The sequence below is a fragment of the Longimicrobium sp. genome (assembly GCF_048594345.1).
GTDB lineage: Bacteria > Gemmatimonadota > Gemmatimonadetes > Longimicrobiales > Longimicrobiaceae > Longimicrobium.
Genome location: NZ_JBMDXM010000140.1, coordinates 1 through 47,591, shown reverse-complemented (window position 1 = coordinate 47,591; position 47,591 = coordinate 1). Strand labels below are relative to the sequence as shown.

The window sequence follows — 47,591 nt, the reverse complement described above, 5'->3', positions numbered from 1 at the left end:
TCGCCCAGCTCGCCGATCGCTTCCACCGCGGCGGCGGCCAGCATCGGGTCCGCCATGGCGGCGGCCAGCGCGGGAAGGCCGCGCGCCGCCCCCAGCCGGCCCAGGGCGAACACCGCCGCCAGCGCGCGCCACGGATCGCCGCCGCTCACGGCGCGGGCCAGCGCCCCCGCGGAGCGTGGGTCACGCAGCGAGCCCAGCGCGTCCGCGGCGGCGGCGGCCACGTTGCTTTCCCCGTCCTCCAGCGCCGCCTCCAGCCCGTCGCGCGACGCGGGGTTGGCGGATTCGCCCAGCGCCGAGGCGGCCAGCAGGCGCACGTCGCCGTCCGCGTCGTGGCGCAGCAGGCGGTCCAGCATCCGCAGCGCGCCGGGAAGCGCGCCGGGCGCCGCCATGGACGCCAGGAGCGAGCGGGCCGCGTTGCGCCGCCCCGCGTCGCCCCCGTCGCGCAGTGCCGCCTCCAGCGCGGGGAGAAGAAGGCGCGCCTGCGGCAGCCGCGCGGCCGAGGCCAGGGCGCGCTCGCGGATCCAGGGGCGCTCGTCGGCGGCCGCGGCCAGGAGCGCCGCGACGGCGTCGTCCCCGCGCCCCTCGGCCAGCAGGGTGGAAGGATCGGTCATGCGGTCAGACACGGAAGCGGCTCACCAGCTCGGTAAGGCGCGCGGCCTGCGCGGCCACGTCCTCGGCCGCCGCGCGCGACTCGCGCACCGAGGTCTGCGCCGCGCGGGCGCCCTGCGCGATGTTTTCGGTGGCGCGCAGGATCATCTCCCCGCCCCGCTTCTGCTCGGCCGTGGCGGCAAAGACTTCCTGCGTCTGCTGGTTCATGTTTTCCGTGGCTTCCACGATCTGCCGGCTGGCCACCGACTGCTCGCGGGTGGCGATGCGCACCTCCTCGGCCACCCGCTGGATGTGCTGCGTGGCCTGCTGGGCCTGCCGCGCGGCCAGGATCTGCTGCTCGGTGGCCAGCCCCACCTCCTGCATGAGCTGGCTGGTGCGGGTGGACGAGGTGACGATGCGCTCCAGCGCCCGCGACGCACCCTCGGCCAGGGTGATCCCCTGCTGCGTGCGCTCCGCCAGCGCGCCGCTGCTTTCCACCGCCGCGTTCACCCCGCCGCGCACGGAGCGGATGGTGTGGCCGATCTCGCGCGCCGACTCCACGGAGCGCTCCGCCAGCCGCCGGATCTCCTGCGCCACCACGGCAAAACCGCGCCCGTGCTCGCCCGCGCGGGCCGCCTCGATGGCCGCGTTCAGCGCCAGCAGGTTGGTCTGGTCGGCGATGTCCTCGATGGTCTCCGACACCTGGCCGACCGACTCGCCCTGGTCGCCCAGCGCCCGCATGCGCTCCGTGAGCCGGTTCACCTCGTCGTGGATGCGGCGCATTCCCTCCACCGCCTGCCCCACCGTGTCGCCGCCGGTGGTGGCCGCCGACTCGGCCTCGGCGGCGATGCGGCGCGTTTCGTCCACGTGCCGCCCCACCTGCTGAATGCTGGCCGCCATCTCTTCGATGGTGGACGACGTCTGCTCCACCGCCGAGCCCAGCGTTTCGGCGCTGGCGGCGGTGTGCTCGATGGACTGCCCCATCTCGGCGATGGAGGAGCTGGTCTGCTCCACCGACGCCGCCAGCGACTCGGCGCTCCCCGCCACGCGGGTGATCTGCGCGGCGATCTCCTCCATCGACGTGGACGTCTGCTCCGTCGCGGCCACCTGGTCGTCCACCGTCTCGGCCAGGCGCTGCGAGGTGGCGGAGATCTGGTCGGCGGCGGCGGCGGTCTGCACGGCGGCGGTGTTCACCCCGCCCACGGCGGTGCCCAGGTCGCCCGACATGCGGTTCAGGGTCTGGATCAGCTCGCCCAGCTCGTCGCGGTTGGTGGTCTGCAGCCGCCCGGTCAGGTCGCCCTCCGCCACCCCGCCGGCAAAGCGCACGGCCTGCAGCAGCGGGCGGCTGATGTGGTTGGCCAGGAACCACGCGGCCCCCAGCGCCACGGCGATCCCCAGCAGGGTGAGCCAGATGGCGGTGTCGCGGGCCGCGGTGGTGGCGGCGCGCACCTCGGCGCGGCGCGCGATGGCCAGCTCCTGCGCCCGCTCGTCGAAGCGCCCCAGCACGGCGCGGGCGCGGGTGGCGCCGCGCCGCCCCACGCCGCTCTGAAAGAAGTCGACGACGGCGTTCATCCCCGGCCCGCCCGGCAGCAGCGTGGCGCGCCGCAGCGCCATCCCCGGCGTGGCGACAGAATCAACCCAGCTGGCCGCCAGCGCCGCCACCGAGTCCAGCCGCGCGCGCTGCAGCGGGTCGCGCACCAGGCGCCGCGTCTCGTCCTGGTAGCGGCGCACGCGGCCGTCGGCCTCGGCGTACATGGACAGCGCCGTGTCCTGCCCGCTGAGCAGGTAGTCGCGAAACGCCAGGGTGCGGTCGGCGATGGCCATCTCCAGCTGCGTGGCCGCGCGCCCCACCCCCTCGGCGCGCTCCGACTCGGCGTCCAACCCCGCCACCCGCCGCCCCTGCGCCGCCACCGCCGCGGCGATCACCGCCATCAGCAGCAGCACGGGGACGAAGCCCAGCAGGATCTTGTTGCGCACCCGCACGTTTCCGAACCATTCCGCCAGGCTCATGTCGCCTCTTCGCCCAGTACGCGTTCCAGGTGCAGAAGCGCCACGCGGCGCCCGGGCACCGGCACGGCCACGCCGGCCAGCCACCCGGGCGGCAGCGCCGCCTCCGCCTCGTCGGGCGGGGGCTCGTGCGCCCCCTCCTCGCCGTCATCCACCAGCCCCACCACGCGGTCCACCAGCAGCCCCACCGCCTCGCGCCCGCGCGCCCACACCACCACCAGCCGTCCCGCCGCGCCCACGGGCGCCAGCCCCAGCCGCGCGCCAAGGTCCACCACGGCCATCACCGTCCCCCGCACCTGCGCCACCCCCCGCACGCCGTCCGGCGGAAAGGGAACGCGGGTAAGCGGCGGCGGGCGCAGCACCTCGCGCACGCGCCCCGCGGGAATGCCGAACTCCGCGCCCCCCACCGATACGGAGAGGGTGCTCACCCCGCGCCGCCCAGCCGTTCGTCCAGCGCCGCCAGAAGCTCCGCCGGCTGCCACGGTTTGGGAAGGAATCCGTTGGCCCCGGCCGCCCGCGCGGCTTCGCGGTCCGCCTCGGTGGCCTCGGTAGAGCAGACCAGGACGGGAACCTCCGTCATCCCCAGCTCGCTCCGCAGCCGGCGGACGAACTCCAGGCCGTCCATCCCCGGCATGTTGATGTCCACCACCATGCCGTCCACGTCGGGCTCGCGCGCGGCGGCGTCCAGCCCTTCGGCGCCGTCGGCGGCAAAGGCCAGCTCGTAGCGGGGGCCCAGCACCATGCGGTACATGCGCACCATCATGGGGCTGTCTTCCACCACCAGCAGCCGGCGTCGCCGTTCATCCCCCACCCGTCCCTCCCCGGTACAGGTCCACGTTCATCTCCAGCATCTGCGCGGGATCCAGCAGCAGCACCACCTGCCCGCGCGCGTCCACCACCGCCCCCGACACCCCGCGCGGTGCGCCCAGCGCGGCCGGCAGCGCCCGCACGGGAGCGGCGTCCTGCCCCAGCAGCCGTTCGGCGCCCAGCGCCGCGGCCCGCGCGCCGCGGCGCACCACTACCACAAAGCGCGGGTCCGGCGCCGCCTCCCAGCCGAACAGGCGGTCCAGGCGCACCAGCGGCACGGCCTCGTCGTGCACGGCGACGGTTTCCGCGGGCCCCACCCGGCCGGGGGTCCCCGCGCGCACCGCTTCTTCCACGTCCAGCGCGGAGATGGCAAAGGTCTCGCCCGCCGCTTGAAAGAAGAGGACGGGGACCAGCGCCACGGTCAGCGGCACCAGCAGAACAAAGCGCGTGCCGCCCTCTTCGCCCTCTTCCACCCGCACCTGGCCGCGCAGCTGCTCCACGGCCTCGCGCACCACGTCCAGCCCCACGCCGCGCCCCGACACCTCGTCCGCCTCTACCCGCGTGCTGAAGCCGGGGCGAAAGAGCAGGTCGTCCACCTCCTCCGGCTCCAGCTCCGCCTCCGCGGCAACCAGGCCAAGGGCACGACCGCGCGCCTCGATGCGCGCGCGGTCCAGCCCGCGGCCGTCGTCCTCCACCTCGATGCGTACGCGGTCACCCTCCTGCGCGGCGGAGAGAAAGACCGTGCCCGTCTCCGGCTTCCCAGCCGCGCGGCGCTCTTCCGGCGTCTCCAGCCCGTGGTCCACGGCGTTGCGCACCAGGTGCTGCAGCGGGTCCAGCAGGGCGTCGGCGGTGGCCTTGTCCAGCTCGGTGCCTTCGCCGCGCAGTTCCACGCGCACCCGCTTGCCCCGCGCGCGGGCCAGCTCCGCGGCCACGGGGGGAAAGCGCGAGAACACGCGCTCCACCGGCACCAGCCGCAGCGCGGTGGCCGAGCGGCGCACGGCGGATGCCGCGGTGTCCAGCCCTTCCAGCCGCTCCGCCAGCGCCCGGCGCAGGCCCGCCTGCTGCAGCGGCCCGGCGAACTCCGCGGCCCAGGCGCGCAGCCCTTCCACGGCGCGCGCCAGGTCGTCCACCTGGCTCAGCAGCGGGTCCAGCCGCGCGAACGGGATGCGCAGCGTCTCCTCCCGCACCCCCGCCCCGCCGCCGGTAGCCGCGGATGCGGGTGACGATCCCGAAGCGGATGCCGATCCCGAAGATCCCGAGGCCGCCGTGGATCCCGAAGATCCCGCCGATCCCGCTGCTGCCGAGGATCCAGACGATCCCGATGCTGCCGATGCCGCTCCCGCCGCGGCATCCTCCGTCTGCCCTCCCGCTTCCACCTGCGCAGGCGCGGATGGTTCCGGCCCCGGACCGGCGGATGCCTCCGCCGCAGGCGCATCCGCGCGCGCTTCCCCGATGTCGCCCGGCACGTCAGCGGACGCCGATGCCTCCGCGCCGGTCCCGGCCCCCACCTCCTCGTCCGCGGCTACGGCGGGTGAGGCGGAGGGCGCGGCGAGAGCGTCCGCCAGCTCCGCGCGGAGCGGGGGTAGGGGCGCGAACGCCTCATCCTGCGCGGGCGACCCGGCGGCCTCCAGCGCGCCGCGCAGGGCGGCGGCGGCGCGGTGCAGCACGTCCAGCGGCAGCGCGGCGGGCGAGGCGGCCTGCTTGAACGCGTCCTCCACCCCGTGCACCAGCTCCTGCAGCGGACGCAGCCCCAGCATGGCCGCGTTCCCCTTGAGCGTGTGCAGCGCGCGCATCAGTTCGGCGCGCTCGGCGGCCTGGGGCGCCTGGCCCGCTTCCAGCACCGACAGCGCGGCGTCGAGCCGCGCCAGCTGGGCGCGGCCCTCGTCGCGAAAGTCGCCAAAGAGCTCGGAAAGGTCCAGCAAGTCCGACAGCGTGCCCTGCCCGTGGCTGGTTGGAGTCTGCACCCACAGGGAAACGGTTCCCCCTATGCAAACGTTCGACCACGAGGCCGGGAACGGAAGATCGGGTGGGTGTGCCTCGTGCCATTTTCGCCGTTAAGCGTTCGGGGAGCATGAAAATGACACGGAACAGAACGCGACGACAGCAGAGAAACTGCTGCGCTTCGTGCTTCTGCATCTCTCTTTTCACCTCCGTTCCTCTGTACTCCACCCTCTTTTGCGATCCGAACCCATCGGCGAGTTCTGAGGTGTGCGCCGAAGCCCGCGGGATCAGAGGCCCGCGTGAATCCCAAAGCTTGAGTCGAAGGAAATTCCACAAAACGATGGCCCATACCAGATCCTAAAATGGAATCGTTCTACAGAGGAACAGCGTGAGACAGAAAGCGAGCGAGCGGACAGATCATCCCGATTCCTCTCCCTCTCTTTGACGCCGTTCTTCTGCACCGAACGTTCGGTTTTCTGGATTCAGTATCACACAAAATCCGCGGAGGCGGCGAAGAACAACTCCGTTGACTCCGTGTGAGGCATATCCGTTCAGCAGCACGAACAAGCCGCCGCGCCCGGATGGACGCGGCGGCCTGTTCATCCACCGGACCGGCGCGAGGTCAGCCGCCGATGTTGGGGTTGTTGAAGCGCTCCACGTTGGGAAGCGGCAGGCACTTGGTGCTTCCGTACGTGCCGCCCTTGGCGGAGGCGGTGCCCGTGGCCGGCTCCAGCGCCAGGTTGAAGCGGGTGGCGTCCCACAGGTGGTGCCCTTCCAGGAACAGCTCGCGGCGGCGCTCGTCGATCAGCAGCGCCAGCACCTCGGTCTGGCTGGTGCCACCGCCGTACGCGCCCACGCTCTGCGTCGCCCGCCGCGGGACGGATGGGGTGCGGCGGAGGGAAAACGCCCGCGTGGGGCGAAGGGATGTCTTTCCTGGCTACCAGCTGCCGCGTTCGCCCATGCGGTCGATCACGCGGGCCAGGCGCTCGGCGGCGTTGCGCCAGTTCACCTTTACCGCCAGCTCCGCGGCCTGCGGGTCGCCCTGGCCGATGCCGTGGACGATGGCCTCGTGCTCGGCCAGCGAGGCGTGGATGTGGCCGCCCAGCGCGGTGCTGTACAGCCGGCGGTAGCGTTCCGCCTGCGGCTTGATCACGGCGTGCATGGCCTGCATGCGCGGCCCGCCGCAGGCGTCCACGTACGTCTGGTGAAAGCGGGTATGCAGGTCGAACAGGCGAGACGGGTCCGGGTTGCCGGCGTTGGAGGCGAGGAGAAGCTCCTCGTTGGTGTGCTGCATGGACGCGGCGACCTGGTGGCGGTCGCCGCCGTCGCCGCGCGCCACCCAGTGGGCCGCCATGGCTTCCAGCTCGCCGACGATCCAGAACAGCTCGCGCCCGTCCTCGCGGGTGAGCGGCGCCACGGTGAGCATCGTCCGCCTTCCCCCGCGGCGGGCGACCACGTAGCCCTCGCCCTGCAGCCGGTGCAGGGCACTGCGGATGGGCGTGCGGCTGGTTCCCAGCCGTTCGGCCAGCTCGCTTTCGATCACGCGGCCGCCGGGCGCCAGCTTGCCGCTGACGATCAGTTCGCGGACGTGTACGTACGCCGTGGAGGAGCCATCCCGCGCGCGGGCCGCCGACGTCATCGGTTTCCGGGCGCTGCCTGGCGTTCCGACATGGGTGGACCGTGGGCTGGGGGTGCCGGACGGAAGAGCGGGAGGGTGCGGCGGATTGGATACAATGTTGGACACAGTGCTGCGCGCCAGCCATTCGCGCAAGTGTGCCGTTGACTGGCGCGGAGAGCCGCGATGCCGGCGGCCCCACTCCCAACCCCGGAGCAACCTTATGCGGATCAAATTGCACCAATACAATGTGACTGCATCATCGATACGATTCCACCCCTCCCCGACCGGCATGAGCCACGTGGCCCGGGCTTCCGTCCGGACCGCCGGTGAAGCCCGCTCTATCTCGCGATCCTGGACAAGCTGGCGAATGCGATCAGCAGCGGATCGGTTGCTCCGGACGACCGGCGCCCGACTCACCGGAAGCTTGCGCCGGGGGCTTCGCCGGGCATGGCGACGCGAGCGTGCGACCAGGCGGAGCGCCGCAGCCTGGTGCAGGATCACGGGGGATGCCAGGCCGGTGGCGTAGCCGTGGCGCGATCCAATCTCACCCTTCCCAATCCACCGATGCGACTTCTTTCTACGATGCGCCCTTGCGCGAAGCTCGTCCTGGTCCTGCTGCTGGGGGCGAGCACCCGGTCGCTGGCACAGCAGCCGGCGTCCTCTCCCGCTGCCGTGGAGCCGCCGCCGCCCGGAGCGGGATCCGCGGCGCGTCTCGCGTTCGCCCGGGCCGTGAGCTACCCCGGGCGCTTCATCCAGGACGGCGACATGCAGCTCCCCCGCACCGGCTACGCCGTCACCCCGGGCCAGGTGGGCGCACCGGAGTGGTTTCGCGACGGAGCACGCATCGTCCGCTGGTCCACGTCGGGACCGCACGCGGGGACCTTTGTCATCGTGAACGCGCGCGCGCGCACCCAGGAGCCGGTGCTGCCCAGCGCCGACCTCAGGGCGCAGCTGGTGAGCCTGCTGGGGCGGGAGATTGAGCTTCCGGGCGCGGTCGTGGGAATCAACTTCGCGCTGCGGCCGGACCAGCAAGGGGTGTACTTCCGGCTGGGCGGACGCCCCTTCTCGCTGGGCTTCGCCGACCGCCGCGTGGCCGCGGCCGACTCGGCCGATCCGGCGGTGATGGCCCTGAGGCTGGGCAGGCTTTCGCCCGACGGCCGGCGGGTGGCGTTTGCGCGGGGAGGAGGGCTGGCCGTCTCCGGGGCGGAGGGGACCATCGCCGAGCGTGCGGGAGACAGGGACTACGGCTGGATCCTCCCGGAACAGGCCTGGTCGCCCGACTCCCGGTTCCTCCTGGCCCTGCGCGTGGACCAGCGGAGCGTGCACCGCATCCCCATCGTCGACTACCGCACGCCGGTCGAGTCCGTCACCACCGCACCCTACAGCAAGGCGGGAACGCCGCTCGCCCGCACCGAGGCGTACCTGGTGGAGGCGGCTACCGGACAGGTGAGGCAGCTTCCCGCGCTGGACGAGGGATACGTCAACCCGGCCGGGTGGCGGCCGGACGGGAGCGAGGCGCTCCTGCTCCACCGCTCGCGCGACGGCAAGGTGCTGGAGCTGAGGGCCATCAACCCCGTGACCGGAACGATGCGGACGGTGCTGCGGGAGGAGAACCGCGCCAGCTTCGTCGCCGACCTCAACTTTGACGCGGACGGCTGGCGCAGCCAGCTCACCCCGCTCCCGGACGGCTTTCTGTGGGCGTCGGAGCGCGACGGCTGGCGCAACCTGTACCTGTACGGGTGGGATGGCCGGCAGGTGCGGCAGGTGACCCGCGGACGGCGGGTGGTGCACGAGGTGCCGCGCGCCACGTCGCGGGAGGTGTTCTTCGTGGCGTCCGAGGACGGCGATTCGCCCTACGACCGGCACGTGTACCGCGCGCCACTGGGCGGCGGGGCGGCCCGTCGGCTGACGCGGGCGCCGGGCGTGCACGCCGCCAGCGTGTCACCCACGGGCGCGTGGTTCGCGGACGTGCACTCCTCGCGCGAGCGCCCGCCCGCATCCGAGGTGGTCGCGGCCGGCGGGGAAAGCCGCTTTACCTACCTGCAGGCCGACCCCGCCGCGCTGCTCCGCACCGGGTACCGGCCGCCGGAGGGGTTCACGGCCCTGGCCGACGACGGGTCCACGACGATTCACGGCGTCATCTTCAAGCCGTACGACTTTGATCCGTCGCGGCGCTACCCGGTGATCAACTTCATCTACGGGGGACCGTTCCTGGCGGTGGTACCCCAGGGCTACGCGGGATGCTTCTGCACGCCGGGAAGCGGGATGGACGACGAGGCCCACGCGATGGCGCAGCTGGGCTACGTGGTGGTGATGGTGGACACGCGGGGCACGCCGGGGCGCGGCAAGGCGTTCCACGACGTGACCTACGGGCGCATCGGCACGACGGAGATCCCCGACCAGGCCACCGCCATCCGCCAGGCCGCCGCGACCCGCCCCTACATGGACCTGGACCGGGTGGGCATCTACGGCGCCTCGTGGGGCGGATACTACGCCCTGCGCGCCATGCTCACCGCCCCGGAGTTCTACCGCGCCGGGTACGCGTTCGCCCCCGGCTCGCCCTGGGAGGATGCGTCCGTCAACGAGCCCAACCTGGGGCTTCCGGCCTCCGACTCCACGGTGTACCAGCGGGCCGCGAACGAGCCGCTGGCCGCCAACCTGCGCGGTGCGCTGCGGATTGCCCACGGCACCAGCGACGCCGACGCCCCGCTCTCCGCCAGCATGCGCATGGCCGACGCGCTGATCCGCGCCAACCGCCCCTTCGACATGCTCATGTTCCCCGGCCAGGGCCACAACCTGGAGCGCGCGCACGCCGAATACCTGCTCGGCGACCTCATGCGCTTCTTCGAAACCCACCTCCGCTGACCCAAACAACACGGAGGCGCGGAGATGGTCTCCGCGCCTCCGTATCTCCGCGGCGGCGAGGGGTCGCTCCCCCGCCCCGCTTCTGACGTACTTCCGTACTCTCGTACTCTCGTACTCTCGTACTCTCGTACTCTCGTACCCTCGTACCCTCGTACCCTCGTACCCTCGTACCCTCGTACCGGCCTAGTACCGGTAGTGATCCGGCTTGTACGGCCCCTCAAGCGGCACGCCGATGTACTCGGCCTGCTTGGGCGACAGCTGGGTGAGCTTTACGCCCAGCTTGTCCAGGTGCAGGCGCGCCACCTTCTCGTCCAGCTTCTTGGGCAGCACGTACACCTTGCGCTCGTACTGCTCGTTGTTGGTGTGCAGCTCGATCTGCGCCATCACCTGGTTGGTGAAGCTGGCGCTCATCACGAACGAGGGGTGGCCCGTGGCGCAGCCCAGGTTCAGCAGGCGGCCCTCGGCCAGGATCATCACGCTGTGGCCGTCGGGGAACACGAACTCGTCGTACTGCGGCTTGATGTTGATCCGCTCGATCCCCTGCTTCTTGAGCCCGGCCATGTCGATCTCGTTGTCGAAGTGGCCGATGTTGCCCACGATGGCCTTGTCCTTCATCCGCGACATGTGCTCAAGGGTGATGATGTCCTTGTTGCCCGTCGCGGTGATGAAGATGTCGGCCGTGGACACGACGTCCTCGAGCGTGGTCACCTGGTAGCCTTCCATCGCGGCCTGCAGCGCGCAGATGGGATCGATCTCGGTGATGATGATGCGGGCGCCCTGCCCCTTGAGCGCCTGCGCGCACCCCTTGCCCACGTCGCCGTAGCCGCAGATCACGGCCACCTTGCCGGCCAGCATCACGTCGCTCGCGCGCAGAATGCCGTCGGTGAGCGAGTGGCGGCAGCCGTACAGGTTGTCGAACTTGCTCTTGGTGACGCTGTCGTTGACGTTGATCGCCGGGAACAGCAGCGTTCCCGCGTTCATCATCTCGTACAGGCGGTGCACGCCGGTGGTGGTCTCTTCCGAAACGCCGCGGATCTCGGCGGCGATGCGCGTCCAGCGGCCCGGCGCCTGGGCGATGGTGCTGCGCAGGGTGTCGAGGATGATCCCCCACTCCTCGGGCTCGTTCTCGGCGTCAAAGGCCGGGATCACGCCGGTCTTTTCGTACTCCACGCCGCGGTGGACGAGCAGGGTGGCGTCGCCGCCGTCGTCCAGCAGCAGGTTGGGGCCGCTGCCGTCGGGCCAGATGAGCGCCTGCTCGGTGCACCACCAGTACTCCTCCAGCGTCTCGCCCTTCCAGGCGAACACCGGCACGCCCTGCGGATCGTCCACGGTGCCGTCACGGCCCACGGCCACGGCGGCGGCGGCGTGGTCCTGGGTGCTGAAGATGTTGCACGACACCCAGCGCACGTCGGCGCCCAGGTCAACCAGCGTCTCGATGAGCACGGCGGTCTGCACGGTCATGTGCAGCGAGCCCATGATCTTGGCGCCGGCCAGCGGGTTCTGCCCCTTGTACTCGTCACGAAGAGCCATCAGGCCGGGCATCTCGTGCTCGGCCAGGCGGATCTCCTTGCGGCCAAAGTCGGCCAGGGAAAGGTCGCGCACCTTGAACGGCTCGCGGCCTGCCTCGGCGGCGGCGGCGAAGGAATGGGTAAGCTCGGCGACTGCGGACACGGTCAGCTCCAGGGTACGGGGTACAGGAAACGGCTTTCTACGACTGCGACGGTGCTACGGGTCGGTGGATCGACGGCACGTACGCGGAGGGATCTCGGCGGTTCGAACGGCGCCGCAGCGCCCCCTCCGCTCACTTAGGCTCGCACCTCCCCCAAAAAACCCTGGGGGAGGTTGGGTGTTGCCGATGGATCGCGGCTCGGCGACGGGCATCGAACTGGCGCCGGACGGTGTGCCCCTCCCCCGGCCCCTCCCCGTTCGTTCCTCACGGAGAGGGGAGAAGTTCGATCCCGCTGCGACAGGGTCTTTTTGCCGTTCTCCCTCCCCCACGCAGTTTGTGGGGAAGGGCCGGGGAGGGGGGCGCTCACCATCCCGCGCCAGCCTCTCCGCAGCGCCCCACGGCCGGGCCGTTTATGCCCTCTCCCGCGCAGTTGGCGGGAGGGGGTGGCGCGCTCTCAGGCGCCGCCGGGGGAGGGCGTCCGCGCGCTGGCGGCGAACAGGCCGGGTCCCTTGGCGGCCGGGTCCGGCGGCAGCGGGACGTAGCGGAACGCGTTCAGCCCGGCCTCCGCCATCCACCCCTGCAGCCGCGCGGACTCGAAGCCCTGCCACACGTGGCCCATGGCCTGGACGTACTCCTCGCGGTCGTGCGGCATCATGTCCACCACCAGCAGCCGCCCGCCGGGACGCAGCGCCCGCGCCGCCTGGGCCAGCGCCTCGGCCGGATCGGTGACGTAGTGCAGGACCAGGAACGCGATGGCGGCGTCCAGCTCGCCGTCGGCGACGGGGAGCGACTCCAGCTCGCCCTCCCGCGTCTCCACGTTCTCCAGGCCGGCCAGCCGCGCGCGCGCCGCGTCGAGCATCGCCGGCGAGCTGTCGACGGCGATCACGCGGCGGACGAACGGGGCCAGCGACTGCGAAACCTGCCCCGTTCCGCACCCCAGGTCGCCCACGGTCCAGGCGTCGTCCATCAGCCCCAGAAGCCCCAGCAGGTCGGCGCGGCGGCCAAAAAGCTCGGCGCGCAGCCGGTCCCACTCACCCGCGGCGCTGGAAAAGAACTCGCGCGACCGCGTGGACCGCTGGGCCAGCACGCTGCGCAGCCGCTCCGCGTCCTGCCCCGCCGTGCCCAGCGCGGCGACCTGGCCCCGCACCAGCTGCCACAGCTGCCGTGCATCGGCGTCCAGGCGGTCGGCGGGCATGCGGTAGCGGCGGCTGGTGCCCTCGGCCCGCGCGCTCACCCAGCCTTCGTCGCCAAGCAGCTTGAGGTGGCGGCTTACCGTGGACTGCGGAAGCTGCAGCACCTGGCACAGCTCGCCCACCGTCAGCTCGTGCCGCTCCAGCAGCAGCAGCAGCCGGCTGCGCGTCGCGTCGGCCAGGGCCGACATGCGGTCGAAGATCGCGGGGGCGCTCATTGATCCGTTCATCCGGCTGGAAAGATAAAGCACCTTGAGCGTGGGGACAAGGGTGCAGTCAAAACCAGCAGTGGAGGAGCACGAGAAGGTAGGAGAAGCCTTCGACCAGAGGCGATGCGGATTGGACAGTGATCGCCATCTTCTGGTTGCGGACGCGCATGTGCCTGGACGCCGCATACAGCCGGGACCGCCGAGTCCGCGCAGGCCGACGTTGTGATGTTCTAACGGCGAATGATGCCGATTGCGGATCCCATCCGGTGATCTTCCGGTTGCGGACGCCGCGATGCATGGAACGCCGCACACGGCCGGGCCGCCGAGTCCACGGAGGTGGACTTTGTGCAGTTGTAGCGGCGAATTCATTCGCTCCTGCAGGCAGGCGGCACGTTACCGGATCCGATACTCAACGAGCATCATTTGCTCCTGCAGGCGCGCGGTACATCCCCGGACCCCAGAGGGCAAAAAATCCCTCACGCCTTTCGTCATCCATCTCGATCCATCACCGTGCCGTTCAGCCCCCGCCTCAATTCCCCGTGATCGAGCCGCCATCTGGCGAATCGCCGCGCGCGGGTTCAAACTTGGATCCGCATCATCTTGCATCCCTCCTGAACAGAGTTCCCCATGGCGGCATCTCGCGGATCACGGAAAAAGCGGGTCTGGGCCTACATCCTCTTCTTTCTCGCGTTTCTCTTCGGCTCCGGGGTGGTGGAGGGAGACTCGGACTGGAAGGTGAGCCTGTTCTACGCCCTGGTGGCGGGGGGAGTGGCGACGCTGCTGCTGCGGTCCGTGTGGAAGGACGAAGAAAAGGCGGTGGAGATGGCGCGCGGCGAGCGGCAGCTGGCGGTGGTGCGGCTGGCGGAGCGGGAGGACGGGCAACTGACGGTGACGGAAGTGGCCGCGAAGCTGGGCTGGTCGGTCGACGAGGCAGCCGCCACGCTGCGCTCGATGGAGGACGGGGTGCGCGTAACGACCACGGTCACGGACGAGGGCGTGATCCTCTATGACTTTCCCGAGCTCATCCACGACCCGGGCCGCAAAAAGCGCTTGCGTTGATCCCGCGAATGACGAAGGGCGGCGAGGAAACCCTCGCCGCCCTTCGTCATCCATCCCGCCCCCATCAGCCGCCGAAGCGGGTGTCGATGGCCTTGCGGATCTGGCGCAGTGATTTGCCATCCTGGTGCAGCTCGTAGGCAAGCTCCGCCTGGCCGCTGCAGATGCCGCAGGTGCTGGCCATCGTGTCCTCGAAGCACTCCAGCAGCGACCGCTTTTCGTCGCGCTCGTGGCAGTCGCAGTGGCAGTACAGCCCGTCCAGCACGCTGGGAATGCGCGCCGCCATGGTGTACACCTCGCGCGACCGCTCGGGCACCGCATCCGGCGCCAGCACGTTGCGCGCGGTGATTCCCGGCCGCGGCGCGGGGTGCCGCACGCGCTTGGCCGCGGGCGCCGCCGAATGGTGCGCGTGATCCTGAGCCTGGACGGCGTCCGGCGCGAGCCCGCACAGCAGCAGCGCGGCCAGCAGCACCGGCAGGCGAATCAGCGCGCGCAGGAAGAACGAAGTCGGCATCGGAACCTGGATCGAGAGACGTTGGTGACGCTGAAGGATAACGCCCCGCGCGCCATCCGCCTACCACGCGCGAACTTTCACCCGCCGCGCGGCCGGTGCGTTGTAGTCATCCGGCGCCCGCAGGTTCCCCGCCCCGCCGGTTCGGCCCCATCCACCGGCCCCTTGGAGCCCCGCCTCCCGCCGCGTAGATTCGCCCTCGCGTCATCGCGGCGTATTCGGTTCTGATCCGCCATCCGCCCGCGGGAGCGGATGATGGCCATGGAGAAGCTAACCAGTAACGTGCCGTCCGCCGGCAGGAGCGAATAATTCATTCGCTCCTGGCGCGGACTCGGCGGCCGGGCGGCACCCGGCGTCCACGCACCTGAGCGTCCGCACCGGGAGATTACCGGACCAGAGCCGAAATCGAGTTCCGTACTCTCGTACTCTCGCACTTTCGCACTTCCGTCATACATGCTCGACGCCATCCTCCGCCCGCGCTCCATCGCCGTCATCGGAGCGAGCCGGAAGCCCAACACCATCGGCTACCAGATCCTGGAAAACCTCGTCCGCCACGGCTACGCGGGCGCGGTCTATCCCGTGAACCCCACCGCGGCCGCGGTGCACTCCATCCGCGCGTACCCGTCCGTCGAGGCGGTGCCGGACGAGGTGGACATGGCCGTCATCGTGGTCCCCAAACAGCACGTGGTCGACGCGGCGGAGGCGTGCGGGCGAAAGGGAGTGAAGGGACTGGTGGTGATCTCCGCCGGCTTCGCCGAGGTGGGCGGAAGCGGCGTGGAACGGCAGAAGGCGCTGATGGAGATCGTCCGCCGCTATGGGATGCGCCTGGTGGGACCCAACTGCATGGGCGTGCTGAACACCGCGCCCGACCGCTCGATGAACGCCACCTTCGCGCCCACCATGCCGCCGTCCGGCCCGGTGAGCTTCATGAGCCAGTCGGGCGCGATGGGCGTGACGATACTGGACTACGCCAAGGAGTACGGCATCGGCATCAGCCAGTTCGTCTCCGTGGGCAACAAGCCGGACGTCAGCGGCAACGACCTCATCCAGTACTGGGCGGATGACGAACGGACGGGCGTGATCCTGATGTACCTGGAGAACTTCGGAAACCCGCGCAAGTTCACGCAGATCGCCCGCGAGATCACGCGAAAGAAGCCGATCATCGCCGTAAAGTCCGGCCGCACGGGCGCCGGGGCGCGCGCCGCGTCGTCGCACACGGGCGCGCTGGCGGGAACGGACGCGGCCACCGACGCGCTGCTGCGCCAGTGCGGCGTGATTCGCGTGGACACGGTGGAGGAGATGTTCGACCTGGCCATGGCCTTCAGCCACCAGCCGATCCCACGCGGCAACCGCGTGGCCATCGTCACCAACGCGGGCGGCCCCGGCATCATCATCGCCGACGCGTGCGAGGCCAACGGGCTGGAGGTCACCGCGCTCTCCGAGGCGACGACGGCGCTGCTGGCGAAGCACTTTCCCGAGGAGGCGTCGCTGGCCAACCCGGTGGACATGATCGCCAGCGCCACGCCGCAGAGCTACCGCATCGCCGTCGAGGCGGTGCTGGCGGACCCCAACGTGGACGCGGTGATCGCCACCTTCGTCCCCCCGCTGGGCGTGCGCCAGGAAGACGTGGCCGAGGCGATCGTCGCCGTCGCCGCGCAGGCGGACAAGCCGGTGATGGCGGTGCTGATGGGGCGCGAGGGGTTGCCACAGGGCCTGGCGGAGCTGAACGCGGCCGGCATCCCCGGCTACCGCTTTCCGGAATCCGGCGTGCGCGCGCTGGCCGCCATGTACCGCCACCGCCGCTGGCTGGAGCGCCCCGTGGGCCAGGTGCGCACCTTCGACGTGGATCGCGCGGCGGTGGAGCGCATCATCGCCGGCGCGCGTGGCGAGGGGCGCGAGAAGCTGTCGGAGATGGAGGTGATGCGCGTGCTGGAGGCGTACGGCATCCCCGTGGCCCCCTACCGCGTCGCGCGCACGGCGGACGAGGCGGCCCGGGCGGCGGCGGAGTTCGGCTGGCCGGTGGTGATGAAGGTGCTTTCCGAGCGCATCATCCACAAATCCGACGTGGGCGGCGTGATCGTCGGTGTTGAAGATGAAGCCGAGTTGCGCGCCGCGTTCGAACGGCTGACGACGGAGGTGCCGGCGCGCGCGGGGATCGGCGCGGAGCTGGTGGAGGGCGTGCTGGTGCAGAAGATGGTGCGGGGTGGCAAGGAAACCATCATCGGGATGACGCTGGATCCGCAATTTGGCCCGGTGCTGATGTTCGGGCTGGGCGGGATCTACGTGGAGGCGCTCAAGGACGTGGTCTTTCGCGTGCAGCCGGTGACGGACGTGGACGCGGGCGAGATGGTGCGCGCCATCCGCGGCATCCGGCTGCTGCAGGGCGTGCGCGGCGAGCCCGCCAGCGACCTGGGCGCCGTGGAGGAGACCATCGCGCGTATCTCGCAGCTGGTGGGCGACCACGACGCCATCCGCGAGATGGACGTGAACCCGTGGATGGCCTTCGCCGAAGGCGGCGTGGCGGTGGACGGGCGCATCCGGATCGCGGTCTGAAGGGTCGCGCGGCCAGCGGAGGCGGGTTAAACTCTACCATCCGGTTTTATCCGATTATCCGGACTATCCGGCTCCGCGCGATTCCACAGCCTTCTCAGACGATCATGACGTCCGACCCCAGCGCTGGCGTTTGCCTGATTCGGCGGGTCGTCATCCGCAACTACAAGAGCATCGCGGCCTGCGACGTTGAGCTCAGGCCGCTTACGTTCCTGGTCGGTCCGAACGGTTCGGGGAAGAGCAACTTTCTGGACGCGCTCCGGTTCGTTTCCGACGCCCTCCAGGATTCTCTGGGGCACGCGATTCGATCTCGGGGGGGGATCGCTGAGATTCGGAGGCACTCGCGAGATTATCCGAGCCACTTCGGCATACGGCTGGAGTTCGATCTCCCGACAGGAGCTCACGGTCATTACGCGATTACGATTGGCGGGCCCACCTCCCTCCAGAACGAAGAGTGCTTCATCACGGGAGGCGTAGACACGAAGAGCGAAAGACATTTCTTCCGCGTGTCACAGGGAATCGTTCAGGAATCGACGCTCGCGCTTGAGCCGGCCGTGACGCCCGACCGGCTGTTCCTGGTGAATGCCTCCGGGACGCCGGACTTCCGTCCCGTGTACGACGCGCTTTCCGGAATGGGATTCTACAATCTCAATCCAGACATCATCAGGGACTTGCAGACTCCGGGTTTTCGGGGGAGGCTGGCGCGGGATGGATCCAATCTGGTGAGCGTCCTTCAACAGCTGGAGGCCGCTGCTCCTCATCTGAAATCCAGGATCGAAGAATACCTGTCTCAGGTCGTTCCCGGGATTCACGCCGTTGATCCTGTACCCGTTGGTCCTCGGGAAACGCTGGTGTTTGCGCAGCGACTCGCGGACGGCGATCGGCCTTTTCTGGCAAGCAGCATGTCCGATGGCACTCTCCGCGCGCTGGCCATCCTTGTAGCGCTGTTCCAGTCTGGTGCGGAGCATGAGCCGGCGCCGTCACTCGTCGGACTTGAGGAACCGGAAACAGCGTTGCATCCCGCAGCCACTGGCGTGCTCATCGACAGCATGCGCGACGCGACCTCCGTGCGGCAGGTACTTGTGACCAGCCACAGTCCCGATCTGCTCGACAACCCATCTATCGCGGATTCCGAGATTCTGGCCGTGAACGCGGATGAAGGGGAAACTCGAGTAGGCCATCTGGATGAGGCAGGCCGCTCCGTTCTTCGAGATCATCTGTTCACCGCAGGCGATCTGCTGCGTATGAATCAGCTGAGACCCGATCCCGCGAGCCGTGCACTCAGTCCAGACGACCTGGAGCTGTTCGGCGCGGGGGCGACTGCGTGATCCTCCCGATCGTGGAGGGTCATGGCGAGGTTACGGCCGTGCCGATCCTGATTCGCCGGGTCGTCACGCACTACGCTCCCGACGTGTACGCGGACGTGGGACAGGTCATCCGCATCAAACGCACGGGGCTCATCCAGCCAGGCGGCGTGGAGCGAACCATGGAGCTCGCCGCACGCCAGACGCAGCCCACGGACGGTATCCTGATCCTGCTGGACGCGGATGACGACTGCCCGCGTGAAATCGCGGAAAGCCTTTTGGCACGGGCACGGGCGGCACGCCCGGACCGCGCGGTCTGCGTCGTAGCCGCCAACCGGGAGTACGAGGCGTGGTTCCTTGCCGCGGCGCGGTCGCTTCGCGGCAGGCGCGGGCTGGCCGACGATATGGAGCCACCCGCAAACCCGGAGGCGATCCGGGACGCAAAGGGATGGCTGGCGCAGAACACGCCGCGAGGCTTCTCGTACAAGCCGACCATCGATCAGCCGGCGCTCACTCAGATTTTTGACCTCGAACAGGCGTATGCCGCGCGGTCCTTCCAGAAGATGGTGAAGGACGTCGTCTCGCTGGCCCGCCTGTCCTGAACCGTACCGTCCGTCGCCCATCCGCATGAGCCAACCCACGACGCCGGCCGAGCTGTACCAGTTCATCATCGACACGGCGGTCCGCGCGGAGCGCCGCGGCGACTGGCCGGGCCCGGGCAAGATCCTCGAGAGCGTGCAGCGCCACGTCCTGGGCTTTCTGGGCACCCTGGTCCTGTCAGACGGCGAGATCAACGCCGACGAGGCCACGTACCTCAGCAGGATGCTGCGCGCGCAGAACATCATCGACACGCCGGCGGAGAAGGTGCGCCAGCTGATGATGCGGCATGGGGAGACCGGCCCCGAGGCCATGGGCGGATGGGTGCCGGACTACTTTCAGGTGCTCATCAGGGGCGACCGGCAGCGCGGCTCGGTGAACGCCATGAACGCGGCGCTGTGCCTGCGCGAGCTGGGGCTGCAGCTGATGGTGTCGGACGGCGACAGCACGCCGCGCGAGGCGGAGATCATCGCCGCGCACGTCATGCTGCTGCAGCGCGCCTGCCAGACCGCCGGCGTAAGCGAAGAGCGCGACCCCAACGCCCCCGTCACGCCGCAGCAGCCCGCCGCCCCGCAGCAGCCCGGTGCCCCTCCACCGGCCCCTGATGCCGCGCCCCAGGCTCCGTCCGGCGCGCCCGCGGCGGAGGGCGATCCGGCGCTGGTGAAGGTGCAGGCCGCCGGCGGTGAGCCGGCGCCCGCGCAAGCCCCCGCCGCGCCAGACGCGCCCCCCGCGCCGCCGCCGCTCACGCTGGACGAGCTGATGGCCAGGCTCCACAAGCTCGTGGGGCTGGAGAAGGTGAAAAAGGAGGTGGAAACGCTCACCAACCTGGTGCGCGTCAACAAGATGCGGCAGGAGCGCAAGCTGCCCGTGCCGCCGCTTTCGCTGCACATGGCCTTCACCGGCAACCCCGGGACGGGCAAGACGACGGTCGCGCGGCTGCTCGCGCAGATCTTTCGCGCCATCGGTGTGCTGGAGAAGGGGCACCTGGTGGAGACGGACCGCTCCGGCCTGGTGGCCGGCTACGTGGGCCAGACCGCCATCAAGGTGAACGAAAAGGTGGCCGAGGCGCTGGGCGGCATGCTGTTCATCGACGAAGCCTACGCCCTGGCCACGGGCGACGAGGAGGACTTTGGGCGCGAGGCGGTGGACACGCTGGTCAAGCTCATCGAGGACAGGCGCGACGAGTTCATCGTCGTCGTGGCCGGCTATCCGGAGCCGATGCAGAAGTTCCTGGACAGCAACCCCGGCCTGCGCTCACGCTTCAACCGCTTCATCCACTTTGACGACTACTCGCCGGACGAGCTGTTCGCCATCCTGGGGCGGATGTGCGACGAGCACGGCTACAAGCTGTCGGAGCCGGCTTCCGCCTTTGTCCGCACGCTGCTGACGCAGTTGCACGCGCGCCGGGGCGAAAACTTCGCCAACGGCCGCGACGTGCGGAACATCTTTGAGCAGGCCATCGCCAACCAGGCCAACCGCGTGGGGCCCATGAAGGACCCCACCGACGAAATCCTGTGCACGCTCGAGGCGCCGGACGTGCCCCACCACGCCGAGTACCTGGCGGAGCTCAAGCGCATCGAGGAGACCACGGTGCAGGTGGTCTGCCGCTACTGCCAGGAAAAGATGCGCCAGCCCAGGGACCAGGGAACGATCAAGGTTACCTGCCCCAACTGCGGCGAGGTGACCAAGGTAAAGACGTGATGCCCGGGGGTTCTGGACCGGGAGCCCGCGACGATGTATGTTGTCCCGCGCGCCTGAGGCTACGCGAATCGCAAACGAAAGAGAACGAGAATGTTTGTTCCTGACCAGGGCAGTCCGGCCACCGTGGGCAACCTGTTCTTCAACATCGGCGTCTTTGCCCTGATCACGTTCCTGATCTACCTGTCGTGCATGGCAATGGTGCGCATCGAGGACCGCAAGCAGGCCCGCCGCCGCCGCAACAGCTGAGCGGCCGCACGCCCGCGGTTCCGCTCGTGACGAAAGGCCCCGGCTTCGGCAGGCGGGGCCTTTTCGTTTTGTGGTGATGACGCGCGTTGTAATCACGACGGGGTCGCCACCGGCCCGCGTCGCCACACGCTGCACACGGCATCGCCGCGGCCCGCACCCGGCCAAGCGACCCGCCGGTCGAAGCGCTCCGCGCGATCCGCAACCCACCCCTCCCCCGAAGTTGGGGGAGGGGTCGACCGCCGTTGCGAGGAACGAGCAAAAGGCCGGTCGGGGGAGAGGGCCCTTCGCAGCGGGCAGGGCTTCGATGGGCATCACGCTGGCGCCCGACGGTGTGCCCCTCCCCCGGCCCCTCGCCGTCCGTTCCTCACGGAGAGGGAAGAATGCGATCCCGTTTCGAAACCTTCCGAAACGCGCTGCCGTCGCCACAACGCAAACAACCCCTCCCCCGAAGTTGGGGGAGGGGTCGACCGCCGTTGCGAGGAACGAGCAAAAGGCCGGTCGGGGGAGAGGGCCCCGCGGGTCGCGCCGGGGCAGATTTTCGTGTGCGCCACACGATCCGGCCCCGGGACAGATCCGGCTCCGCCCCTCAGAACCAGGGTTCGTCCGCCGTGGGGCCGTAGATGGAGGGCACCCTGGCGTCGGCCATCCGCAGGTACACGGAAAACTGGCCGCGGTGGTGAATCTGGTCGTGGAGCAGGAACCAGAGGAAGTCGATCTTCGGGATGTCGCCCATCGTCTTGGGCGCCACGAAGAACTGCACCGTCTGCCGCAGGTCATCCGCGCTCATCCCGCGCACCAGCCCCACCACGCGCCCGTGCGCCGCCTCGAACGCGTCGACGATCTCGTCCAGCGTCTCCGGCACCGGCGGCGGGGCGGAGGGCGGCGCGGACCAGTCGAAGCCCGTGGTGAGCGCCTTTTCCACCAGTCCCTGCTCCTGCACGAACAGCCACGCCAGGTCGCGCGCCGTCTTGCTTTTCGGGTGCGGCTGAAGGTCCAGCCTGTCCGCGGGGAAAGCCCGCAGCACGCGCACCGTGGTGGCGTGCTCGCGCTCCATGGCGGCCAGCAGCGTCTGCAAGGCGTCCGAGGCCGGCTCGGCGGGGGTGGCGCTCGTCATCCAACGTCTCCTGTGCGAGATATGATCCTGCGCGGAGCCTCAGATTGCGCGTCCCCGCATCGTCCGGCAAGGCCCACCGTTCCGTGCGCCACGAACGACCGAGCGGGCGGAGGACCGTGAGTCCCCCGCCCGCTCGTTCCGCCAGCAAAATCAGCTCAAGCCGATCAGTACAGCGTGTTGACGGTGCTGATGTCGGTGCTGTTCATCCCCGAGCGCTGGCCCATCTGGCTGTCCAGGCCGCGGCGCGAGACGATGGTCGGCAGGCCGTTGGACGAGAACGCCGTGGCGCCGTAGTGCATGATGCTGCCCTCGGCGTACGTGCTGTAGTCCGTGGCGTTGGTGCACTGCTTGGTGAAGTTGCTGGAGTACCCGCTCTGGATGTTGGCCGTGTTGATGATCACGTACGTGTCGCGGTCGCAGCGGGTGTGCTCGTGAAACAGCCCCACCGCGTGCAGAAGCTCGTGGATGGTGTTTCCCGTGCTGCAGCCGCTGGCCAGGTTCACGTACTGCCGCCCGCCGATGCGGCCCACGTTGCTGGAGCAGCCGGTGGACGTGCGGAACTCCACGTAGGCGCTCTGCGTGGTGCGCGCCACGAAGTCGATGTCGGTGTTGGCCTCGATGTGCGCGATGGCGTTGGTGATCCGGGACGGGCTGGGGAAGCCCGAGGGGATCACGTACGGCACCACGCCGCCGGACCAGCGGTAGCTGCTGCCGTCGATGGCCACGCCCAGCCGCGCGCCGTCCTTTTTGCGGGTGCGCACCTCGGCCTCGGTCCGCGACACCCACTCCACGGGCCCCAGGTCGATGTCGCCCTCCCAGATGGCATTGCCGTTCTGGATTTCGTACGTGATCTCCATCGGCTCGCCGTTGCGGCCCATGATCCAGCCGGTCTGCACGGGTCCACGGGTGGCAAAGCCTTCGGGCTGGGCCTTGATCGTAGCCTTGTCGGGGCGGACGGCGGTGCCGGCGTCCTGGCAGGCGGCGGCGATGGCGAGCGCGGCAAGCGCGGCGAACGGGCGTAGCTGGCGCACGGATCCTCCTGGAGTGGTGATATGGGATGATGAAGCGGGATGCCCCCGGCAAAAGGCAATCCGTGCGCCTGTTTTTCGGCGGATAACGCGCATCCCCAAGCTCGATCTGTGTAACGACTTCACGATTTTCCCGGCAGAATAGTCCCGTTCTGCGCTGCACCGGAGTGGAGCGTTCCGCCCCGATCAGGGCGTCCGCCCGTGCGATCGGTACCCGCCGCACCCCACGTGCGGATCAGCCGTCCATCCACTATCCTGTCCGCTCTGATTTCGACCTTTGCCCGATCCCGACGTCCATGCGTATCGCCGCCCTGCTCCTCGCGCTCTTTCTGGCCCCCGCGCTGGCCGCGCAGTCCACCGCCGTCGTCCTGCGCCCGGACCGCGTGTTCGACGGCGAGCGGGTGCACCAGGGGTGGGCCGTGCTGGTCCGCGACTCGCTGATCGTCGCGGCCGGGCCCGCCGCCTCGCTGGCCACGCCCGCGGACGCGCGGGTGATCGAGCTTCCCGGCGCCACGCTGATGCCGGGGATGATCGAGGGGCACTCGCACCTGCTGCTGCATCCCTACAACGAAACGTCGTGGGATGACCAGGTGCTCACCGAGTCGCAGGCGGTGCGCGTGGCCCGCGGCACCGCCCACGCGCGCGCCACGCTGATGGCCGGCTTTACCACCGTGCGCGACCTGGGAAGCGAGGGCGCGGGGTACGCGGACGTGGGCCTGAAGCAGGCGATCGACGAGGGGATCATCCCCGGTCCGCGGATGCTGGTTTCCGGCCCGGCCATCGTGGCGACGGGGAGCTACGGGCCGCGTGTGCTGGCCGCGGAGCACCCGGCGCCGCGAGGCGCGCAGGAGGCGGACGGGCCGCAGCTGGCGCGCGTGGTGCGCGAGCAGATCGGCGGGGGCGCGGACTGGGTCAAGCTGTACGCGGACTACCGCTGGGGTCCGGACGAGGCGGCGCATCCCACCTTTACGCTGGACGAGCTGCGGCTGGCCGTGGGGGTGGCCGGCGCCGCGGCCGTGCCCGTGGTGACGCACGCCTCCACGGCCGAGGGGATGCGGCGCTCGGTGATGGCCGGCGTGGTGACCATCGAGCACGGCGACGCGGGCACGGCCGAGGTGTTCCGGCTGATGCGCGAGCGCGGCGTGGCCCTGTGCCCCACGCTGGCGGCCGGCCACGCCGTGTCGCAGTACCGCGGATGGCGCCCGGGCGCGGAGCCGGAGCCGGACCGCGTGGTCGCCAAGCGCGCCAGCTTTCGCGCCGCGCTGGACGCGGGCGTCACCATCTGCTTTGGCAGCGACGTGGGCGTGTTTGCGCACGGCGACAACGCGCGCGAGCTGGAGATGATGGTGGAGTACGGGATGTCGCCGCTGGACGCGCTGCGCTCGGCCACGTCGGTGAACGCGCGCGTGCTGCGGCTGCCGGACCGCGGCCGCGTGGCACCCGGCCTGCTCGCCGACCTGGTCGCCGTCACCGGCGACCCCACGCGCGATGTCTCCGCCACCCGCGCCGTCCGGCTGGTGATGCTCCACGGCCGCCTCGCCCGCCAGGACTGAGGCGGAGGACGCGCGCCGCCGTACTCACGCAACGGGCTGTCCATCCCTTGCCCCCTCTCCGCGCCCGTTTGGTGTGAGCTGATCGGTCATTCCGAAGCCCCTACACCGCGCCGTCCCTTGACGCCGCGGGTGACGCACGAAACGACGGGCCACAAACAGCCGACAGCAGGTTTTGCAGTCGGCGCCAGGGTTTTCGGGACGGGCGGGTTCCATGCGACGCCACCTTCGAAGTGACAGCTTAGGGTTTATCTGGAAAGACCAAAGGCACAGTTCGATGCTGTTCGTCGAGTTCGGTTCCATCCGCAACCAACCTCCCCCAGGTTTTTTTGGGGGAGGTGCGAGCCTACGCGAGCGGAGGGGGCGCGGTCGACGCAGCGTAATCCCTGCCGCAGGGGATCGAATCCAACACGCCGTACGGCGGCATCAAGGCGCTCGCCGTCAGCCCGGAGCTGACGGTGTTCTACGGCCGTTCGGCACCGCGGCTGCGCGACCGCGACTGGATCCATCGTCCCTTTCTTCACCTTCACGGCGACCAGCTGGTGCGGCAAATCTTCGGCGGCGGGTGGGACACGCGCCCTCCGCCGCGCATCCGCTCCGGCGGTGTCCGCAGACGCACGAGAGCCCCGGCGCCGCAGTGGCGCCGGGGCTCTTCGCATGAGAGAAGCGGTGTGGCGTGGTGGTCAGGAGCCCACACGCACCATCATTCGCGCAATACGGCCGGTCGAGGCCAGCCGCGCCGGCTCGCGCTCCGCCTCGACGGCGATGGGGGCCAGCACGCACGGCTCCGCTTCGCTGCCGCAGCCGGCCAGGCCTTCGTTCGCCGCGAAGCTCACCGAGGCAGGCGCGGCTTCCACCACCACGGCTACGGGCTGCAGCGCGCACGGCTGCTCCTCGCTGCCGCAGGTGGAAAGGCCTTCGTTGGCGGCCTGGGCGCTGGCGTGGCGCCCGCCGATCACGGACTCGGCCACCGTATACGTGGTCAGACCCAGCAGAAGGGTCACGAAAGCGAAGCGCACGGAGCGCAGGGTGATGCTGGTCATGGGGTGCCTCTCATGGCGATTGAAAGTGTCCGTCCCGCCCGTCTGGACCCTATGACGTAATTCGCATCCAAAAAGTTTACGCGCGTCGATTAGCCGAGCATTAGGCGGAAGCAGGGTTGTGGCGCCGGAGGGACAATCCAAAGTGAACGCACGGGCGGATGTCTTTGATCGACAATCACTTACGATCGATCGAGCAGATCGGCGCCGGCCGGACCGAAACGCGAAACCATCCTCGGAGCGCACGCGACGATCGTCATCCTCCCGGCACCGGCCCCGCGGTTCCGGGCAGCACAAGGACGCCGCCGCCCGCGATCCACATCCACAGGACCGTTGCGCAGCGCGGTGATTCAACACGATGCGCTTCATCCGTCGCGGGAGAGCATCGTGCAGCCTGGGGTCGCCCTGAAGGCAGACCTCGTCCGAGATCCATTGAACAGGTTCCGTGCACCGGCCAAAGCGCACGCTCGCTCCGCGGCATCATACCTGCACCCCGTGCTACGGCCTGACGAGTCACCGGCCGTCGCGAGCCCAGAGTTTTCCGGGGCTTTCGCGCGGCCGGACTTACCATGTGAGCATATGGCGCGAACCCTTCGTGTTTTCCTGCTGCTCGCCGCCATGGCGGGCGCGCTGGCCCCCGCGGCGCGGGCGCAGGACTCGGTGACGGTGGTGGTGGGGCCGGAGTACCGGGCCGGCGGCGTGCAGCGGTGGCTGTGGGGCCAGAACTGGCGCCACTTGTGGACGCGCACCGTGCGCGTGGAGGTGCTGGACCCCGACACCTTTGCCGGCGGGCTTACGCCCCTGCGCGCGGGCGGCGACTTTGCCTCCAACACGCTGCACATGCTGGGCGCGGACGGCCGGCGCTACGTATTCCGCTCCATCAACAAGAACGTTTCCAAGGGGCTGGGGCCCGAGTTCGAGGGCACGCTGGTGGAGTGGGTGGTGCAGGACCAGGTGAGCGCCTCGCACCCGGGCTCGCCGCGCCTGGCCGCGCCGCTGCTGGAGGCCGCCGGCATTCTGCACGCCGCGCCGCGGATGGTGGTGATGCGGGATCGCGCGTCGCTGGGGCAGTGCCGCGAGCGCTTCGCCAACCTGGTGGGCCACATCGAAGAGCGCGCGGACGAGAACGACCCAGAAGATCCCGCCGACGAGGCCGACACCGACGCGGGCGGCGACGAGCCCGGGCAGACCGGCGGCGAGGAAGAGGCCGCGGAAGCGGACCCGCTGGACGAAAGCTGCGGCGTTCCCACCCGCGAGGGGCAGATGGACGGGCCGGCGTTTGCCGGCGCCGTGAAGGTGAAGGGGACGGAGGAGTTCCTGGACGACCTGGAAGACAGCCCCATCAACCGTCTGAACAGCCGCGAGTACCTGGCGGCGCGGCTGATGGACATCTACATGGGCGACTGGGACCGCCACGAGGACCAGTGGCGGTGGGCGCGCTTTGACCGCGGCGACCTGCGCGTGTGGCGCCCCGTGCCGCGCGACCGCGACAACGCGTTCGTGAACCACGAGGGGCTGCTCCTTGCCATCGGCCGCGCCGCGTTCATCCGCAACGTGCGCTTCGACAGGGAGTTTCCCAGCCTGACGGGGCTGACCGTGCAGGCGGAGCCGCTGGACCGGCGCCTGCTCTCCGACCTGCCGCGCACCGCGTGGGACTCGGTGGTGGTCCAGCTGCGCGCGCGGCTCACCGACGCCGCCATCGAGCGCGCCGTCGGCGCGCTTCCGCCGGAGTACCAGCAGGGGGAGCGCGTGCGGCTGGTGGAGATTCTCCGCGCCCGGCGCGAGGCGCTTCCCGGACAGGCGGAGCTGTTCTACAAGCGCCTCTCGCAGAACGTGGACGTCTACGCGACCGACGTGGACGAGGTGGCCGTCATCGACCGCCACGCGGACGGATCGGTAGAGGTCACGGTCACCGGCGCGGGCGACAACGAGCGCCGCTTCGTCACCTACCAGCGCCGCTTTCTTCCGGAAGAGACGGACGACGTGCGCCTGTACCTGCAGGGCGGCGACGACCGCGCCGTGGTGCGGGGCACCGGCCACGGCGTGGGGATCCGCGTGATCGGCGGCGGGGGGGACGACGTGATGGAAGACTCGTCGCGCTCGTCGGGCGTGGCCTTTTACGACCATCGCGGCGAAAACCGCTTCGTGCGCGGGCCGGTGACGCGCGTGGACCAGCGCGAGTGGGAGGCGCCGGTGGACAGCTCGGCCATCACCGGGCACCGCACCTATCGCGAGTGGGGTTCCAGCAGCTCGCTGTTCCGGCCGTTCGTGGACTGGAAGCGCGGCGCCGGCCCGGTGATCGGCGGCGGGCCGCAGCAAACCAGCTACTCGTTCCGCCGCGCGCCGCACGCGTGGGAGGCGCACGCGCGCGTGGGCTGGGCGCCCACGGAGAACCGCTTCCTGGTTTCCGCCGCGGGCGACCTGCACCCTGAGAACGCGCGCCACTGGTATTCGCTGGATTCGTACGCCAGCAACCTGGAGAACGTGCGCTTCTTCGGCTTTGGCAACAATACGGACAAGGACGTGCCGCGCGAGCTGCGCGACAGCTGGCTGCGGCAGGTGCGCGTAGAGCCCTCGCTGCACTTTCCCGTCGGCCGCCGCGGGACCATCGAACTGGGGCCCGTGCTGCAGTGGACGGACCCCGAGCTGGAGTCCGGCAGCCCGCTGGACGTCGAGCGGCCGATCGGCTTCGACACCTTTGGCCAGCTGGGATTCCGCACCGAGCTGGAGCTGGATGGCCGCGACGTGCCCAGCTTTCCGCGCCGCGGCTGGCGCCTGGAGACGGGCGGATCGGCCTACCCCGCGGTTCTGGACGCGGACGGCGCGTTTGGCGAAGCGCACGTGATGGCGGCCACCTACCTGTCGCTGGGCGCGGGGCCGGTGGTGGCGCTGCGGGCGGGCGGCAAGCGGGTGTGGGGCGACTTTCCCTTCTTCGAATCCGCGTTCCTGGGCGGCGGCAGCACGCTGCGCGGCTACACGGGCCAGCGCTTCGCGGGCGACATGATGGCGTTTGGCGGGGCGGAGCTGCGGATGCCGCTGGTGCGGCTGAACCTGCTGGCGCGCGGCGTCTTTGGGGTGATGGGATTGATGGATGCAGGCCGCGTGTGGTACGACGGCGAGTCGGACGGCGAGCTGCACACCGGCATCGGCGGCGGCGCCTTCTACCACGTCGCCGGCCAGACGGTCACGGTGACGGTCGCGTCCGGCGAGCGGACGAGCCTGAACTTCGGCTTCGGGATGCCGTTCTGAGGCTGAGGTGAGGGTGTAAGGAGTGTGAGAGTGACCAGATAGTCCGGCGCGACCCGCGGGGGCCCTCTCCCCCGCCGACTTCGCCGCTCGTTCCTCGCGGCTCGCGGCGACCCCTCCCCCAACTTCGGGGGAGGGGTTGTTTCGTTTCCTCCAGGCCTGTGCGTGCGAACAACGCCTCACCGGCCCCTCCCTGTTCATCCCTCGCGGAGGGCGATTCGATCCCGCTTCGACACCTTCCGAAGCGCGCCGCGGCTTCCGCAACCACCCCTCCCCCGAAGTTGGGGGAGGGGTCGACCGCCATTGCGAGGAACGAGCAAAAGGCCGGTCGGGGGAGAGGGCCTGTCGGGTCGGAGGGGCTTCGACAGACATCGAACTGGCGTCCTACGGTATGCCCCTCCCCCGGCCCCTCCCCGCTCGTTCCTCGCGGAGAGGGGAGACTTCGATCCCGCTTCGACATCTCCGAAGCGCGCCGCGCCTTCCGCAACCACCCCTCCCCCGAAGTTGGGGGAGGGGTCGACCGCCGTTGCGAGGAACGAGCAAAAGGCCGGTCGGGGGAGAGGGCCCGTCGGGTCGCGCCCTCCCCCAGTCCCGCCACGGCCAGCAGCCTGCTATCTTCCCCGCATGTCCACACTCCCCATCGAGTCCGCACTCCCGGAACTGAAGGCCGCGCTCGCAGGAGACGGAGCGGCCGTGCTGCAGGCGCCGCCGGGCGCGGGCAAAACCACGCGCGTGCCGCTGGCGCTGCTCGACGAGCCGTGGCTGGCGGGGCGCCGCATCGTCATGCTGGAGCCGCGGCGGCTGGCGGCGCGGGCGGCGGCACGGCACATGGCGCGGCTGCGCGGCGAAGAGGTGGGCGGTACGGTGGGCTACCGCGTGCGGATGGAGACTCGCGTGGGTCCCACGACGCGCATCGAGGTCGTGACCGAGGGCGTGCTGACGCGCATGCTGCAGACGGACCCGGCGCTGGACGGCGTAGGCATCGTCATCTTTGACGAGTTCCACGAGCGCAGCCTGCACGCGGACCTGGGCCTTGCCCTCACGCTGGAATCGCGGTCCGTGCTGCGCGAAGACCTGCGCCTGCTGGTGATGAGCGCCACCCTGGACGGCGCCCCCGTCGCCGCGCTGCTGGGGGACGCGCCGATCGTCACCAGCCAGGGGCGCAGCTTTCCCGTGGACGTCCGCTATCAGCCGACGCGGATCGAGGGACGGATGGAGCCGGCCGTGGCGCGCGTCGTTCGCCAGGCGACGGAGTCGTCCGAGGGCGACGTGCTGGTCTTTCTCCCCGGCGCGGGGGAGATCCACCGTGTGGAGGAGATGCTGCGCGACGGCGGCCTTCCGCCGGACGTGCGGGTGATGCCGCTGTACGGCAACCTGCCGCAGCCCGCGCAGGACGAGGCCATCGCCCCCAGCCCGCCCGGCCGCCGCAAGGTCGTGCTCTCCACGTCGATCGCGGAGACCAGCCTGACCATCGAGGGCGTGCGCGTGGTGGTGGACTCGGGGATGATGCGCGTTCCCCGCTTTTCGCCGCGCACGGGAATGACGCGGCTGGAGACGGTGACGGTGTCGCGCGCGTCGTCGGAGCAGCGGTGCGGGCGGGCGGGACGCGTGGCGCCGGGTGTGTGCTGGCGGATGTGGCCGGAGCACGCGCAGGCGGGGCTGGTGCCGCACGGCACGCCGGAGATCCTGGACGCGGACCTGGCGCCGCTGGCGCTGGAACTGGCCGCGTGGGGCGTGGCCGATCCCGCGGAGCTGGCGTGGCTGGATCCCCCGCCCGCCGCCGCGTTCTCGCAGGCGCGCGAGCTGTTGGGCGAGCTGGGCGCGCTGGATGGATCGGGCGCCGTCACCGTGCACGGGCGGCGGATGGCGGAGCTGCCGCTGCATCCGCGGCTGGCGCACATGCTCTTGCGCGGACGGGAGCTGGGGCTTGGTGGGGTGGCGTGCGACCTGGCCGCGCTGCTGGGCGAGCGCGACGTCTTTCGCCGCGGTGACGCGCCGCCCGACGCGGACCTGCGCCTGCGGCTGGAGGCGCTGCGCGACCTCGCCACCAACCGCCGCGTCCGCACGCCGGCGGATGTGGGGGCGCTGCGCCGCGTCCGGGCGGAGTCGCGCGAGTGGCGCCGCCGCCTGAGCATCCGCGGCGGCGACGGCGATCCGTCCGCCACCGGGCTGCTGCTGGCGCTGGCGTACCCGGACCGCATCGGCCAGCGGCGAACGGGCAAGCCGGGGCGCTTTCTGCTGCGCAACGGCCGCGGCGCCGCCCTGGCGGAGTCCGATCCGCTGGCGTCCTCCGCCTGGATTGTCGCGGCGGAGCTGGATGGACAGGGGCGCGAGAGCCGCGTCTACCTGGCCGCGCCCGTGGAGCAGGACGAGATCGAGCGCCACTTCGCGGACCAGATCCAGCGCGAGGAAGCCGTCGCCTGGGACGCGGAGGCAAAGGCGGTGCGCGCGCGGCGACGGGAGCGGCTGGGCGCGCTGGTGCTGCGCGAGGCGATGCTGCCCAACCCCGATCCGGACCTCGTCGCCGCCGCGCTGCTGCGGGCGATCGCCGACCAGGGCGTCGGCGCGCTGGGGTGGAGCAAGGGCGCCGCGCAGCTGCGCGAGCGCATCGCGTTCCTGCATCACCACGATCCGTCGTGGCCGGACGTATCGGATGCGGCGCTGGCGGAGAGCCTGGCGGAGTGGCTGGGCCCGTACGTCTACGGCATGTCGCGGCTGGACGAGGTGCAGCGCATCGACCTGCACGAGATCCTGCTGGGGATGCTGGGGTGGGAGCGGCGGACGGCGGTGGACGAGCTGGCGCCGTCGCACCTGGAGGTGCCCAGCGGCTCGCGCATCCCCATCGACTACGCGGATCCGGACGCGCCGGTGCTGGCGGCGCGGCTGCAGGAGTTGTTCGGAATGACGGCCACGCCGCGCGTCGCGGGCGGGCGCGTGCCGCTCACCATCCACCTGCTCTCCCCCGCGCACCGGCCGGTCCAGGTGACGCGCGACCTCGCCAGCTTCTGGAAGACCGGCTATTTCGAGGTCAAGAAGGACCTCAGGGGCCGCTATCCCAAACACTACTGGCCCGACGACCCGCTCCAGGCCCAGGCCACGAGCCGCGTGCGGCCGCGGCCGGGGTGAGGTGGGGCGGGCCCTGGGGCGGCTAAAGCCGCGGCTGGAAAGGCCATAAGCCCGGTCTTGGCTCCCAGAGCTCGCCAAACCGGGCTTCACCTGGTGCGGGTGAAGGTCCATGAATCGGTGCGAGGCTGGCACATGCGAGGGGTTGAAGCCCCGCCGGGTGAGCTCCGCGAACCCCAGGGCGGGGCTTATGGCATTTCGAGCTGCGGGTTTACCCGCCCCAGGCAGGGCCCGCGGGTTTCTCGCCTGTCCCCGCCTTCATATCCGCCTACTCTACCTCGTCAATCGACCGCGGCCAATCCTCCTTGAGCAGCCGCGACATCGCGCGGTCCGCCAGGCGCCGGCCGCCGGTCTGGCAGCGGGCGCAGTAGTTGGTTTCGTTCTCGGCGTAGACGATGCGCTGCACGGGCGAGCCGCAGACGGGGCACGGCTGCCCGTAGCGCCCGTGCACCGCCATCCCAGGATGGAACGCCTTTACCTTTTCCGGAAACCCGTCCGACGCCTCGTGCCGCAGGCGCTCGGTCCACAGGCGCAGCGTGTCGCGCGTGGCGGCATACAGGCGCGCGTGCTCGTCATCGTCCAGCTTGTCCGTCAGCTTGAGCGGCGAGAGCTTTGCCGCGTGCAGGATCTCGTCCGAGTACGCGTTGCCGATGCCGCTGAACAAGCGCGGATCCGTCAGTGAGCGCTTGACCGTGTGCCGCTCCCTGAGCAGCGCAGCGCGGAACTCGTCCGGCGTGGCATCCATCACCTCCAGCCCGCCGCGGTCGAACGCGCCCAGCGACTCCGCACCACGCAGCAGGTGGATGGACGCACGCCGTTTGCTCCCGGCCTCCGTGAGCCCCAGCGTCCCGTGCTCAAAGTCGAACGCCGCCAGCCCGATCTTGCCCGGCACGTTCGCCCCCGGCTGCAGCCAGCGGAACCGCCCCGCCACCATCAGGTGGATGACGATGAAGCGCTCTTCATCCAGCTCGATGACGATGCGCTTTCCCATCCGCCGCACCCCCGTTACCCGCGCCCCGGCGAACTCCGCCGGGCGCGGCTGCACCGTCCGCAGCACGAACGGGTTGGCCAGGCGAATGCCGGCCAGCACCTGCCCACCGATCCGCCGCTCCAGCGCCTCCAGGTACACCTCGACGTCGGGAAGCTCAGGCATCTCAAGGAGATGAAAGAGAAAGCGCCCGCCCCGGGATGGGAACGGGCGCCAATGCTCATCAAAATCTTTGTCCGCGAAGGCGGACAGCGCGCCGTCGTTGCCGCGATTTCAATCGCTCCAGACGAGCCGTCCGCCCTCACACCCTCACACCCTCACACCCTCACACCTACACCCCCGCCGCCACCGCCTCGATTGAAAGCGGCTCCGGGGCGCCGCGGTTGCCGGCCAGGAACCGCTCGGCCATCTCCACGTACTCCGTGGTGCCGATGTACAGCGGCGTGCGCTGGTGCAGCGAATCGGGCTCGATGTCGTTGATGCGGCGCGTGCCGTCGCTGGCGCAGCCGCCCGCCTGCTCGGCGATCATGGCCAGCGGCGCCGCCTCGTACAGCAGCCGCAGCTTGCCGTTCCTGTTCTTCACGTCGGCCGGGTACATGAAGAAGCCGCCGTACAGCAGGTTGCGGTGGAAGTCCGCCACCAGCGACCCGATGTAGCGCGCGCTGAACGGCTTGGGGATCTGCCCGTCCATCCCCTTGAGGTAATCTACCAGCGCCTGCTGCTCCGGCACCCACTTGCCGTAGTTGCCCTCGTTGACGCTGTAGATGCGCTGCCCCTTTTCGGGGATGCGGATGTTGGGGTGCGAAAGCAGGAACTCGCCGATGGAGGGCTCAAGCGTAAAGCCGTGCACCCCGTTGCCGGTGGTGTACACCAGCATGGTGGACGAGCCGTAGACCACGTAGCCGGCCGCCACCTGCTTGTAGCCGGCCTGCAGGCAGTCTTCGACGCAGCCGCGCGGGTGGTCGCTCACCTTGCGGTGCACGCTGAAGATGGTGCCCACCGACACGTTGGCCTCGATGTTCGACGAGCCGTCCAGCGGGTCAAACAGCACGCAGTACTTGCCCGTGGGAAAGCGGTCGGGGATGGGGATGAAGTCCGCCTCCTCCTCCGACGCCATCCCGCACAGGTGCCCGGTGTGGTCCAGCGCCTTGAAGATCACCTCGTGCGCAAACTCGTCCAGCTTCTTTACGTCCTCGCCCTGGACGTTCACCTCGCCGGTGTAGCCCAGCACGTCCGCCAGCCCCGCGCGGCGCACCTCGCGCGCGATCATCTTGGCCGCGAAGGCGATGTCGTACATGATGTTGGAGAAGGCGCCCGTGGCTTCCGGGAACTGCCGCTCCGCCTCGATGATGTGCCGCTCGATGGTAACGACGGACCGCTGGCTCACTATGGCCTCGGGGATACGGATTTCGGTTTTTGCGCGGCGTACTCGCGCTGCCGTGCGTAAGCGACCTTCTCGAACGGGTTCTCGTAATACCCGTGCCTGAACCACTCCGCGCAGTACTTGAGCGCGAACAGCGGATCGTCCTTCCACTGCTCCACGTGCACCAGCTCGTGCACGATCAGGTCGTCCGTCACCGGACAATCGGCGTTCCACAGGATGGTGCGCCCCAGCGTGACCGCGCCCGCCGGCCGCCGGCTTCCGCCGATGAAGAACCCGCCGATGGCCGGGATCAGCCGGTTGCGGCGGATCACCACGCCGGGCGGCACCGGGTGCGGCAGCTCCCAATCCGGCACCCGCGGCCCCAGCACCCTGTCGGCCAGCGTCGATAGCAGGCTCACGGCTCCACCCTTCGCCACTCGGTTCCCCCCGGCTCTACCGCAATGCGCACCGTGCCGTCGCGGTCCGTGCGCGCCACGTCGATCCCCCGGACTTCCAGCCGTGCCAGCACCTCGGCGTGCGGGTGCCCGTAGTCGTTGCGCGCGCCGGCGGAGACCACCACGAGCTCTGGATCGACCGTGTCCAGGAACGGGCCCGAGGATGCGGTGCGGCTGCCGTGGTGCCCCGCCTTGAGCACGTCGGCGCGCAGCGAGTCGCCGTAGCGGGCGATCAGCCGCTCCTCCACCAGCAGCGAGGCGTCCCCCGTGAACAGCGCGGAAAAGGCGCCGTAGCGCACGCGGACCACCGCGCTAATGTCGTTCGGATCGTCGGGGGCGTCAAGAGCGTCCACGGTGGGCCACATGAACAGCAGTTCCACCCCGTCGACCTGCAATCTACGGTCCTGACGCGCCGCGTTCCAGTCGATTCCCCGCTCCTCTGCTACCCGCAGCGTCCGCAGATACACGGGCGACCCCATCGGCATCCCGGGGTCGATCACCCGCCCGACAGGCATGCCCTGCATTACCGCCCCCGCCCCGCCGATGTGGTCCGCGTGCGGATGCGTGAGCACCAGCGCCTCGATCCGTCTGGCCCCGCGGGCGCGCAGAAAGGGGAGCACGCGCCGCTCCCCCGCGTCCCACCCGTCGGCGCGCTCGCCCGCATCGATGAGCACCCACCGGCCGGCGGGCGTGCGCAGCGCGATTGCGTCCCCCTGCCCCACGTCGATGAAGTCGATCTCCAGCCCGCCGCCCGCCGCCGCGCCCGCCATCGGCAGCAGCAGGAACGCCCCCGCGGCCGACATCCCCGCCACCGCCCAGCGCACCCGGTCGCGCATCCGCCCCGCGGCGTCCAGCGCCAGGAGAAACACGAGCGCCGCGGCCGCCCACGCCCACCATTGCGGCCGCGCCACCGCCGCGTGCCCGCCGGGCACCTGGATGGCCACGTCGACCACGCCGTTCAGCAGGTCCCGCGCGAGACCCGCGCCGTCCGCCAGCAGGTGCGCCAGCGGCGGCAGCACCGGCTCCGTCGCCGCCGCCGCGCCTATGCCGATCAGCGCCAGGCTGGTCAGCGGGATGGCGGGGAGGTTGGCGAGGATCGAAACCGGCGCCACCTGCCCAAAGTGGTGCGCCACGATTGGCGCCGTCGTCACGAACGCGGCTACGCTTACGACGAGCGATTCCGTCAGCCAGCGCGCCGCCGGGTTGCGGACCATCGCCGGCGGCACGCGCCGCATCATGGCGCCGCTGACCAGGATAATCCCCAGCACGCCCGCGAACGACAGCTGGAAGCCGATGTCCAGCACCGCCATCGGCTGCAGGGCAAGGATCGCCAGCGCCGCCGCCGCGACGATCGGCAGGCTGGCGGAGGGGCGCTGCAGCACCACGGCCAGCAGCGTCAGCGTGAGCATGATCCCCGAGCGCACGGCCGACGGCGGCGCGCCGATCACGGCCAGGTACAGGGTGATAAGGACGATGGTGAGCCCGGCGACCCGCGTGCGCGACAACCGCAGCATCCGCCCGATCAGCACGAACACCGCGCCCATCAGCGCCACGTGCGTTCCGCTGATGGCCAGCAGGTGCACCAGCCCCGTTTTGGCGAAGCGGTCGCTCAGCTCGCGGTCCAGCGTCTCGCGGCGGCCCAGGAGCAGCGCGTCCGCCAGTGGCCCGTGCCGCCCCATCAGCCGGTGCAGCTGCCGCTCCGTGCGGCCGCGCGTGGCCAGCAGCGGGTGTGCACCGTATGACGGCGGCGCGGCGACGGCCATGGAATCCACCGACACGTAGCCGGTAAACCCCGGGTCGCGCGGCCAGCCGCTCCCCAGCACCGGCCGCGGCAGCGTGGTCCATCGCCCCCGCACCACCAGTTCCGCCCCCGCGAGCGCGGCCTCGGACTCGCGCGGCAGGCGAACGCGCACGCCGCCGCCACAGCCGGGGATCGGCTTTCCTTCCCACTCGACGGAAACCGCGGCGAGGGGGAGCAGCGGGCGCCGCGCCTTGCGGTCTGCGGGCGGGTTCCAGTTGGCCCCGAGCGCTCCGCGGACGGTGAGCTCCGTCCCGTCCGCGAAATGCGCGCGGCAGTCCCCTTCGGCGCGGTCGAGGGCTCCGGCGCCGTGCCCCGCACCCGCCAGCGCCATGGCCGCCAGCAGCAGCAGGCGGACGGAATCGGCGCGGATCTGCTGGCCGATCCACCTCCGGTGCAGCCAGGGTGAAAGCAGAAGCGGCACCGCCGCGAGGGCAGTGCCGCCTGTGACCCAATCCACGCGCAATCCGAACAGCAGCCCCACAACGAACGCCAGAAAGGCCGATACGAGCGGGAGTGCCAGTTGCGTCACGCGTCCATGGTTCGGGTGGACGGAGGTGTGGGTGGATGCATTCTAACGCGTCCGCCGCACGGGTGTGTAACCCTGATCCGCCACCAGGAGCACGCAGTCGCTCGATGTGATGCAGCGACAAGCGGTTGCGCCACCGCGCCGTTCCCGAATCCCGGCGCGGTCGCACACGTCAGGCTCAGCAGAGAAGGCCCAGCACGCCGTTTACGCAGGTATAATCGCAGTACGAGAACTGGCAGCTCTCACAGCTGATGTTGCAGGTGTCGCCGCACGTGCCGTTGCACGTGGCATCGCACGAGTCTCCGCAGGTGCCGTTGCACGATGCGCCACACGACGCACAGGTGCCGTTGCACGACGCGTTGCAGGTACCGTCGCACGTGTTGTAGTTCGCGCAGGTGGGGCAGCCCGGGCAGGTGCACTGCGTGTAGCACGTGCACTGCTCGCCAAACACCGTCCCCCTGGCCTTCTGCGGCGCGGTTGTGTCGAAGGTGTCTACCCGCAGGTCGTCCAGCTGCAGCTTGAGCTTCATCGAGGGCTCCCTGGTTGAAAAGTGGATCAGTACGGCTGGCGATGCGAGGCGGCCCGGCGCCGTCAGCCGGCGCCGCGCCCCGATCCGCTCAGCAAATCAGGCAGATGTCTCTCTCATCGCGCACCGCGCTAAAGCAGCTTTCGCAGCTTGCCCCGCACGTGGCGTCGCAACTGTAGCCGCAGCTGTCCCCACACGTGCCGTTGCATGATGCGGCGCACGAGACACAGGTGCCGTTGCAGCTGGCGTGGCACGTGCCGTTGCAGCTGGCATCGCAGGTGGGGCAGCCCGGGCAGGTGCACTGCGTGTAGCACGTGCACTGCTCCCCGAACACCGTCCCCTTGGCCTTCGGCGGAGAAGTGGTCTGAAAGGTATCCACCGTCAGGTCATCCAGCTTCAGCTTGAGCTTCATGGGTGCCTCCCTGAGGGTTCAGCGGTACAGGGTCGATGGCGGCTCAGGCGGTAGAGCCATGGTCCGTTGCTCCAGTACGCGTTGTTGTTGCAGGTGCGGCCCACGCAGGTAGTACCATTCATCGTAAAGCAATGGATGTCACACGGTGACCCAGCGCGCACAGCGCCCCTGGCTGGCCAGGGGCGCTGTGCGCGAGCAGCTACCACACCTCGCAGTCGTAGCGGCACAGTTGCCTGGGACCCTGCGCCGTGGGACACGTCTGGCCGTTGCACGACACCTCATACGTGCAATTGCAGCTGTAGTCGCAGGTGCCTCCGCACGATGCGGCGCACGAGACACAGGTGCCGTTGCAGCTGGCGTCGCAGGTACCGTTACAGCTGGCATCGCAGGTGGGGCAGCCGGGACACGTGCACTGCGTGTAGCACGTGCACTGCTCGCCGAACACCGTCCCCTTTGCCTTCTGCGGCGCGGTGGTGTCGAAGCTGTCGATCCGCAGGTCTTCCAGCTGCAGCCTGAGCTTTTTCATCTGCCTCTCCTGGTTGGGCGGTGACGTGCCGCCGATGACGAAGCCAAACGAGATTCATGCGGTGCTTTGAGCCTCCGTGTCGTGGCGCCGCCTGAAGTGGCTTCAACCACCAAGAAGCACCCTTTCCCGACATAAAGCAAGAGTCGCATGCAAGCGGCCGGATCAGGGCCTTGGATAGGCCGAAGCGACACCGCCGCGAGCCGAACCCATCCAGCGCGTTCATTATTCTGCGTCCGCTTCGGCTGTTTGTTCTAGATAGACAAGCTGCTGCCTTGCGGTTGCTCGTGCACTACAATCAGAACGGCACCGCGGCGGAACGGTGCCGTTCTCTCATTCGTCCCTCTACCAGCGTGCCCTCACGCCGCGTCGGACACTGTCATCCTCCCCCAAACCCGTCGGGGACGCGGTTACCGGGTGCGTCGTCGGAGTGCGGCCCGGCAGATGAACGACGGGGCAAAGCAGATGCAGCCGCGGGGTTGTCCTTCACGGTGCCGCGCGGGTCTTGAGATGGGTAATGGCGTCGATCAGCGCCGCCGCGACCAGAAAAAGCTGCCGCCCCCCGGGCAAGGACCCAGGGGGCGGCAGAGGACACGTGCGTTCGCGGTGCCTGATCAGCAGGTCTGGCCGCAGCAGGTGCCCATCGGGTCCGGCGACGTGTACTCGCAGCTGATCTCGCGCGTGGGGCAGGTGCACGTGCCGCCGCAGCTGGCACCGGTGCAGCCACGACACGTGTTGTCGTTGCAGTTCGTGTAGCCACAGCTGCCGCCGCAGCTCACCAGGTCCGACTCGGTGCACTCGAACGGTTCCGTCCACTCGTGAGCCTTCACGGTGCCGCGGCCGGCCGGCTCGGCATTGATCTCGAACGACTCCACCGACAGCTGGTCCAGGTTCAGCTTACGCATGGGTATGCCTCCAGCAAGAAAATGGCGCGCGGCCAACCGGCTCGCGCAGCCCCGCACTCACGGGGCTAATACAATATCAGACTTAGATTGACGACAGATCAAGTGTTCACCCGAATCAATACGCAATCGGTTTGAGTGTATAGATCCCATATAAATTGCCAATTTTGCATTTTCTCTTCCCTCACAATCCTTGAAAGTCGGAAAATACGCGCTTACATACGGTGTGAAGAGATGGATTTAGAAAATAGAAAGTGCCGTGTCCCGGACGGAGAACGCGGCGCTCGAATCGCGACACTTCAGACCACCTGGCCTGGGTTCCCGTCGCGACGCGGGCAGACGATGGTACGCGTAGCGCCCGCGACGCACGCCGCATCCGTGGAAGAAAGAAAGCCGCCGTGCCCGGAGAGGGCGCGGCGGCGAAGAAAGAAGAGTGGTTCAGGCCCACCCGCATCCGCTCAGGTGGCCGGATCCTCGTCCAGGCGGGGATACGAGAGCCGGCGCTCGTCCTCGCGCGGGTATGAGACGGTCCGGTCATCCTCCCTGGGATATGCGATCGTCCGCTCGTCGTCGCGGGCGTACGAGACGGGGCGCTGATCCTCTACAGGATGCGCGGCTGCCGGTTCATCGTCGCGGACGTACGGGCGCTCATCCTGGCCGGAAAACACGGCCGTCCGCTCGTCACCGACGGGATACGTGGACGTCGGCTCGTCCGCCCGCGGGTGCGAGACGGCCGCTTCGTCCGTGCGCGCAAAGGTGGCGGGCGGCGTATCGTCGCGCGTGGGGACCGGCTCGCGCGCCACACCCCAGGCGCTGGCGGCGCGCGCGGGCGGCGCCTCCGGCTGCAGCAGGCCGTGGCTGCGGAGCAGTTCGCGCACGCGGCGGTCGTGGCGCAGGCTCAGCATCAGCATCGCCCCCATCCCCGCCAGGAACACCAGCAGAAGGACGACGGCCAGGGGCGCGCGGTAAAAGGTGACCACGCCTACGTCGATCGCCACCCGCTCGCCGCGGTTGAGCCACGCGAGCGCCGCCGCGAACACGGCGGCCGCGGCGGCGGGAAGCCAGCGCGGGGCCGTCACGCAGCCGCCATCGCGTGGAACAGCTCGCCCTGAAAGGTGGCGCCGGAGGTAGACTCCAGCCGCACCTCGGCAAAGCTGCCGATCAGCTCTACCGGGCCCTCGAAGGTCACCACCTTGTTGCTTTCGGTGCGCCCCTGCAGCCCGCCGCGGCGGCCCTCCTTCTCCACCAGCACCTCCTCGATGCGCCCCACCTCAGCCGCGTACAGCTCCGCCTGGATGGCGCGGTGCGTGGCGATCAGCCGCTCCAGCCGCGCCTGGCCGATCTCGTCCGGGACGAACTGGTCGCGCGGCATGCGGGTGGCGGGGGTGCCCTCGCGTTCGCTGTACTTGTACAGGAACGCGTCGTCGTAGCGCACGGAGCGCATCAGCTCCAGCGTGGCCTCGTACTCCTCGTCCGTCTCGCCGGGAAAGGCCACGATCACGTCGGTGGAAAGCGCGATGTTCGGCATGGCCTCGCGCACCCACTCGATCTTCTCCAGGTACTCCTCGACCGTGTACCGGCGCAGCATGCGCTTGAGCGTGCGATTGTGGCCGCTCTGCACGGGCAGGTGCAGCTGCTTGCACACCGCCGGCTCCGTGGCCATCACCTCTACCAGCTCGCGGGTAAAGCCGTTGGGATGCGGAGATGTAAAGCGCACGCGGCGGATGCCGTCCACCCGCGCCACCTCGCGCAGCAGCCGGGGAAAGCTCCAGCCGTCGTGCTCCCACGAGTTCACCGTCTGCCCCAGCAGCGTCACCTCAGGCACACCGTCCTGCGCCAGCGCCCGCACCTCGTCCAGGATGGCGACGGGATCGCGGTTCTTCTCGTCGCCCCGCACGTAGGGGACGATGCAGTAGGTGCAGCGGTAGTTGCAGCCGCGCTGGATGGGCACCCACGCGCTCACCGCCGAGATGCGCTTGGGCGCCACGCCCTCGTAGTTCTCGTGCGGGTCAAAGCCCAGCACGGTAAGGCCGCGCGGCTGCTGCGGCGCGTGCGTGCCAAACGCCAGCGGCAGCGCCGGACGCGGTGTGCGCTTGGCGCCCACCTCGGCCAGCTTGTCCGGGAGCTGGCGGTAGGCGTCGGGGCCCATCACCAGGTCCACGCCGCCGGCGCGGCCCAGCAGGTTTTCGCCCATGCGCTGTGCCATGCAGCCGGTCACGCCGATCAGCGCGCCCTCGCGGCGGTACTGCTGCAGCTGGCCCACGCGGCCGATCACGCGCTGCTCCGCGTGGTCGCGAATGGCGCACGTGTTCACCAGGATGACGTCGGCGTCGTCGGGCTTGTCGGTGGCGACGAACCCCTGCTCCGCCAGGATGCCGGCCATCAGCTCGCTGTCGCTGATGTTCATCTGGCAGCCGTAGGTTTCGATGTAAGCTCGCTTCATGGCAGGCACTGCGTTTGTCCGGTCGGGGGCAAGACCGGACGCATACACCGCAGCCGCCCGCCGGTTCGCGCGAGAGAAGCACAGTGCATTAATGCTGTCGCTCACCACGATTGCGAGCTCAGTCATCCTGAGGGAGGCGCCACGCTGAATACTGCTTGTACGACATAGTTTGGCGCCGACCGAAGGACCTTGCCAGCGGCGCCGATAGGCTGGATCTCTGCCCATGAGCATGCTTCACGATGGCAGAGAGAAGGTCCTTCGGCCGGCGCTAGGCGGTGCACACGATGAGTTCGTGCGCTGCTCGCTGGGTTGCTAACCCGCACGCCCGAACCAGTCATCCTGAGGGAGGCACCGCGTCGCATCCTGCTTGTACATCACATCTTGGTGCCGACCGAGGGACCTTGCCAAAAGAACCGAGGGGCTGGATCTCTGCCCAAGAGCGTGCTTCACAATGGCGGAACGAAGGTCCTTCGGTCGCGCGCAAAGGATTGCCTGAATGCAGGTTACTGGTGGCGCTCCCTCAGGATGACTGGCTTCTGATTTTAACCGGGAAGCTTAGCAACCCCTCTCAGCTCAGCAAGCGCGGGTAGCCATGTGCGGCAGCCCCACGCGATCCGACAGATCCTCCCATTCCGGGTTCATCGATTCGATCAATGCGAGCTTTCGTTGCCGGAGCCATCCTTTCAACTGTTTTTCTCGCACGATCGCCGCCTCCGCACTGTCGGCGAGTTCGAAGTAGACCAGCCGGTTAACCCTGTAACGCGACGTGAAGCCCGTTACGGCGCCAGTCTTGTGCTGGTAGACGCGTCTGCGCAAGTCATTCGTCATGCCCACGTACAGCGTGCGTCTGACACTTGCGAGAATGTAGACGTAGTACATGGAATCGACCGCGGGACGTGGGCTCGACGACAGCTTTCAAGCCGCAGGAAAGAAGGTCCTTCGGTCGCCGCCAGAGCTTGGTGATCAAGACTGGTTACCTGCGGCGCCTCCCTCAGGATGACTGATCTAAGCACGATGGTGTGCAGAGTGAACGTGCATCAAGGAACGCTGCCAGCCTACCTCTGCCATCTTCATCCACTTCCCGCTCCGCGGGTGCTGCGTTACATTTCGCGACCTGAAATCGCGCCGCGTCGCTCGGCGTGTTTCGGACCTCACGAGCAGTTCTCTCTGGTTCGGCCCGCAATCCATCGATGAAAAACCTCTCCGTTGCCACGCGGCTGCTGGTGTTCGGCGCGCTCGGCATCTTCCTGGTGCTATGCGTCGGTATCGCCGGAATGCTGGGGCTGCGCCGCACCGGCGACGCGCTGGCGGACGTGACGCGCACCACCTCCGAGATCCGGCTGCAGGGCGACGTGGACATGATGCACGACGCCATCCGTGCCGACGTGTACCGCGCTGTGGCCAGCCCCGCCTCGGCCGGCGCCGCCCGCGCCTCGTTCGACGCGGATGTGGCGCGGATGCGCACGGCGCTGCAGGCGCTGGAGCAGGGGAAGGGCGAGACGGCGCAAGCCGTGGAGGGCGCGCGCGGCAGCCTTGACGCGTACGTGGACGCCGGCGCGGCGCTCATCGACCTGGCGCCGCGCGACCGCGACGCCGCCGTGCGCGGAATGACGACGTTCGAGGCGAGCTTCGAGCGGCTGGCGACCGACCTGGGCGTGCTCACCGACCGCATCGAGGCGCAGGCCGCCGCGGCGCAGACCGGCGGCCGCGTCGCCGCCCGCAACGCGCTGCTGGCCATGATCCTCACCACGGCGGTCGCGTTTGCCGTGCTGCTGGCGGTGGCGCTGGCCATCACCCGTATGATCGTGGTGCCGTTGCGCGAGGCGGTGGACGTGAACCGGCGCCTGGCCGACGGCGACCTGACGGCGCAGGCCGTCGCCCGCGGCGGCGACGAGGTGGGCGCCATGATCCAGTCGCTCAACGAGATGGCCGCCCGCATGCGCACCGCCATCGGCCGCATTACCCAGCTCAGCGGCTCACTGGCCGAAAGCAGCACCGAGATCAGCGCGGGCGCGGCCGAGACGGCGGAACTGGTGGGGCAGCTGGGCGCCGTGATCGACCAGATTACCGCCGGCGCGCAGGACCAGGCGCAGGCGGCGCAGAACACGGCGGAGGTGATGGAGGAGATGACGACGGCGATCGAGCACGTGACGGGCGACGCCCGGGCGCTGGCGGCGTCGGCGGACGACAGCGTGGCGGCCGCGCAGGCCAGCAGTGCCACCATCCAGCGGGCGATGGGCAGCCTGGACGAGATTCGCGCCTCGGTGCTGCAGGCCGACGCCCGCGTACGGCAGCTGGACGCCCGCTCGGCCGAGGTGGAGCAGATCGTGGCGCGCGTGAACGACATCGCCGAGCAGACCAACCTGCTGGCGCTGAACGCCGCCATCGAGGCGGCGCGCGCGGGCGAGCACGGGCGCGGCTTTGCCGTGGTGGCCGAGGAGGTGCGCAAGCTGGCGGACCTTTCCGCACGCTCCACCGGCGAGATCGCCGTGCTGGTGAACGGCATTCGCGAGGGCACCGCCGGCGTCGCCGCCGCCATGCAGGCGGGCACGGCCAGCGCCGAAGCGGGCACGGGGATGGCGCGCGAGGCGGCCGGCGCGCTGGACGACATCCTGGGCGCGCTTTCCGGCACCAACCACCAGGCACAGCGCATCGCCGAGAGCGCCGACGGCATGACGGCGCAGCTCGGCCGCCTGTCGCTGCTGGTGGAGTCCGTGGCCGGCGTGGCGGAGGAGAGCGCCGCCGCGGCCGAGGAGATGGCCGCGCAGAGCACCGAGGTGCTGGCCTCCGTGCAGCGCATCGCGGCCGTCTCCGACAGCGGCGAAGGGACTGCGACGGGCTCGTCCGTCCACTCGCTGTCGCGCATGGCCCAGCAGCTTCGCCTCGCCGTCGCGGACTTCCGCGCGTAGGGGTGCGTGAGTGTGATCGGCTGACGCCTGATCAAGAATGACGAAGGGCCCCGCAAGCGCGGGGCCCTTCGTCGTCCGTCATGTAGTAGCCGCACCGCTCACAGGAGCCTCAGGACATGTGAGGGAGCATGTGCAGGCACAGGTGAGTCACGAAAGTCGTCCAGATTGCGCGTAACGAGGTAGTCTGCGCCAACCTTGTCAGCACAGACGGCCTGGACTGCGTCTTCGAAATCCCTCCATCCCAACGCGAGCGCCCGGACAAAGTCCTTCCGCTGTACAGGCACGACCTCCAGTACCTCCAGCAGATTGGATACGGCCGAGACGGCCGCCGCGGCACCCTCCGAACGGCGGAGAATGTAATAGATCGTCGTGATCGTATGGCCAGCCACGTAGCCTGTGGCGCGTTTCTTTTCGATCGCGGCAAAAAGGGCCGCCGCAGGCTTCACGAACCCAGGGCGCCGCTGCAGAAAATCCAGAAGAATGTTGGCATCGAGCAGTACAGTCATTGACCATACTTTCGCCACAGATACTCCTTGTAATCCTCCTCGCCGGAACTGCCCGATGCAATCCCGAGAAGACTGCGCGTGATGGGGGGAAGATCCTTCTCCCAATCATCGTTCAGATCGGAAGGGTGGTCGCCAGAGACCGAAGAATGGGTCGCATCCGGCGCATGCACCCCGATATCGGCCGGCAGCGTGGAGATCAATTCACCGATAGTCTCAGCGATGTCCGTTCCGTTCTGCTCGCTGTACTGACGAACACGGTCGATCAGCACGGGATCCAGCTCGATGCTCAGCGTTTCCTTTGCCATTCTCGCTCCTCCTGCGCAGGCGTAACTGAACAATGCGAACATCGACCGGCTTCGTCAACTGGCGTTAACGAAAACGGCCCCGCTCGATGCGGGGCCGTTCGTCTTTGCTGCTTATTCCCTATTCCTGCCCCTTACGCCCGCGCCCACTCGCCGTACAGCGGGAAGCGGCCGCACAGCTCGCGCACCTCTCCGGCAACCTGCTTCGCGACGCCCTCGTCGGCCGGGGCGGCGATGACGCGGTCGATGAAGGCGGCGATCTCGCGCATCTCCGCCTCGCCAAGACCGCGGGTGGTGAGCGCGGGGGTGCCGATGCGCACGCCGGAGGTCACGAACGGGCTCTCCGTCTCGCCCGGGACCGTGTTCTTGTTCACCGTAATGCCGGCGTGCTCCAGCGCCTTCTCGGCCACCTTGCCCGTGACACCCTTGTTGCGCAGGTCCACCAGCATCAGGTGGTTGTCGGTGCCGCCGGAAACCAGGTTGAAGCCGCGCTCCATCAGCCCCTCGGCCAGCGCGCGGGCATTGGCGATCACGCGGCCGCTGTAATCGCCGAACTCCGGCCGCAGCGCCTCGCTGAACGCCACCGCCTTGGCCGCGATTACGTGCATCAGCGGCCCGCCCTGGATGCCGGGGAAGATCTGCTTGTCGATGGCCTTGGCGTGCTCCTCCGTCGACAGGATCAGCCCGCCGCGGGGGCCGCGCAGCGTCTTGTGCGTGGTCGACGTCACCACGTCCGCGAACGGCACCGGGTTGGGATGGTGCCCGGTGGCTACCAGGCCGGCGATGTGCGCCATGTCCACCACCAGCCGCGCGCCGCACTCCTTGGCGATCTCGCCGAACACCTCGAAGTCGATCTGCCGGGGGTACGCGCTGGCCCCAGCCACGATCACCTTGGGGCGCACCTGCATGGCCTGGTCGCGCAGCGCCGCGTAGTCGATGCGGTGGTCGTCCGGGCGCACGCCGTACGCAACCACGTTGTACAGCCGGCCGCTGAAGTTCACCGGCGAGCCGTGCGTAAGGTGGCCACCCTCGGACAGGTTCATCCCCAGCAGCGTGTCGCCCGGTTCCATCAGCGCAAAGTAGACGGCCATGTTGGCCTGCGCGCCGCTGTGCGGCTGCACGTTGGCGTGGTCGGCGCCAAACAGGCGCAGCAGCCGCTCCTGCGCCAGCTTTTCCACCTCGTCCACCACCTCGCAGCCGCCGTAGTAGCGCTTGCCGGGGTAGCCTTCGGCGTACTTGTTGGTGAGCACGGAGCCCATCGCCTGCAGCACCGCCTGCGAAACGAAGTTCTCCGAGGCGATCATCTCCAGCTGGTTCTCCTGCCGGTCGGCCTCGGCGACCAGCAGGCGGTGGATGTCGGAGTCGGTCTGCGTGAGGGCGTCCATACGGTTCAGTCCGGCGGCTCGGGCGTCGTGCTCTGTCGGGAGCCCCGAAACTACCCCGCCGCCCCGCCGGTGTCGAGTGCGGGCGATGCGGCCGTGACCCAGAGGCAGCGTCGATCGTCCTGAAGGCTCAGCACTTGCGGAACGGACGGCAAACGCCTGCGGGCGGCCGTCCGTACCCGCGGTCAACGTTCGACGTGGAGACTTTCTCATGAAGCACTTTCCCCGACTGGCCACCGGCGCGGTGGCCGTGATGCTGGCGACCACCGCATGCTCGGGCAACTCGCGCAACCCCATCAGCTACCCGGGTGGTCCGCGGTCCACCGTCATCGACCGCAACGGTGACGGGTACGACGACCGCACGGGCGCGCGCATCGAGCCCAACAAGAACAAGGGCAAACGCGACGAAGTCCGCTGCAACGCCGGCCGCGGCAACGGAAACGGCAATGGACGCTGCCGCAACGGCAATGGCAACCGTGGTCGCGGACGCGACGGCGAGTAGCCGGCGTTTTCGGGCGATGGAAGAGGGGGGGGGGGGGGGGGGGGGCCGCGCCCGCCCCCCCGCGCCAGGGAAGACATACACCGACACAACA

At 69.6% G+C, this 47,591-nt stretch carries 39 protein-coding genes; 12 read left to right on the top strand and 27 right to left on the bottom strand.

Going from position 1 to position 47,591, the window contains the following annotated elements; translation table 11 throughout:
• From ACOJUJ_RS15695 to ACOJUJ_RS15665, 7 genes are all read right to left on the bottom strand, one after another.
• Window positions 1-611, bottom strand: a 611-nt coding sequence (locus ACOJUJ_RS15695; RefSeq protein ID WP_420127837.1) for a HEAT repeat domain-containing protein, incomplete at its 3' end; no start/stop codon positions are given.
• 4 nt (window positions 612-615) lie between these two features.
• Window positions 616-2,598, bottom strand: a complete 1,983-nt coding sequence (locus ACOJUJ_RS15690; protein WP_420127836.1) for a methyl-accepting chemotaxis protein — start codon at window positions 2,596-2,598, stop codon at window positions 616-618.
• Entirely contained in the window at window positions 2,595-3,023 is a 429-nt protein-coding gene (locus tag ACOJUJ_RS15685; RefSeq protein ID WP_420127835.1) for a chemotaxis protein CheW, read from the bottom strand. The genes ACOJUJ_RS15690 and ACOJUJ_RS15685 overlap by 4 nt, the downstream gene beginning before the upstream one ends.
• Window positions 3,020-3,406: a response regulator gene (locus ACOJUJ_RS15680; protein WP_420127834.1), complete on the bottom strand. Its 387-nt coding sequence runs from the start codon at window positions 3,404-3,406 to the stop codon at window positions 3,020-3,022. Before ACOJUJ_RS15680 ends, ACOJUJ_RS15685 begins: the two co-directional genes overlap by 4 nt.
• Window positions 3,396-5,366, bottom strand: a complete 1,971-nt coding sequence (locus ACOJUJ_RS15675; protein ID WP_420127833.1) for a chemotaxis protein CheA — start codon at window positions 5,364-5,366, stop codon at window positions 3,396-3,398. Before ACOJUJ_RS15675 ends, ACOJUJ_RS15680 begins: the two co-directional genes overlap by 11 nt.
• 599 nt (window positions 5,367-5,965) lie before the next feature.
• Window positions 5,966-6,199, bottom strand: coding sequence for a RagB/SusD family nutrient uptake outer membrane protein (locus tag ACOJUJ_RS15670; protein WP_420127832.1), 234 nt, complete (start codon window positions 6,197-6,199; stop codon window positions 5,966-5,968).
• 81 nt (window positions 6,200-6,280) lie between these two features.
• A complete protein-coding gene (locus ACOJUJ_RS15665; protein ID WP_420127831.1) occupies window positions 6,281-6,982 on the bottom strand; it encodes a GntR family transcriptional regulator in 702 nt (233 codons plus the stop codon).
• A gap of 561 nt (window positions 6,983-7,543) precedes the next feature.
• Between ACOJUJ_RS15665 and ACOJUJ_RS15660 the strand changes: the two genes are divergently transcribed.
• Entirely contained in the window at window positions 7,544-9,826 is a 2,283-nt protein-coding gene (locus ACOJUJ_RS15660; protein ID WP_420127830.1) for a DPP IV N-terminal domain-containing protein, read from the top strand.
• A 183-nt stretch (window positions 9,827-10,009) separates the two neighbouring features.
• Here the strand turns inward: ACOJUJ_RS15660 and ahcY are convergent, their stop codons facing one another.
• Both ahcY and ACOJUJ_RS15650 read right to left on the bottom strand, forming a co-directional pair.
• Entirely contained in the window at window positions 10,010-11,428 is a 1,419-nt protein-coding gene (ahcY, locus tag ACOJUJ_RS15655; RefSeq protein WP_420127838.1) for an adenosylhomocysteinase, read from the bottom strand.
• Window positions 11,429-11,949: 521 nt separating this feature from the next.
• Entirely contained in the window at window positions 11,950-12,903 is a 954-nt protein-coding gene (locus ACOJUJ_RS15650) for an ArsR/SmtB family transcription factor (RefSeq protein WP_420127829.1), read from the bottom strand.
• A gap of 618 nt (window positions 12,904-13,521) precedes the next feature.
• Here ACOJUJ_RS15650 and ACOJUJ_RS15645 point away from each other — a divergent pair.
• Window positions 13,522-13,953: a hypothetical protein gene (locus ACOJUJ_RS15645; protein ID WP_420127828.1), complete on the top strand. Its 432-nt coding sequence runs from the start codon at window positions 13,522-13,524 to the stop codon at window positions 13,951-13,953.
• 64 nt (window positions 13,954-14,017) lie between these two features.
• Here the strand turns inward: ACOJUJ_RS15645 and ACOJUJ_RS15640 are convergent, their stop codons facing one another.
• A complete protein-coding gene (locus ACOJUJ_RS15640) occupies window positions 14,018-14,464 on the bottom strand; it encodes a PCYCGC motif-containing (lipo)protein (protein WP_420127827.1) in 447 nt (148 codons plus the stop codon).
• Between the two features lie 450 nt (window positions 14,465-14,914).
• On the opposite strand from ACOJUJ_RS15640, the gene acs reads away from it, so the two are divergent.
• The 5 genes from acs (at window position 14,915) to ACOJUJ_RS15615 (ending at window position 20,859) form a co-directional block, all read left to right on the top strand.
• Complete coding sequence (gene acs, locus ACOJUJ_RS15635) at window positions 14,915-17,014, top strand: acetate--CoA ligase alpha subunit (protein ID WP_420127826.1); 2,100 nt, start codon at window positions 14,915-14,917, stop codon at window positions 17,012-17,014.
• 104 nt (window positions 17,015-17,118) lie between these two features.
• On the top strand, window positions 17,119-18,339 hold the full coding sequence (locus ACOJUJ_RS15630; protein WP_420127825.1) for an AAA family ATPase: 1,221 nt from the start codon (window positions 17,119-17,121) through the stop codon (window positions 18,337-18,339).
• Entirely contained in the window at window positions 18,336-18,917 is a 582-nt protein-coding gene (locus ACOJUJ_RS15625) for a DUF4276 family protein (protein ID WP_420127824.1), read from the top strand. The genes ACOJUJ_RS15630 and ACOJUJ_RS15625 overlap by 4 nt, the downstream gene beginning before the upstream one ends.
• Before the next feature lie 25 nt (window positions 18,918-18,942).
• The gene (locus ACOJUJ_RS15620; protein ID WP_420127823.1) at window positions 18,943-20,613 is read left to right on the top strand and encodes an AAA family ATPase; all 1,671 of its coding nucleotides are present in this window, start codon (window positions 18,943-18,945) and stop codon (window positions 20,611-20,613) included.
• Between the two features lie 90 nt (window positions 20,614-20,703).
• Window positions 20,704-20,859 carry a hypothetical protein gene (locus ACOJUJ_RS15615; RefSeq protein WP_420127822.1) on the top strand — a complete coding sequence of 52 codons (156 nt, stop codon included), beginning with the start codon at window positions 20,704-20,706 and terminating at the stop codon, window positions 20,857-20,859.
• 586 nt (window positions 20,860-21,445) lie between these two features.
• On the opposite strand, the gene ACOJUJ_RS15610 is transcribed toward ACOJUJ_RS15615, so the two are convergent.
• Window positions 21,446-21,973 carry a DinB family protein gene (locus ACOJUJ_RS15610; protein ID WP_420127821.1) on the bottom strand — a complete coding sequence of 176 codons (528 nt, stop codon included), beginning with the start codon at window positions 21,971-21,973 and terminating at the stop codon, window positions 21,446-21,448.
• A 164-nt stretch (window positions 21,974-22,137) separates the two neighbouring features.
• Window positions 22,138-23,004: a M12 family metallopeptidase gene (locus ACOJUJ_RS15605; protein WP_420127820.1), complete on the bottom strand. Its 867-nt coding sequence runs from the start codon at window positions 23,002-23,004 to the stop codon at window positions 22,138-22,140.
• Window positions 23,005-23,297: 293 nt separating this feature from the next.
• On the opposite strand from ACOJUJ_RS15605, the gene ACOJUJ_RS15600 reads away from it, so the two are divergent.
• Complete coding sequence (locus tag ACOJUJ_RS15600; RefSeq protein ID WP_420127819.1) at window positions 23,298-24,554, top strand: amidohydrolase family protein; 1,257 nt, start codon at window positions 23,298-23,300, stop codon at window positions 24,552-24,554.
• A 680-nt stretch (window positions 24,555-25,234) separates the two neighbouring features.
• Here ACOJUJ_RS15600 and ACOJUJ_RS15595 read toward each other — a convergent pair.
• Window positions 25,235-25,594 carry a hypothetical protein gene (locus ACOJUJ_RS15595; protein ID WP_420127818.1) on the bottom strand — a complete coding sequence of 120 codons (360 nt, stop codon included), beginning with the start codon at window positions 25,592-25,594 and terminating at the stop codon, window positions 25,235-25,237.
• Window positions 25,595-26,170: 576 nt separating this feature from the next.
• Between ACOJUJ_RS15595 and ACOJUJ_RS15590 the strand changes: the two genes are divergently transcribed.
• Window positions 26,171-28,840, top strand: coding sequence for a BamA/TamA family outer membrane protein (locus ACOJUJ_RS15590; RefSeq protein ID WP_420127817.1), 2,670 nt, complete (start codon window positions 26,171-26,173; stop codon window positions 28,838-28,840).
• A 621-nt stretch (window positions 28,841-29,461) separates the two neighbouring features.
• The gene (gene hrpB, locus ACOJUJ_RS15585; protein WP_420127816.1) at window positions 29,462-31,963 is read left to right on the top strand and encodes an ATP-dependent helicase HrpB; all 2,502 of its coding nucleotides are present in this window, start codon (window positions 29,462-29,464) and stop codon (window positions 31,961-31,963) included.
• Window positions 31,964-32,228: 265 nt separating this feature from the next.
• Here the strand turns inward: hrpB and ACOJUJ_RS15580 are convergent, their stop codons facing one another.
• The 11 genes from ACOJUJ_RS15580 to ACOJUJ_RS15530 all read right to left on the bottom strand — a co-directional run bounded on the left by ACOJUJ_RS15580 (window position 32,229) and on the right by ACOJUJ_RS15530 (window position 42,778).
• The gene (locus ACOJUJ_RS15580; protein ID WP_420127815.1) at window positions 32,229-33,113 is read right to left on the bottom strand and encodes an Fpg/Nei family DNA glycosylase; all 885 of its coding nucleotides are present in this window, start codon (window positions 33,111-33,113) and stop codon (window positions 32,229-32,231) included.
• A 166-nt stretch (window positions 33,114-33,279) separates the two neighbouring features.
• Entirely contained in the window at window positions 33,280-34,335 is a 1,056-nt protein-coding gene (fbp, locus tag ACOJUJ_RS15575) for a class 1 fructose-bisphosphatase (protein ID WP_420127814.1), read from the bottom strand.
• On the bottom strand, window positions 34,335-34,730 hold the full coding sequence (locus ACOJUJ_RS15570; protein WP_420127813.1) for a hypothetical protein: 396 nt from the start codon (window positions 34,728-34,730) through the stop codon (window positions 34,335-34,337). The genes fbp and ACOJUJ_RS15570 overlap by 1 nt, the downstream gene beginning before the upstream one ends.
• On the bottom strand, window positions 34,727-37,096 hold the full coding sequence (locus ACOJUJ_RS15565; protein ID WP_420127812.1) for a DNA internalization-related competence protein ComEC/Rec2: 2,370 nt from the start codon (window positions 37,094-37,096) through the stop codon (window positions 34,727-34,729). The genes ACOJUJ_RS15570 and ACOJUJ_RS15565 overlap by 4 nt, the downstream gene beginning before the upstream one ends.
• Before the next feature lie 175 nt (window positions 37,097-37,271).
• Entirely contained in the window at window positions 37,272-37,622 is a 351-nt protein-coding gene (locus ACOJUJ_RS15560) for a hypothetical protein (RefSeq protein ID WP_420127811.1), read from the bottom strand.
• Between the two features lie 88 nt (window positions 37,623-37,710).
• On the bottom strand, window positions 37,711-38,031 hold the full coding sequence (locus ACOJUJ_RS15555) for a hypothetical protein (RefSeq protein WP_420127810.1): 321 nt from the start codon (window positions 38,029-38,031) through the stop codon (window positions 37,711-37,713).
• A 199-nt stretch (window positions 38,032-38,230) separates the two neighbouring features.
• Window positions 38,231-38,557: a hypothetical protein gene (locus ACOJUJ_RS15550; RefSeq protein WP_420127809.1), complete on the bottom strand. Its 327-nt coding sequence runs from the start codon at window positions 38,555-38,557 to the stop codon at window positions 38,231-38,233.
• Window positions 38,558-39,168: 611 nt separating this feature from the next.
• Window positions 39,169-39,459, bottom strand: a complete 291-nt coding sequence (locus tag ACOJUJ_RS15545) for a pinensin family lanthipeptide (protein WP_420127808.1) — start codon at window positions 39,457-39,459, stop codon at window positions 39,169-39,171.
• Window positions 39,460-39,914: 455 nt separating this feature from the next.
• Complete coding sequence (locus tag ACOJUJ_RS15540; RefSeq protein ID WP_420127807.1) at window positions 39,915-40,535, bottom strand: hypothetical protein; 621 nt, start codon at window positions 40,533-40,535, stop codon at window positions 39,915-39,917.
• A complete protein-coding gene (gene miaB, locus ACOJUJ_RS15535; protein ID WP_420127806.1) occupies window positions 40,532-41,899 on the bottom strand; it encodes a tRNA (N6-isopentenyl adenosine(37)-C2)-methylthiotransferase MiaB in 1,368 nt (455 codons plus the stop codon). The genes ACOJUJ_RS15540 and miaB overlap by 4 nt, the downstream gene beginning before the upstream one ends.
• A 573-nt stretch (window positions 41,900-42,472) precedes the next feature.
• Entirely contained in the window at window positions 42,473-42,778 is a 306-nt protein-coding gene (locus ACOJUJ_RS15530; RefSeq protein ID WP_420127805.1) for a GIY-YIG nuclease family protein, read from the bottom strand.
• Window positions 42,779-43,089: 311 nt separating this feature from the next.
• On the opposite strand from ACOJUJ_RS15530, the gene ACOJUJ_RS15525 reads away from it, so the two are divergent.
• Window positions 43,090-44,808, top strand: a complete 1,719-nt coding sequence (locus ACOJUJ_RS15525; RefSeq protein WP_420127804.1) for a methyl-accepting chemotaxis protein — start codon at window positions 43,090-43,092, stop codon at window positions 44,806-44,808.
• A gap of 98 nt (window positions 44,809-44,906) precedes the next feature.
• On the opposite strand, the gene ACOJUJ_RS15520 is transcribed toward ACOJUJ_RS15525, so the two are convergent.
• The 3 genes from ACOJUJ_RS15520 to glyA all read right to left on the bottom strand — a co-directional run bounded on the left by ACOJUJ_RS15520 (window position 44,907) and on the right by glyA (window position 47,001).
• Window positions 44,907-45,314, bottom strand: a complete 408-nt coding sequence (locus tag ACOJUJ_RS15520) for a PIN domain-containing protein (RefSeq protein ID WP_420127803.1) — start codon at window positions 45,312-45,314, stop codon at window positions 44,907-44,909.
• A complete protein-coding gene (locus ACOJUJ_RS15515; protein WP_420127802.1) occupies window positions 45,311-45,619 on the bottom strand; it encodes a DUF6364 family protein in 309 nt (102 codons plus the stop codon). The genes ACOJUJ_RS15520 and ACOJUJ_RS15515 overlap by 4 nt, the downstream gene beginning before the upstream one ends.
• A gap of 131 nt (window positions 45,620-45,750) precedes the next feature.
• Window positions 45,751-47,001, bottom strand: coding sequence for a serine hydroxymethyltransferase (gene glyA / locus ACOJUJ_RS15510; protein ID WP_420127801.1), 1,251 nt, complete (start codon window positions 46,999-47,001; stop codon window positions 45,751-45,753).
• A gap of 208 nt (window positions 47,002-47,209) precedes the next feature.
• Between glyA and ACOJUJ_RS15505 the strand changes: the two genes are divergently transcribed.
• The gene (locus tag ACOJUJ_RS15505) at window positions 47,210-47,500 is read left to right on the top strand and encodes a hypothetical protein (protein WP_420127800.1); all 291 of its coding nucleotides are present in this window, start codon (window positions 47,210-47,212) and stop codon (window positions 47,498-47,500) included.
• The last annotated feature ends 91 nt before the right edge of the window (window positions 47,501-47,591 follow it).

Excerpts from the sequence above, each read along its gene's own strand:
- ACOJUJ_RS15550 (WP_420127809.1), bottom strand. The coding sequence starts at position 38,557 with ATGAAAAAGCTCAGGCTGCAGCTGGAAGACCTGCGGATCGACAGCTTC.
- ACOJUJ_RS15615 (WP_420127822.1), top strand. The coding sequence starts at position 20,704 with ATGTTTGTTCCTGACCAGGGCAGTCCGGCCACCGTGGGCAACCTGTTC.
- glyA (WP_420127801.1), bottom strand. The coding sequence starts at position 47,001 with ATGGACGCCCTCACGCAGACCGACTCCGACATCCACCGCCTGCTGGTC.
- ACOJUJ_RS15560 (WP_420127811.1), bottom strand. The coding sequence starts at position 37,622 with ATGAAGCTCAAGCTGCAGCTGGACGACCTGCGGGTAGACACCTTCGAC.
- miaB (WP_420127806.1), bottom strand. The coding sequence starts at position 41,899 with ATGAAGCGAGCTTACATCGAAACCTACGGCTGCCAGATGAACATCAGC.
- ACOJUJ_RS15610 (WP_420127821.1), bottom strand. The coding sequence starts at position 21,973 with ATGACGAGCGCCACCCCCGCCGAGCCGGCCTCGGACGCCTTGCAGACG.
- ACOJUJ_RS15595 (WP_420127818.1), bottom strand. The coding sequence starts at position 25,594 with ATGACCAGCATCACCCTGCGCTCCGTGCGCTTCGCTTTCGTGACCCTT.
- ACOJUJ_RS15600 (WP_420127819.1), top strand. The coding sequence starts at position 23,298 with ATGCGTATCGCCGCCCTGCTCCTCGCGCTCTTTCTGGCCCCCGCGCTG.
- ACOJUJ_RS15525 (WP_420127804.1), top strand. The coding sequence starts at position 43,090 with ATGAAAAACCTCTCCGTTGCCACGCGGCTGCTGGTGTTCGGCGCGCTC.
- ACOJUJ_RS15515 (WP_420127802.1), bottom strand. The coding sequence starts at position 45,619 with ATGGCAAAGGAAACGCTGAGCATCGAGCTGGATCCCGTGCTGATCGAC.
- ACOJUJ_RS15650 (WP_420127829.1), bottom strand. The coding sequence starts at position 12,903 with ATGAGCGCCCCCGCGATCTTCGACCGCATGTCGGCCCTGGCCGACGCG.
- ACOJUJ_RS15665 (WP_420127831.1), bottom strand. The coding sequence starts at position 6,982 with ATGACGTCGGCGGCCCGCGCGCGGGATGGCTCCTCCACGGCGTACGTA.
- acs (WP_420127826.1), top strand. The coding sequence starts at position 14,915 with ATGCTCGACGCCATCCTCCGCCCGCGCTCCATCGCCGTCATCGGAGCG.
- ACOJUJ_RS15645 (WP_420127828.1), top strand. The coding sequence starts at position 13,522 with ATGGCGGCATCTCGCGGATCACGGAAAAAGCGGGTCTGGGCCTACATC.
- ACOJUJ_RS15580 (WP_420127815.1), bottom strand. The coding sequence starts at position 33,113 with ATGCCTGAGCTTCCCGACGTCGAGGTGTACCTGGAGGCGCTGGAGCGG.
- ACOJUJ_RS15505 (WP_420127800.1), top strand. The coding sequence starts at position 47,210 with ATGAAGCACTTTCCCCGACTGGCCACCGGCGCGGTGGCCGTGATGCTG.
- ACOJUJ_RS15660 (WP_420127830.1), top strand. The coding sequence starts at position 7,544 with ATGCGCCCTTGCGCGAAGCTCGTCCTGGTCCTGCTGCTGGGGGCGAGC.
- ACOJUJ_RS15590 (WP_420127817.1), top strand. The coding sequence starts at position 26,171 with ATGGCGCGAACCCTTCGTGTTTTCCTGCTGCTCGCCGCCATGGCGGGC.
- ACOJUJ_RS15690 (WP_420127836.1), bottom strand. The coding sequence starts at position 2,598 with ATGAGCCTGGCGGAATGGTTCGGAAACGTGCGGGTGCGCAACAAGATC.
- ACOJUJ_RS15530 (WP_420127805.1), bottom strand. The coding sequence starts at position 42,778 with ATGTACTACGTCTACATTCTCGCAAGTGTCAGACGCACGCTGTACGTG.
- hrpB (WP_420127816.1), top strand. The coding sequence starts at position 29,462 with ATGTCCACACTCCCCATCGAGTCCGCACTCCCGGAACTGAAGGCCGCG.
- ACOJUJ_RS15520 (WP_420127803.1), bottom strand. The coding sequence starts at position 45,314 with ATGACTGTACTGCTCGATGCCAACATTCTTCTGGATTTTCTGCAGCGG.
- ACOJUJ_RS15555 (WP_420127810.1), bottom strand. The coding sequence starts at position 38,031 with ATGAAGCTCAAGCTGAAGCTGGATGACCTGACGGTGGATACCTTTCAG.
- ACOJUJ_RS15630 (WP_420127825.1), top strand. The coding sequence starts at position 17,119 with ATGACGTCCGACCCCAGCGCTGGCGTTTGCCTGATTCGGCGGGTCGTC.
- ACOJUJ_RS15545 (WP_420127808.1), bottom strand. The coding sequence starts at position 39,459 with ATGCGTAAGCTGAACCTGGACCAGCTGTCGGTGGAGTCGTTCGAGATC.
- ACOJUJ_RS15620 (WP_420127823.1), top strand. The coding sequence starts at position 18,943 with ATGAGCCAACCCACGACGCCGGCCGAGCTGTACCAGTTCATCATCGAC.
- ACOJUJ_RS15640 (WP_420127827.1), bottom strand. The coding sequence starts at position 14,464 with ATGCCGACTTCGTTCTTCCTGCGCGCGCTGATTCGCCTGCCGGTGCTG.